A 57,671-nucleotide genomic window follows, 5' to 3' on the forward strand; every position below is an offset into this window, starting at 1 on the left:
CTAAATGAAGGCAAACGGCTTGATACCGTTCATATAATCGTTTATTTTTGGTCTTTCTCATCGCTTCAATTAGAGATTCGATTTCTGATATTCGGATTTTCATTGACCTCACCTCTTTTGGTTTCGGTCTGAATTATTTACCCAAATATTTCTTGTCTGATAATTTAATTCAACTTATATAGTTGGATATCCGCCACTTAAAATAGGTGGAAAATGGTGATTTCATCAATATCGGCCAATTGAAGTGGCGATAATCCAATAAGACGGCTGAAATCCGTAAAACAGGCTGAATTAGTGAGCGAAAATCGAATTAAAATGTTTAGTTCAATCTATATAGACAATAAGTAACCAGTTACCTATAATAATAAGTAACCGATTACCTATTCCACATTTAAGGAAGTGAACCACTTGGAACAAAGTGAACAACAGGCTTACATCCTGGGGGCCATGTTTGTGCTGGCCAACCGCCTGCAGTCGCTTGGCGATAAACTGGATGAGCAGCTCAGCACGAAGCAGTGGCTGGTGATTGCCGCTATCCTGAAGAGCGGGCTGGAAGCTCCCGCATTAACCGAGCTGGCCGGCATGATCGGCACCTCCAGACAGAACCTCAAGAAGCTGCTGCTGATTCTGGAGAAGCGGGGATTCGTCTCCCTGGCGCCGGACGGCAGCGACGCCCGCATTCTGCGGGTAAGATTGACCGGCAAATGCGGGGAGTATTTTGCAGGCAGAAGCAAGCGGGAAGAGCAATTCATGAAGAATTTGTTTCAGTCGTTCGGACCTGAACAAACAGACGGCCTGTATCGGGGATTAGCATTGCTCACCGCGAATATTTCACGCATGGAAAGTCAGTTAACCTATGAGGAAGAGGAGTAATCATACTATGGCATACGTATGGCTCGGCTTGTCCGCAATTGTGCTGACCGTGATCTTGTTCTTCAGGCTCCCGTACTCCGGGACCCAGGCTGAATTCCGGCGCATCACCGCCGCCAGGCTTGCGGATACCCCGCTACCTGTGGATTCATTCAGCGCAGACGACTGGAAGCATCTCCCCCTTCCTGTACGCAAATACTTGGACACCTCCGGTTTTGCCGGAACACCTCGAATGTCCTCAATGAGAGCTACATTCGGCCATGTGAAATTCGTTCTCTCATCGGGAAAACCCGCTGTGTCCATCGGCTACACGCAAGCTAATTTCGTCCAGCCCGTCGCACGGTTTGCTTTCATTGATACATCCTTATACGGCATTCCCTTTCAGGGACTCGATTCCTATGAGGATGGCCGCGGAGGGATGAAGGGCGTGCTGGCCAAAGCCTTTACCCTGTTCAACCAGCGCGGCCCGGAGATGGACCAGGCTTGCCTTGCGACTTATCTGGCGGAGGCGTTGTTGTTGCCAAGTGCGGCCTTACAGGATAATATCGCTTGGACGCCCATTGATGACACGCATGCCCAGGCCATTATTACCGCTTATGGCATTTCGGCCGGAGGGATCTTTACCTTTCGTGATAATGGCGAATGTATTTCATTCACCACGAATGACCGGACGGCCACGGGAATGGACGGTTCCATGCAGCAGGTACGCTGGTCTGCACTCATGGATGATTACCGGTCAGTGAACGGCATCCGCCAGCCTAACCGGCTGCAGGCCGTCTGGCATTATGAAACAGGGGATCTGGTTTATTTCGACAGCAGCCAGATTCAGATTGAATACCGGTGAAGCGTCACTTCAAGTGCTCCTTCACTTGGCATAACCACACCATATGGGGCGAGCCGGGTCCCCAATAATCCTCCACTACCTTATACGGCTGACCGAATTTACGACACCAGCGCTGCTGGGCTGACCTGTACCCGCTATCCAGGCAAAAGCTTGCAATGCCCCGCGCCGCAAGCGCAGACAGCATTGCCTCAATCAAAGCGGAGCCGATTCCCTGTCCTTGAAGTTCCGGCTGTACATACAAACTGCCCAACTCACCGATTCCATCCAGTTCGTGGGCAGTACAAATTCGGATTTCCTCGCCGCAGGGTCCGAAGGACACCGTTCCGGCAGCCCGTCCATGGACGCGGGCGACGAGAAATTCTGTGTCCGAACCGCCCGGCTGCAACGAAGCCGCCGCCAGCTCCTGTTTGTGGCGGACTTCCTGCCTGATCTCCTCATGCAAATGTCCGAGACCCTCCCGGTCAAAGGCACCGGTAATAGCCGTGGCAAAAATCCGGTTCACTTCCGGAATATCGTCTACCGTAAGGCTGCCGATGAATAGTGATTTAGGCCGATTCATGATAAAATACACCTCTTGCAGCAGATTGTTTCCTTGCCCGTGTTAATGATGTCATTACCTTCGTGTTATATTATGAACATACGGACTTGCAACTTCAATCCGAAAGGCGGTTTACCTCTTGAAATTACCTATTGAAGAAGCACGGCCCCTCTATGCAGCGGCTGCGGCATTTAAGAAGCTGGCCTGCTGGGAATGGATGACCAACAGCGACATCTTCGGGGTGCAGAATCCCGACAACGGTGAAATTGGATATTGCTGCATCATGGGAAACGGCGGAGAAATGTATGGTATGGCCGTATATCCCGGTACAAAAGGCCTGGAGGTGCTTCTGCGGATGCTCCAGGGCATTATGCCCTCCGATCCGCTGCGCACACAGCATTGTCTCATGTTATCCTTTGACGACCGCGACGAGCTGTACCCCGAAGAGTATCAGCAGCTCAAAGCGCTGGGGCTGTCCTTCCGGGGCCGCAATGCGTGGCCGACCTTCAGATTGTATGAACCGGGGTATGTCCCTTGGCCCGTACTGGACCACAGACAGCTTGCTTTCTTCACCCTTTGCCTGGAGCAGGCGTCAGAATATGCCCAAGCTGTACGCGGCAACCCGGAGCTATTACTTCTGGCCGACAACGGCCTGTTCCCGGTGAGAGTCCCCGAAAGCGGTCCGGATGGGACAATAAGCTGGAGCAGCAGGCTCCTCGCTCCTGCGCCGGAGGTGCCGCCGGCAGGAGAGCCGCCGGTCGCCGATTTTGATGAGCTGCACGGCGCCCGTGTCCGCAAGCTGCCGGTGCAGGCCGATGCACACTGGGAGATCGGGCAGTTCTTCCTTCCGGCACCTGTGCAGGACGGCGGCCGCCCCTTCTACCCGGAGGTACTGCTGATCGGTGATGAAGCGACAGGGATGATACTGCATTCGGCGGTCAAAGACAAGGCAGCGGCCTTCCGTAAAGACGCCTCTGACTTCCTTGATCTGCTGGAGCAACTCGGCCATAGGCCCCAGGGAATCATCTTCGCCGATGAACCATTGGCCCGTCTATGGCTGCCACTCCTGGAGTCGATCGGCATCGAGGCCTTTATGGCGGAAGGCCTGCCGCTGCTGGAAGATGCGATGTCCGGAATCAGGGACAGCTTCACTTAACCAGCCGGTATCCGGGTCAAGGTGGACATCGGCTGGCCGATATCACTCCATTGAAGAGCGGCGGTCCCCCCGTGAATGGGAGGACCGCCGCTCTGCTATTTTATAAGCAGGATTGTAGTGATCAGGAGCAAATTCGTATAATCTCCACTGCTAATCGGACCGTACAGAAGTTAATTCCGCGAAAAGCCCGGTTTTGCCGGATTAACGGACACTGGGTCCGTTAGCTGACGCATGGCCGTGGCCTATGATCTGGATCTGTATTAACCGACGCATGCCGGGGGTCTATGTGCCGAACTTGTATTAGCTGGCGTATGCCCGTGGCCTATAAGTCGGACTTGTATTTGTGCTTCAAGTCCTGCAGCGGCCCGAGATAGTCTTCGGCGATTTCCCACAGAATCAGCACAGCCCCGGCCACGCAAAAAGCGATTGCGATGTTAGCCGGAATCAAGCCACCGGTCTCCGAAAGGGCTTGCCAGAATCTCCCTTTGTCTCCGTTCCAGCCGTGCACTTCCGGCAGATGTTCCACCGCCTGATTGCGTACACTGACATACAGCACCAGCCCGAACAACAAAAAGGCGATGCCGCCGATCATCTTTTTCATCATATCCCCCTCTCTCCTACTCCTGGAGTCGATAATCATAACACTGTTCTGCAGGATAATATTTAATCAGGCCGATCCGCTCCAAATAGCCGTCAAAAGGCAGCGGCTCCTGATTTAAAATGTGAATAGCCTCATTCAGCCTGTCCGGCTCGAATCCGGTCGTAAGATAACAATCCGGCTTCCAGATTCCCGGTTCAAAGTAATCCCCTTCCATCTCCTGTCCAAATCCGCTCAGTGTCCGTCTGACCGCCATTTGCAGCTCAAGCAGCTCTATGGTAGCTGACACATCGAGAAACAGAACGGGCTGCTTGCCCGGATAGAGTCCGTAATTTTTGAAATGAAGGTTAAGTCTCTGGCACTCCCGGCAAAACTGCTCCAGCTCATACTGCATCCGGTCTGTCTCCAGCTCATTAAACACCGCCAATTTGATATGGGGATTATTGTTCGAGTGCCATATTTAGCTACTGACCTCAGTCTCGGCATACCGCCGCCAAATGCTCCGAATCCTCCGGTCTGACAATGCATCGAAATAGCCTACAACCGCGTATGGCATACCTGTTCCTTCTCCCCCTCAAACGACTGTTTCCAGCAGTCCGCGTAAGGCCTGAATGGATTTCCAGACCAGTTCCTCGTCCTGCACCCCCTCATGCGCCAGCAGCTTCGCCGGGAAGAACAGTCCCTCCATCAGCGACCACTGCATATCCTGCATAAAAAGCTCCCAGCCGTAACTGCTGCCCACCTGGGCGTTCAACAAGCCGTAATACTGCCGCAGTATTTCCAGCGTCCCCGCTCCGCCATGATAGAAATCATGCACGAAGAGCATAACCAGATCCTCCGTGCAAAGTCCAATCCGTACTGCCTCCAGATCAATCAGCACCGGTATAGCGCCGGGAACCGCAGGATACAGCACATTGCAGGCATTCAAGTCGCCGTGAAGGATTGTTGTATGACGGCGGGCGTGGATGCGTTCAATATAACCTCCGGCGTTCTCCTGCAGCCTGCGCAGGCTGTTCTCATACAGCGAATATTCTTCCGCCCCCAGCCGGAACGGATAGTACTGCCGGAAATGGGCATAATCCCGCTCGACATACCCCAGATGCTCCAGGTATTTCTCCAGACTTTCCAAATGCTGCGGCAGCGGCAGACCTCTCTCGCCCCAGCCTTCGGCATGGAACCCCGCAATCAGCTCCAGCAGACGGTGCACCGGCTCGGCCTCCAGCGGCGCGTTCCAGTCAGCGATATTCCCGTGGGTGGGTGTCAGATCCTCCAGCAGCAGAATCCCTTCCTCTGTCAAAGCGTCATACGCATTGTAAAAGACCTTGGGAAGGCTCGCCTTTCTTCCGCCGAACAACCTGTACATCGCGTTCTCAACCGGCTCCGCCTGTGCTGCGGTAACCTTCTCCAGCAGCTGCAGCGAAGCCCCTGTTTCCCCTCCTTCTGCTCCTTCACCGCCTTCTCCGCGTTCTGCCAGCAGGCTTACCGGCCGCAGAACCGCCCGGCCCCGGGTAATCGGCTCGCCGGTGCTAATCTTCCCGGCAAGCCCGTGGTTATTCATAATTGCTGTTAATTGCTGCTCTGTCAGCGGCATATTGTTCTCTCCTTTGTGGTTGGTGCTATTCCAAACCATGATTCTCAGCCCGGCATGGAGCTGAACCGGTACAGACACCTATTCTCCGCTTCTGTCATAAACAGAGTAGTAAAGGGGGAGTCCGGGTGGGCAAGGCAGATAACGGGAACAGGTGGGCGATCTTTCTGGCGGCGGTCTGCGCCCAGACTTATGCCCAATACAGTAATGCGGACGGGGCATTTGTCATTCCGCGCGGCTATACACAGACAGCAACCATCGAAGCCGTATCCATCGCCGGTGTTAAGGAACGCTTCGGGTTCATCCTTGAATCTGAGGAGGCTATCATCGTCGCTTTCCGGGGAACCAGCTCGGCCACCGACTGGTTCTCGGACATGATAGCTTCCCAGAAGCGGTTCAAGTACATCAAGGAAGATGTCCTGACCCACCGCGGATTCACGGACATCTACAGCTCCGCCCGGCCAGGCATATTGTCTGCACTGCGGGAGCTGCCCGCCGGTAAGAGCCTCTACGTCACGGGCCACAGCCTCGGGGCAGCGCTTGCAACGCTGTGTGCCGCAGATGTTGCGGCTAACACCGGCCACCTTCCGCCGCTCCTTTACACGTACGGTTCTCCCCGCGTCGGGGACCCCGACTTCGCAAAAGCCGCTGGGAGCTATGCCGCCGCCATCTTCCGCTATGCGAATCCGTTCGATATTGTCGTACACGCACCGCCCACCGTCTACAAGCTGCCGAAGCGGGAGAAGAAATACTATTACAGCCACGTCCGTCCGCTGTATTCCTTGCCCTTCCAGAACGGTGCCATCGGGCTCAATCATATTATCAGCAGCTATTTCGCCGAGCTGTCCAAATCCGACCCGCAATTTACAAAAGAATTACGCTTAGCCAATCCGGGGTTCTGTCCGGTCCCTGCAGTACGGGTTATGGTCTGATTAACGCACTGCATCCGCGAAGGTAGCCCCCCCATTCTCCAAATATTGTAACTCTCCTTACTGCCGCCAACCTATGAAGGATTGCACTCCGGAATAACAAAAAAAACCGGCCGCCGTCATCCAACGGCGGGCCGGTTCATTCATTTGATGGGCAGTACGGCTGCCGAAGAAGATCCGCACTGGACATCACACCCAAGTTTTTTACCGTTACAGCGATTCTCTGATCACTCTCTTATAATAAACCACAGACAGCAAACCAAAGATTGAATACAGCACCGTGTAGAGCACCATGACAATGACCGTCGGCGTCAGCATTTCCGTGCCGAATAAGAACCAGCCGGATTTGACGGCGAAATAGCTGTGGAATAAGCCGACGATCAGCGGAATGCCGAAATTGAACAGCTGCTTGAACTGGATACCCCGCAGCAGATCGCCCTGAGTAAAGCCCAGCTTCCGGAGGATCGTATAGCCGCCCTTCTCCTCTTCGCCCTCATCCATCTGCTTGAAGTAGAGGATACAGCCGGAGGTAATGAGGAAGGTGAGTCCCAGGAAGCCGACGATGAACATGATCATGCCCATGCTTGTGCGCTGGTTTATTTCAAACTCATACTGTGAGTAGCTCGGGAATTTCCAGGTGTCCTCTTTAACCCGGGCGTTCTCCTGGGCGGTGTAGATTTCGTACGCCTGCTTCATCTGTCCGCGGTCCTTCAGATTCAGGCCATAATACTCCGTTGGAACATTCTTTTGCGATGCCGGATGGCTAACCTTAACCAGCTTCTGATAGTCCGCTTCATCCACTACGAATACGCCGCTTCCGGAACCGAAGCGATAAGGCATCACCGCTTCACTGGTGATTCCGTTCAGTTTCATTGGAACTGTATCTTCCGTAGTATTGAAGCCCAGTTCTCCCGTCTCCTTCATCGGCATGAAGTTCTTCAGGGCGCCGCTAAGTCCCATCAGGCGCGTCTCCCCCGGCTTCACATCTATATTTCCGAGGCTGCTGTCGCTGATAACGGCTGTGAACAATTGTTTGTCTTCATCTTTTTGATACACCGTTTTGCCCATAACCTGCGACGCATCCACGGTCATATAAAAAGTAGGAATGTAAAGTTCCTCGTACTTGATTCCCGCCTGATCGAGGGCAGCAGTGAACTTTTCCTTCAACTCCAGCTTCACAAACCCGAAGTCCTGCGGCGAGCTCTCCCGCGCCTGCGCTTCCGCCGAATAATACGAGATATAGCTCAAGGACAGGAGGCCGATGGCGAGTGCCGATACGGTCGTAATGATCGTCAGCAGCAGCGCATTTGATTTCATCCGGAACATGATGGAAGACAGGGACAGGACCTCGTTAATCGACAGGTAGCCCTTTTTACGTTTGCGGATCAGGTTGAATACGAAGCTGACCGAGCCTTTATAGAACAGATAGGTTCCGACGATAACCAGAGCCAGAATAGCAATCATCGCCGCCATCAGATCCGTCATATCGACGAACTTGCCGCCGAACAGCTGCGTTGAGATGTAATATCCGCCGATGATGAAGGCGATGCCGAGCACACCCATGATAATCTCCCGCACCGGCATCTTCCGCACCCGCTCCTGTGTGGTGGAGTTCACCCGGAACAGCGAGAGAATGCTCTGCCCCTTGATGAACATATAGTTCATCAGCATAATAAGCACATAAATGGCGGCGAACACAAGGACGGTCTGCCGCAGGGCTTCCGTAGAGAAACGCAGCTTCGCCGCCACCTCAATCTCGAGGATTTTGAACAGAATCATCAGAATCAGGCGGGAACCGGCAAAGCCGGCCAAGATCCCCAGCACCATCGATCCGAAATAGAGAATCAGGTTCTCGGCGCTCAGCAGCTTGAAGATCCGTCCTTTGGTCAGACCGATCAGCTGAAACAGACCGATTTCCTTGCTGCGCCGTTTGATGAAGATCGTGTTGGCATAGAGCAGGAAGATCGCAACGATGGCAATCAGCAGCACTGAAGAGGCGCCTATGGCCGCTCCGCCTTTGATCGTGCCCTCCATTACATCCAGGGAAGGATCGTATTTAAGGGTCACGAAGGAGAAGTACAGCGCCACCCCGAACACCAGCGCGAAGACGTAGAGATAGTAGTTCTTGATGTTCTTTTTCAGATTGCGCAGGATGATTACATTCAGGCTCATTGCTGGACACCGCCCAGCACGCCTTGGGTCTTGATGATGTCATTAAAGAAGGACTGCCGGTCCTCCTCGCCCTTGTTCAGCTGGGTGTACACCTGTCCGTCGCGGATGAACACCACCCGGCTGCAATAGCTGGCGGCTGCAGGGTCATGCGTTACCATTACTATCGTCGCCTGATGCTTCTGGTTCATGTCGGCCAGCTTGTTCAGCAGATCCGAGGCGGATTTGGAATCCAGCGCCCCGGTCGGCTCATCGGCAAAAATAATGCCCGGATCATGCACAAACGCCCGCGCCGCACTCGTCCGCTGCTTCTGCCCGCCGGAAATCTCCGCCGGATATTTATCCTTCAGCTCGTAAATGCCCAGCTCGCCGGCCACCTGCTCGAACTTGCGGTGTGCATCCTTCTTCGAGATTCCGGTGATGGACAGCGGCAGCAGCACATTTTCCTTGACTGTCAGCGTGTCCAGCAGATTGTAATCCTGAAAAATAAACCCGAGATGCTGCTTGCGGAATTCAGCCAGCTGCTTCTCCTTCATCGCCGTGAATTCCTTGCCTTCGATTTCAATCGTGCCCCGGGTAACCCGGTCTATGGAGGAGAGCACGTTCAGCAGGGTCGTTTTGCCGGAGCCGGAAGCGCCCATAATGCCGACGAATTCGCCTTTCTCCACCGTCAGGTCGATGCCTTTAAGCACCTCCTGCTTGTTGAATTTGTTGCCGTATGTTTTGTAAATTTTGTTAGCCTGTAGGATTGCCACTTGTTCATCCACTCCTTTTCTATATTTCCATCTTAAGCGGATGGGGCGGATTTATCCTGCGATTCCCCGAACAAAATGAAGGAGCATGTGACATTGTTGTCACATGCCCGTTATGCGCACGAAATCGTTCTCCCGCGGAAAAGTGAGCGTAAGGGTGGTGCCTGCTCCGGCGGCGGACGTGACCCCAATCTCGATCAGAAGCTCCTTCGCCACCTGCTTCGCCAAATACAGCCCCATCCCTGTAGCCGCACCTTCCTGCCGCCCGGCGGAGGAAGTAAAGCCTTTATCGAAGATGCGCGGCAAATCCTTGGCCTCTATGCCCCTGCCTTGGTCCGTTATAGTCAGCACAGCATGCTCATGTTCAAGTCTGCTTTCAACTGTAATGTCTGACGCCTCGCTGTATTTGACGCTGTTTGTCAGCAGCTGGCGCAGGATGAATCCGAGCCATTTGCCGTCAGTCAGCACCTCTTCCGCCTCAAGCGACACATCGAAGCCGATGCCCTTCGGGATGCACCATGACTTCAGCGCCCGGATCTCGGCATGGAGAATCGGCTCCAGCCTGGTCCGTTCAATGAACAGATCGTTGCGCATGAACGGAATCCGCTTCTGGTGCAGCTGCTGGTCAAGCAGGTGATGAATTCGCAGCCACTCATAATTTAGGCGGGTCTGCAGCGGTTCATCCGGAATCCGCTCGATCATCAGCTGCATGGCGGTCAGCGGCGTCTTCACTTCATGAATCCAGGACAACAGCTCATCCTTCTCCTGCTCCAGCAGCTGAATATTCTCTTCAGCTTCCCTCCGGTAACGGGACGTCTGACCTTCCACCGCCTCCTGGACAATTTCCTGGAAGGGGCTGTCAGCCCCCGAGATGGCTCCGAGCTCATACACCTCGTCCCAGGCAGCCATTTTGGCATAAAACCGTGTTTCTCTCGGATACCTGAACAGCATAAATACCGCACAGACCAGCACATTGAGCATCACGATATAAAGAATAGGCAAAAACGGAATCGATGCGTCGATATAGGCTACGAACAACAGGAGCAGTTGCAGGCCTCCCAGCAGGAGCAGCCAGCTCCGTCTTTCTTGTATGTATTTAAGAATCATAAAGCTTCCTCTTCCGTGGCCATATACCCTTGTCCGACCTTCGTCTCAATGTACGCGTCGAGGCCCAGCGGCTCCAGCTTCTTGCGCAGCCGGTTCACATTCACCGTCAACGTATTGTCGCTGACAAAATGCTCATTGTCCCACAGCTCCTTGATCAGGTCTTCGCGGCTGACGATCCTGTTCTTCCGTTCCGCCAGAATCCGCAGAATAAACATCTCATTCTTGGTGAGCAGAACCGAACCCTTGCCGTTGCTCACAGTATTCTTGCCATACTCAATCGTCGCCTCCCGCCAAGTCTTGAGCAAGGTGCCTTCCGTGCTGTAATTGTACACCCGGCGCAGGGTGGCCTGGATTTTGGCGACCAGTACCTCAAAGTGAAACGGCTTCTGCATGAAATCATCCGCTCCGAACTGCATCGCCATCACCATATCGCTGGGATGATCCCGGGAGGAGAGAAAGATGATCGGCACATTGGAATGCGCGCGCAGCATCCGGCACCAATGAAAGCCGTCGAATTGCGGCAGCTGGATATCGATCACCACCAGCTCCGGCTGCACCGCCGTGAACTCCTGCAGCACTTTGCCGAAATCGCCGACGCCGTGCACCTCATAGCCCCACTGGGATAAGCGTTCTTTGATCTCGTTATATAACGTAATGTCATCTTCGATCAGCATGATTTTGAACATGGGACCTCCTGCATTTCAGACGCAACCATAATATGGATTATGCGTATAATTGACAGCCTTCTATACATAACACAGCCTAACATAATCGTCACCCTTGAACAATTGATCATACCGGAGGGATGAGATGAAACAGCATTTCATGGATTCATTGGAGAGCGGGTCACTGCAAGGAGTACAGAGTGTACCCAAAAGCGATTTGCACAACCATGCTGGGCGCGGAGGCAATGTTCGTTACATCGAGGAATGGGCAGGCGTGAAGATTGCGGCGCCTCCGTCTGTGTTCGACTCGCTGGGAGACATGGCGAATTGGTTCAATACCCATGTCAAAACTGTATGTCCCGGCACCCCGGGATATCTGAAGCGGGTAGAGGCTTCATTCGTACAGGCCGGTGAAGACCGGATCTCGCTGCTGGCGCTGAGCTTCGGCTTGGATGAAATCGACACTTTGGGCGGGATGGAGCCCTTCATGAAGACGATGGACGGATTTCGCGAGCGGTATGCTCCGGATACCCGGTTTCTCCCCGAGCTTGCCTTTGACCGGGCCTGCAATGCGGATGAGGCCTTCGAACGGCTGGATGAGATATTGGGGTATGGGTGGTTCCGCTCGGCAGACATTTGCTGTGACGAACTGGCCGCACCGATTGTAAAGTTCAAGCGAATCTACCGGAAAGCCAAATCCGTCGGGCTTGTCCTGAAGGCGCATGTCGGAGAGTTCGGCAGCGCCGATGATGTCATGGAAGCGGTTGAGGAACTCGAGCTGCACGAGGTTCACCACGGCGTAGCAGCGGCTAAGTCTCCGCAGATCATGCGCTGGCTGGCGGATCACCGCATCCGGCTGAACGTATGTCCCACCAGTAATGTGATGCTGGGCGTAGCGGAGAGCTATGCCTCCCATCCCATCCGTAAGCTGTTCGACTATGGGGTGCCGGTTACAGTCAACAGCGATGACCTGCTGATCTTTAATCAGAGCGTGTCACAGGAATATATGAATTTATATCGGTGCGGCCTGATGACGGCCGAGGAGCTTAACCGGGTCCGGGAAACCGGGTTACTGGTTCAGGATTAGCTGACGGAAGCTATTCAAGGGCCGCTGAACTCTCTGGTGTATAGAAGCGGACTAGCTTGAACCTGCGGTTAGCCTCTGGATCAAAGGTACTGGATAACAGAGTATGCATAACATCCTCGAAAGTGAGCTGCGAATCGCGCGCCAGCACAATAACCCCGTTCAGGCGGGACGGATTCCCGAACTGCCCTTCCAGGCTCAACAGATACGGGAAGGGCTCTTTGGTCTGCGGCTCTGTAGAGCTATCAAATAGGTAGTACTGTTCATCCTGGAAGAACACATCCTGGAAGTATGGCCCTTCAAGCACACTCTCCTGGAAATTGGCCAGACGCACAGCGGCATCGCTGCCCTCAGCCGCTTTAACGGCGAACGCATCCCAGGCTTCCCCATTGGCAATTATATCGCCCTCTTCAGCGACGATGTAGCCTGCTGCTTCTGCTTCTTCTCTAGTGTAGTCAGGCATGTCGGCGAAGCCGGTATAGTCCCCCACGTCATCCAATGCCAGGGGCTGAGCGGCCGGTTCTTCATTAGTGGCGCATCCGGTAAGTCCTCCTGCGTAACAGGCCATCGCCAGTAATATCGCAGCTATTTTCTTCATGGGTATAATGCCTCCTGTGGACAAGGATAATTACATGCACACAAACTCGTCAACTAATCGTATTATACTATTTTCTGCCAAATTCAGCGTAAGGCCTGTGGAGGAAATATCCTGTTATCATTAAATTCGATTGAACTCTAATTAGATATATGTATAATTAGTTGTGTAAGATGATATACTGCACACAAGAAAGGAGAATGGGAATGAGCACTAAATTGGACAATTTTCTGGACCCTGAGCGCAAAATCCGCAATTGGCCCGTCAAGCGGAGCAACCAGAAGCTGGTGATCGAATATCTGGGTACAAAGTTCAGCAATGAAGTGGAGTATACCGAGGCGGAAGTCAATGAGATTATCAAGCAGAATCACACGTATAACGATCATTGTTGTCTGAGGCGGGAGCTCGTGGATTATCATGTCCTCGAACGGACCGGCGACGGGCGCGTGTACTGGAAGCCCCGGCAGGAAACGGTGAGCGAGTGAACGTAAGCATTAGAAGCGGCAGGAGAAACGATGGGGTTTCCCCTGCCCTATTTTTTTGAAGCGGAAGTATTCAATCTTGTTTGGCTATAATGGACTGCTCTCACATATCTCCGAACAGCTCATCAAGCTGACTGTGATTGCGGGAGAGCCACAGCATTTCTTCGGCAAATCTGGCCGGTGACGCACTATGCCGGTCCATCTGTTTGTTAATCCACCATTCGCTCTCCATATACCAGAGCATCCGCAATGACTCTGCCAGCCTACCCTTGGCGAAGCTCTGTTCCTTCCGGTAGCCTTCAAGGCAAGCCTTGACCTTGTCAGTCTGGAAGCCGGTTTCCTGAAGCGAGCAGGAAATCACCGCCCGGGCAAGGTCCAGCTCGGGATAATCGTAGCGCAGCCGGTCAAAGTCCAGAATGGCCGAGAGCCCGTCCTCCTCGAACAGTATATTGTCCACCCACAGGTCCCGGTGCGCCAGTCCTTTAGCCACTTTACCAAGTATCGTCAGATCAAATGCCTCTGTAGCCTTAAGCTGCAGCTCCATGATTTCTGCAAGCCAAGCCTTGCCGTCCGCCTCAGCTTCCTTGCAGGCATTCTGCCAATGCAGCATTCTGGCTTCTTTGCCGGGAGGCAAGAATTGCGGCTCCTTGTAAGGCAGCGGAGCGTTATCGTTCAGCAGCCGGTGCATTCTCCCCGTCTGACAGCCTAATGCATACATTTGGCTCTCCTTGGCCGTGCCGGGCCGCACCGTATATCCCGGGCAGTACTCCATTACGACGAAGAGCTGTCCGCTCTCCGTGACTTGCATAATCTCACCGTTATGCGTCAGAAGACGGGGACATGCCACTCCTTCTGCCTGTAATTGCTGGTGGAATTGCAGCGCCCCGCGCAGATCCTCCAGATTGTACTTCTTCAGCCGCCCGGCGTTGTACTGCTTCAGCAAATACACCCCGGAGCTCGTTTCGAGCTTCCATTTCAGATTCAGCCATCCGCGCTTGACCTGCACGGCTTTCTGAACGTCCAGTCCAAAATAATATTTACAGCTGCTTTCGAGTTCCTGGTACACAACATCCGGATCATCTTCCACTATAGGCTTCATCCGACGATTCTCCTCTGCTCCATTTCACCTGCTTGATGTCTTCACTATACTAAGACGATGAGTAAGAACAATCAAGTAACGGGGGACTGTCCCGTAATCCATGAAATGGTTGTCTGGGACAGTTCCTTTATTTAACTATGACCTTGAGCGCGCCAAATTGCAGCTATGGACCATCTAACTTGCCAGTAAGAACAGGTGATGGCAGCGCATAACGTCCTTTGATTTGGCACTCAACATAAAGTATAAACAATCGAAAACAGACTCAACGGATTACACGAATTTCTGACAAGACACTTGTCGTAGGCGCAGACATTTTTAAAGAAACCCACATAGCCCGTGCCGTCGACTTTCGGGGGATTGAACTGGGAAAGGACTGTGTGTTCTCCAATACCCTTACCGGACGGGAGCAACTGGTTCAGTGGATGAAGGGGCTACAGCAGGAGCATGCCAAGAGTGACGTCCTCTTCGGTATCGAGCCTACCGGACACTGCTGATTCACCCTAGCGGAGTATTTGAGAAAACAAGGCATCCCTGTGGTCATTGTCAATCCGCATCATGTACACAAAAGCAAAGAACTGGAAGACAACTAACCAACGAAAAACGACTATAAAAAATGCAAAAGTCATTGCCGATTTAGTGCGTAACGGGAAGTACAAGAGACAGGTATGGATATCCAAAGTGCGATCACAGCAATGAAAACCTGAGAACGAGTGAGCAAACAAGAGGAAATATTAATTTATAGTGGGAGAGTTATAGCGCTTGTATCTTGAATTTTGATTGGTCAAGGTACTAGTACCTTGACCGCATCAAATTGTAGCTAGCATCATCTAACTTGCGAGTAAGGGCTGGAGATGTTTGCCCAAATCGTCCTTAGATTGGACTCGGTCAGTGCACTAGTCTGGTAAAAACCACCGTAAAGGTGAAATTAAGTGGGGATTTCCACTAACCCTGCAATAGAGCTAACACGACAACTTTTAGGTACTGTCCTGCTTTTCGTTAGGTGAGCTTGGTGAGTGGATTGTGGTCGGTTTTCCGCCTACATTTGCCCAGTCTACCTTCACTGAGGCCCATTGTGGTCGGTTTTCCGACTACAATGGGTCTGTTTTACTCCACAGCAAGATATTGTGGTTGATTTTTCGCCTACGTTTGCCCTATTCACCTTCACGGTAGCCTATTGTGGTCGGTTTTTCGCCTACATCTAGAATGATCAGCCGGATTGGGCTGTTTGTCGGCTTGTTCACGTCACGGGAAAGGAACGCAGGTGAATATCCTTAGATTTGGCTTGGTCAAGCTACCAGGATAACGTTATCGCGTAGGTGGACGCACCGCAACGGTCCGTTATTCCAACCGCTGCGGCTTGCCGACACCAGCATCCGGACTTGACGTCATTTGACTGGGATCAATACATTATAATCCTGCCGGCCGCTTCTTCACGGGAATCCAGATTTCACTTCTGTAGTCCGGCAACGAGGTGTCCTTGCTCTCGTTCCACAGAATTTCCGGACCTTCTGCCAGTTCATATCCGGAGGTAGGAAACCACTCGGCATAGATCCGGCCCCACACATTTTGCAGCGTGTCCGGGAACGGCCCCACGGCCTCGAATACTGCCCAGGTAGACGCTTCAACCTCAAGCTGCTCGAACTCCGGCGGACAGTCCCGGGTCGTAGCCACGCCGATATAATGGTCCAGCTCCCCCTTCTCCTCCATCCGTCCTTCCGAGAAATTCACCGAAGCGCTGAGCAGCCCCTGCGGTGCCGTATCGGACAGTTCCTTCAGCGCGGCGATACGCTCCGGATTCAGACTTTGCCACATGACGGCAATTCCGGGATTAACCCCTTCAAAAACAATCGGCACTCTTTTGTACAAGCCGACAATGCGGAATGCTTCCTTCTCTTCCAACCGGTACTTCATTTCTCCGCCTCCTTTGATCGTCAATTGAAAACTCATGCGGGGAAAGGCCTTCAGCGGCTGGCCCGCCGCCCTTGCTTCCGAGGGCGTTACGCCATGGAAGTGTTGAAATGCTTTGGCGAACGCATCCGGCGAGCGGTATCCGTATTTCACAGCGATATCAATAATCCGCAGAGCCGTGCCCTGCAGGTCGAACGCGGCCAGTGTAAGCCGCCGGGCCCGGATATACTCGGAGAGCGGAACACCCGCCAGAAACGAGAACATCCGCTTGAAATGATACTCCGAGCATAAAGCCCTTAGGGCCACCTCCTGATAATCGATCTCCCCGTCCAACTGTTCCTCTACGTAATCCAGAGCATCATTCATACAGGTCAACGGATTCACCGCAGCCACTCCTTTCCTCACATTCAATCTATCAGACTGGGACCCTTCGGGTCCGACATTCAGTGCACGAAATTGACGGATACCGGAATCCGCATACGTTTTGTTATATCTTGAACTTTAACACAAGCTGTATATTTAACCCATTGGGCAACAGTTTCCAAGGAGGTATAGCTTTTGACCCCTTATCAAATGATGCTTATAGCCAACGAATTAATGATAAAAGGCGTACCTGTTTCAGCTAACGAGCAAGCACGCATCGCCGGGACACTCTGGCAAGGCTTAAGCAGTGAGCAAACGGTTAACACCTTCCGGCAATCCCTGAAGACGGCCTTCCATACCGGTTCCGCGAATATAATGATGTCCCCCCGCTATTTCGTCCCACCTGTCCTGAACAAAAAAATGCGAACGTTGACCTGGGTCACGCCGCGGACACACCTCTTCTCTGCAAATGCCTACGAGCTTGAAATTATGCGCCTGCTTGCGTTTATGGATGCTGACAGTGTGCGTCTGCAATCCATGATTAATACAACCGCAGACCGGCTCGATGGCGCATGCTTCGGCCGGTTCTGCGCCGAAGGGGAATGCTATGAGACCTCGCTTGTAGCCCTGCGCTTCACTGCTTCGGTGTTCCCCGACGATCTGCAGCGGATTCAGCCTCTCCTGGATGGAGCAGTCCGTTATCTGGCGGATCATCCAAGGCATTCCGGGACGGTTTTTTATTTCAGGCTGCTCCTATCGGAGCTGCCGCCAGTGACAGCTCTGCCGGTTATTGCCGCCATGAGGGAGCCGCTTCTTCAGCAGCTCTGCAGAAGCTACGTCGCCAACAGCAGCGATGACGTATATGTTAACACCTTGGCCAAATATATCCTGCGTAATTGTCTGGTCCGGCTCCCGGAATATGCATATCTTCAGAACACAGCGCCTTACCTCAGCACCAAAGACGGCCGTATTCATTTCGATATATAAATGCCCGGTGAAATCGTCTATTTACAAAAAATGATGAATGGAGTATTTTAACATTAAGCAATCATTAAACATTGCTTGTTTCAGCTTAATATTCAGTTCGAATTATGATCGGAGGAGCTATGGAAATACCGATTAAAGAAATGCTGTTGAACAATATCTCCTTTGCCTATAACGAGGCTATGGAAATGATCATCGCTATGGGCATGATTGCCTGCGAGGAGCAAATGGAGGCTATAGCCGAGGATTACAAAATTACGCTGGACCCGCAGGCGAGCGCTTATCACGCCCAGGCCAGAGCCAGCCTGTCGCCGCATGCGTACAGGGAATTGCTGTTTTTCTTCGGCTATAACTTTTTGCATAAGGCCATGGACAATGCGTTCTATTACTACATTTGCAAGCACCGAGCTCCGCTGTCCGCCGAAAGCTGGATTGACCTTCTCGCCGAAGAGCCTGCCGAGCGCGCAGTAGCGGAAATGGTCTGCGGCGTGTACTATGACAAATTTGACGAGCTGCTGGACGGCAACGATTGGGAAGCGGTCAAAGGCGACCTGAACAAACTGAGTCAGCTCGTCGCCAAAGTACAGCCGCATACCGAGGTGGCAGGGGCGCAAGCGCCGCTGCTGGAATGTCTCGCTTATCCGGAAGAAACCAAAGGACGGTATCTGCAGCTGCTGCGCGTGTTCTATAAGGATGCCTTTTCACATTGGAAGGAGCCGCTCCGGCAGACATCCGAAGCAGCTGTTAACCATTACCGTAAGCTCTTCCTGGCCAACCCTGAGCGGTTCATCCGCGAAATTAACAAGAATGAGCCGACGCTGTATGAGTTTCCTACTACCTTTCATATCAGCTTTATGGCCCAGGTCAACAATCACTTTCTACAAGCCTATACGGAAGACGGTCCTGTCGGCTGGGTCTTGTTCGGCATTCACAATGAGCGCATCTATGGTCCGGTTGCCGAGCGGGAGAAGACGGAGCTGTTCCTGAAGACCTTCTCGGATAAACGGCGGCTCGATTTCCTATTGCTCCTGCGCAGCCGGCCGCATTACGGACAGGAGATTGCAGCTGCGCTCGGCATTACGCCGGCCGCCGTCAATTATCACGCCAACTTCCTGTTCTTCCTTGATCTTATCGAGCTCAAACGCCAGGATCACCGCCTGTACTATCATCTTCACACCGGGAGACTGCGGGAACTGCTGGCATTGACAGCCAAGGTGATGCTGGAGGAGCAAGAAGAATACCTGTAAAGCACATATTCATTCTATGGGGAGGCCTTTGCTTGAGAAAGTCCTTGCATAACCGTGCTGGCGCCGCAATGAACCACGCTGCCGAACCGCACATCTTCCGCCGCCTGCTAAAGCTGGCTAAGCCTTACTGGGGCTGGTATGTACTGCTGTGCCTCCTTTCACTCGTCAACTCGGTTACCCAAGTCGGGCTGGCGGAGCTGCTGCGGCGTATTATTAATGCTGCCACCAAGCAGGAGATGTCCCTGTTCAGCTCCATTACCGTCCTGGCGTTTGTGATCCTGATCGCGGATGCCACGGCCAGCTTTCTTAGGATGTATATAACGGGAGCTCTCGACGCCAGATCCACCTCCAGACTCCAGGTATCCATGCTCGGGAAGCTGATGAAAGTGAGTTTCAAAGACTTGGACCGCTATCATTCCGCTGACCTGATCAGCCGCATCAACGACTCTGCAGCCGCCGCCCAGCACGGCATCAACCAGAAGACCATCGAAATGTTCGGCTATGTCATGCAGGTTGCCTTATTGATTATGTATCTGCTCTCCCTCCAGCCCGCACTCACCGCCGGCACGCTGGTGATCTGCCTGCTTGTACCGCTGGTTATGCTTCCTTTCAGCTCCCGTATGCGCTCCCTGTATAAGGAGCGCCAGCAGATTGAAGCGGATCAGCAGATGTTCGTTCAGGACACGGTACAAGGAGCTGAGGTTGTGCGCGCGTTCTCTCTCGCCCCCAAACTGCAGCGGCAGTATTCGGAGCGTGTTCAGCAATATCTCCAGGTGCATAAGCGGCTTACCCGACTGGAGGCCATCGGTTATAATTTGCCGTTCACGGTGGTTCTCGGCGGGCTGCTGTTTGTCCTCTCCTACGGCGGATACCTTGTCATCGGGGGGAGGCTTGATGTGGGGGCTGTCGCGGCCTTCCTGATCTGCTTTGAGCAAATTTCCGGCCCCCTCTCGAAGCTGTCCAATCTGTGGACGGAGCTGCAGACCTCGCTCGCCCAGGGCAGCCGGATGTTCGAGCTGCTTGATCTGGAGGAAGAACCTGCGGCCAGCGAAGAGTCAAGAAATGCACGGACCTCCGCCACTCCAAATGAAACTGAGACTGAATACACACGGGGGTATATCCAATTGAAGAGCGTGGGCTTCGGTTATTGCGGGGAGCAAGTGCTGAAGAATATTTCGCTTGCAATCCATCCGGGCAAAGTAACCGCCTTCGCCGGGCCAAGCGGCAGCGGGAAGAGCACGCTGCTGCAGCTTCTGCTCAGGGTCTATCCGCCCGATGAGGGCGTGATCCGCTGCGGCGGGCAGGACTTTGCCGCCATACCGCTGCCGGAATGGCGCCGCCAGCTTGCCTATGTCTCGCAGGAGCCTTATCTGTTCTCCGGCACGCTCTACGATAATATTGCCTGGGGCAATCCCTCCGCCGGCCGGGAGGAAGTCATGGAAGCGGCGCAGAGTGCCGGTATTCATGATTTTATTATGAGCACTACCCGGCAGTATGAGACCGTCATCGGCGAACGGGGGATTACGCTCTCCGGCGGCGAACGGCAGCGGCTGTCGATCGCCAGAGCCTTTGTCCGCCAGCCGAAGCTGCTGCTCCTCGATGAGCCTACAGCGGCACTCGACAGCTATAATGAAGAGATTGTCCAGCAGGCGCTGCGGAAGCTGATGCATGGACGGACCACGGTCGTTATCGCCCATAGATTGTCGACGATTCAGGACGCGGATATGATTTATTATGTCGAGCAGGGCACGATCGCCGAAGCCGGTACCCATCAGGAATTAATTGCCCGCCAAGGCCATTATTATTCAATGGTTGAGAGTATGACTAAGCTGCAGCCTGCAGAGGAACTCCGGGAGGAAGCACTATGAAAGAGACCACGCACTTAAAGCATGGTTTATGGCCCATGTTCCGGCGGCTGCTGCCTTATTCGAAGCCGTATAAGCTCGGACTCGGTGCCGCTGTGCTGACACTGGCCGCCAAGCTGGTGTTCGATGTCGGATTCGCGGCCATTCAGCAGGTCTTTATTGATACGATCAACAGCAGCAGCATGGATTCTCTCACCCGGCTGACCGCTGTCGCTGCGGCTGCATGCGCCATCATTATTGTCTGCCTGATGCTCCAGCACTTCTTCCGGTTTATGACCCAGGGACAAATGTCCTGGGATTTCCGGGCCAGGCTGTTCGCCAGCACGAATAGCCTGCCCTTCCCGCAGCTGCAAGCCATGCACTCCGGGGATTTAACCTCCCGTAACACCAAAGATGCAGGAATGGCTATGGGCCTCTTAAGCGGGGTTATCTATGATCTCGGTTACAATTTGCTGCTCTGCCTCGTCTCCTTCATCTATTTGGCGAGGATGGATGTATGGATTGCTATGCTGGCGCTCGGGTCAGGTCCGGTCGTCTTTCTGTGCGGCCGTTTCTTTGACCGCAGGCTGCGCCGGTTGTCCACGGACATTTACGCCAAGGAAGGAGAACTGCGGGGGATTCTGCAGGAGACGCTGCAGGGCATGAAGGTGGTACGCTCCTTTTCGCTTGAAGAGAAGCTGCTGCAGAAGTATGAGACGGAACGGATGAAGCTGGCCAAGATGCAGCAGCACAGAACGCTGCTGAACGGCCTGCTGTGGCAATCCTCCGCTTTAGTCAACAACCTGGTCATGATTGTCTGCGCCATGCTGATTGCCTGGTCCGCAGTGCACGGCGGCACCTCCGCCGGCGGAGTCCTGGCCTTTATCATACTGATGGGCAGAGTCCAGTGGCCGTTTGTGTTCATGTCGCAGACCTGGGGCGGAATACAGGAAGCGCTGGGCGCCGGGGACCGCGTCTTCGCCGTGATGGATCTGCCGGGCGAAGGGAAGCCGGAGAAGGCTTCATCATCTGAAGCCTCTCTCTCCGCCGGCTCTGCCGCAGCAGTGAACCCGCCGGGGCAGGAATATGCTTTGAGCATTGAGGATCTTTACTTCAGCTATGCTGCCGGCCAGGAAGAGGCGGAACCGCTGTTCTCGGGAATTCAGCTGAGTATCCGCCCTGGCGAGACGGTTGCCGTCGTCGGACCGAGCGGTGCAGGCAAGACGACGCTGGTCCGGCTGTGCTGCGGACTATACGCGCCGGCAGCCGGGCAGATCTCGGTATATGGCCATCCGGTTCAGCACGAGCTGGAGAAAGCCCGGTCACTGATTACGTATGTGCCGCAGACGCCTTATTTATTCTCGGGGACGATCCGTGACAATATTGCCTTCGGCGTCGATTCGGCAGACGACGGGCAAATTGACGAGGCGGTCCGTCTGGCCGGAGCCCAGGAGTTCATCCATAAGCTTCCGCAGGGCCTGGATACGGTGATCGGGGAGCATGGCTCCACCTTGTCCGGCGGACAGCGGCAGCGCCTGGCCATCGCCCGCGCGTTCCTGCGGGGCGCCCCTCTGCTGCTGCTCGATGAAGCGACCTCCGCGCTGGACAACGAATCTGAGCGTATAGTTCAGCAATCGCTGGATCTGCTGATGCAGAACCGGACGACGCTGGTCATCGCCCATCGCCTCTCCACGGTGCGCAGTGCCTCCCGGATTGTCGTTATCGACCAGGGACGCATAGTCGAGGAAGGCAGCCATACCGAGCTGCTGGAGCGTGGCGGGTTATATACGAAGCTCTACCAGATCCAGTTCCGCCCAGAGGAGCAAGAAGACCGGGGCTCAGCAGAACTTGCGCCCGCCACGACCCTGCTGTAGAATCCATGGCTGGAGCAGGAGTCCCACAGATTGCATACATTCGAATAGCATACATTCTGCACCGTTACTGCTCCGGCGTTCACCCGGAGCCTGCCGGTCAAGACACTTCAACCTCCATGCTTTCCAATATCTTGATGAATTCCTGCTTCGTCTCGAGCGCCTTATTATGACGGGTAAAATTCAGATTGAAGAGTTTGTTACCTGAAAAATGTACGTCCATCATTCATGCAAAAAAGGGATGCCTGCTCAGGCATCCCTTTACTCAATCTTCCTGTTATTGAACGGCCGTTTCGCCGGTCACTGTACCGTCAAGGGTAGCCGAATCCTGGGCCTCTGCACTGGCAAAGGTCAGATTGCCGTCAATGGTGGCCGTCTTATCCAGCGTAAAGCCATTGGCTTCAACTACTACATCGCCCTTGATGGTACCACCCTGTACCAGCTGATTCTCACTCTGCACGGTGACTTTAGGGGCAGTCAGTGTGTAGGAATCGGTGATATTGTGCTCGGCATCCTGAGCGTAAAGGGCCAGCTTGCGGTAGACCGCATTCTCGGCTGCTCCCTTGTCATGGAATTCGCCGGATATCACGACATCCTGATCTACCGTGACATCACTCGTTATCGCTACAATCCAGGTCCCCTCCGCGCTGACCGCATGAATGAATGCATCCGCCTCGTTGACAATCGAAGCCGACGAGTTGGCATCCGTCTGTTCGGCCGCCGGTGAAGGGCTGGCTGCTTCGTTCGCCCCGTTGTTATTGCCGTTGCCGCACCCTGCCAGTATCGAGGCAGACACGCCCGCAATTGCCATCAGTTTAATCCATTTGTTCATGAATGATTTCTCCTTTTCCATAATTCTCCCATTTTATGAGGTATACCATAATATAACCATCAGTCCAGATGATAAACAGGTGCCCCCAGCGGAGAAGCCCCGGCGCCTCCGTCTACACTAATATCCGCGCCCTGAATATAAGAAGAATCGTCGGAGGCAAGGAACAATGCGGCCCGGGCAACTTCTTCGGCTTCTCCCAGCCGTCCGAGCGGAATCGAGCGGGACATCACTGCAGCGAACCGTTCCCAGGCTTCAGGCGTCTGATTCCAGATCGGGGTGCGTGTGGCCCCCGGAACCACATTGTTGACGCGGATGCCAAGCGGCGACAGCTCGCCCGCCAGCACTTTGGTCATGCTGCTGACCGCCCCTTTGCTTGCGGCATAGGCGGCATTGCCGGGCCGTCCGGCGCTGGCCAGCACCGAGCCGGTCAAGATGATTGACGCTCCGGCCTGCAAATACGGCAATGCGGCCTGCACCGTGAAGAATACGCCGGTCACGTTAATTCGCAGCACCTCCTCAAACGTAGACCACTCGGTATTGCCGAGAGGTGTCGCTGCTGCAATGCCGGCATTGGCATAGACCACATCAAGCCGGCCGAAGCGTTCTACGGCTGCCCTTGCTGCACGCTCCGAGCTTGCGGGATCAGCAGCATCCGCCTGCACGGCCAGTGCGTTCGCTTCGCCCAGTTCCTCCACAGCCGTTTCCAGTGACGTCAATTTTCGTCCGGTAATGACCACCTTCGCTCCCTCCGCCACAAACAAGCGGGCTGCGGCCAGGCCAATCCCGCTATTGCCGCCCGTAATCAGTGCTACTTTGCCTTCCAATTTCCCCATGTTAATGCCCCCTTTTAAATTTGAGTAATTCTTTTGAGACCAGTCATTCTAGAATAATCAAAAAAATAAAACCTTTTGTTCGCTTGTTCTTTATGTTTCTCAGCATAGCATATTGAGAACGATTGGTAAAGTATTATTTGTACCGTTCGTTCCCGTATAAGACATGAAGCGATGGACAGCAAAAGCCCGCAATCCTCTCTTGTGTTCAGAGTGGGCTGCGGGCTTTCACATACTATTCCAACGTTATAAGTGCTTATTGAACGGCAGTTTCGCCGCTTACGGAACCGTCGATGACAGCGCTTGTCTTCACTTCTTCACTGGCAAAATACAGGTTGCCTTCAATCTTGGCCGACTCATGCAGGTTGAAGCCGTTTGCTTCCACGTATACATCGCCTTTGATCGTTCCGCCCTGCACGCGCAGGTTCTCGCTTTGAACGGTCAGTTTAGGAACAGTCAGCGTATAGGAAGCGGTAATGTTGTGGTCTGCATCCTGGGCATACAAAGCAATTTTACGGTAAACATCGTTCTCGGCCAGGCCCTTGTCATGGAACTCGCCAGCTACTGTTACGTCCTGTTCAACCGTTACGTCGTTCAGCGTAGCTACAATCCAGGTACCTTCAGCACTGACTGCTTTCACAAAAGCATCCGCTTCATTGACGATGGAAGCCGCCGAAGTAGCGTCTGTCTGCTCCGTTGCCGGTGCAGGGCTTGCAGCATCATTCGCCGCGTTGTTGTTATTGCCGCAGCCTGCAAGCAGTGCCGCCGAAATTCCTGCCACCATCAATACCTTTACCAGTTTCATCTCGTTACTCCCCCTAAATTTCTTTTTATAAATTTATTTTATAAACTTATAATATATTAAAATTTAGAGATTGTATAGTGAAATTTTTCACACCATTTTTTTCTTGAATTTAACAAAGCCGGTCCGGACGATGTGAATATTTCCCGGACCGGCTTTGGTATGATTTTATGATATTACTGAACAAATTTGAACCAGTTGAGGTTGAACAAATATCCGCTTGCGCCCGTAAATTTCAGATACAGATTATGCGTACCGGTCGCTCCGCTGAGTGTTGCCGTCTTGGTCGTCCAGGTCTGCCAGCCGCCGGTTCCCGTGACGGGAACCGTTCCCACAAGAGTTCCTGACGGACTGTCCAGCCGGATTTCGATGCTGCCTCCGGCGTTGGCGCTGGCCACTCTTGCCTGAAAGCCGCTGGCCCCCGCGCCAAGGTTAACATTATTGAATACCAGATAATCGCCGTTCTCGATATATCCCACATTCTGGCCGCCCTCTGTACTAATCTCATTCTGTACGCCGGACATGCCGGTGTAGCTTTCCGCCTCCGTTGTTCCGAAAGCGTCGTAAACCTGTGTGCGAAGCCAATCGGCGGCGCTGAGGGTGATTTTGGCAGCCCCGGCATTCTGGTTCACCACGGATACAACGCTGGACAGCGGAAATGTTGTATAGGCATAGGGCAGCCGTTCATTGGTTCCGTAAGTGAAGGTGAACGGGGTTGACGGCGGACTGGACTTGCTCATATTCTCTACTCCGACAATCGCTGAGGACCAGGCCCATTGACCGATGCTGGCTTTGTTATCCCATTTCACGCCTGACGTAAATAAATTAACACCGTTATTATCCCAGCTGCTGCCGGTATAGGAGGTGCCACTGCTGTTCGTTACCGTGGAATTCACAATCAGACTGTGATTCACCGCATCCTTGAACAGCACGTCAAAAGGGGCGTTCATGTTGCCCGTGTCGTCTCCCTGGCGCTCGGCTCCAAGCTGCGGCTCATTGATCTTATTATAGACATTGGTATCCGCCGCGATGGAGGCGCCGTTACGTGCATTCATACCCCGTGCCAGCTTGTCACCGCCATATTTAGAGATCGCAGCCACCGTATCCGTTGCACTCTGATGTGTGGAGTTATCAAAATAGTTGTTGAACAAATGTCCGACACCCTGGCGGATCATCGGCAGGCGTGAGCCGACGTTGGTGTAACGGTTATAGGCCATCGTCAAACGAAGCCTCTGGTTGCCGTCTTTGACCTCAACCCCGTTTGAGCCGACATAGTTGGTAAAATCTTTATCCCCTGAACCAACCAGATGCCCTTTGGAGTGATAAGCCGCATAAGCCATAATCTGATTTTTGCTGGCGCCTTCCTTTCGCATTTTGTAATAAAGACTCGTAGAAGTGTTAAGGGTGCCGGCTGCATATTTCGATTCCATATATTCAATAGACTGATAGATGGAGCTGCTGGAGGAAGGATTCTGGGCAGCCGCAAGCCCGAACTCATTCCAGGAATAGGTCACGTTGCTCGAACCATTCTCCATGTCGATAAGCCCGTCCGCCGCTATGGAGAACTTGCAATGGTCAATCCATACATTGTTGGCCCCGTTCACTTTAATGAAGGACCAGCCCACCTCCTTATGCTCACCGGAATCATCCCATTGCCACATCTCATCAAAATTCAAATTCCGGATAACCATATCATTCACCGAAGCCTGCAGCTTCAGTTCGGCATGCTTGACGGTCTTCCCCGAAGTGGAGAAGATGGTCAGTCCGTCAACATTGCTGATATTCAGCTTCGATACGCCGGAAGTGCTGAGCAGCGGGTTGGTGAACCCGTTGGCAGGGTCCGGATACTTGCTGATAAAGCTGTATTTCGTTTTTTCCGCCGAGGTTAATGCCAGTTCCGTCCAGCCCAGATTCAGCGTATCTGTAACTTCGATCACCTTAACTGCGCCGCTGCCCGCATCCAGAATGGCCTGCAGGAACTCCCTGCCGTTCGCAACCTTTCGGTGATAAGAAGTACCTGCATACGAGCTGCGGTCCTTTACCCCTAACGAAGCATACCCTGGGACTGACAGAAAGCTGTTGTTATAGCTCTTTTCGGTCTTGCTGGCGTTCGGTATAGCGTTAATGACGGCTGCCTGCGCAACGCCGCTTGTTCCGGTGAGCAACGCTGCCGCTACCAGGCAGGCGATGGTCAGAGCAGAGCAATTCTTTTTAACCATGTTCATATCCTCCTTTAATATAGCTACAGATGTTCCCTACTCCACTCTAGTATTCTATTATTTGGTATTTATGGCTTGAATTTTAGCATAACTCATGGTATGAAATTAGACAGAACGCATCGAATAGTAGCCAAAATTTGCACGGGAGGCCGGAAAACCATGCCGCCGTTTTATGAATTTCGGTCCAGCGAGATGAGCGTGATCCGCAACGGTAAACCATTAAGCTTCCCCGCCCATCTGCATAGTTCCATTGAGATCCTTTATGTCTTCTCCGGAGCACAAGCTCTTGAGATCGATGGAATCGCTTACAACATAAATGCCGGCGAAGCTGCAATAATCTTTCCCGATATGATCCACAGCTATCACCGAACCGGGTCCGCGAATACCGAGGCGCTGATCCTAATATTTCACCCAAGGCTTCTGGGAGCCTTGTTTCCCGGCTTGGGCAATGTGCGTCCCCTAGCCCCGCGTCTCCCTCAAGCCTCCATTCATCCGGATGCCCTTTATGCGTTTGAGCATATCCGCAGAGAGGATGACATTACGCTTAAGCTTGGCTGGCTGCACGTGATTATGTCCCATTTGCTGCGACAAATGGAGCTTCAGCCAAGGCAACAGCCTCCGGTTCAGGAGCTGCCGCGCAAGATCATAGAGTTTGTGGCAGAACATTTCACCGAGCCCCTAACACTTGAAGCGCTGGCCGCTGAATTTTGCGTCAGTAAATATTACATCTCACGTATCTTCTCTAATCATATCAAAATGAATTTCCGAAATTATCTCGCCTTGCTTCGCGCAGAATATGCTTCCAAGCTGATCCTCACCACCAATGCTTCCTTGACGAGTATTTGCGGCAATGCGGGCTTTGACAGTCAGCGCACCTTCAACCGCGCATTCCTGGCCATTTACGGGATGCCTCCAGGCAAGTTCCGGGCACAGTGGATAAAGCACCGCCATTGAACGCTGTTATCACTATAAAATAAACCCGGCACCATCCTGAAGACGGTCCGGGTTTGGGACATGTATTCCGTTCATGATATGATACGTGTACATCTCAGGATGACACGGAGGTTACAATGTTATGAATCTGGATCAACTTGCACAAGACCTTGCACCGCTGAACCTTCGCAGCGCTCTGATCAGCCATGCCGGCTTGCTGGTATTCGAGCATTACCGGGACCAGAGCGCGGCGACAGAGCTTTACAGGATCAACTCCTGCACCAAAAGCATTCTCTCGGCGCTAATCTGCATCGCCATGGACCAGGGACTGCTCCCGCCGCTGACGGTCAAGGCCGCCGATTATTTCCCGCAGCTTCGGCAGGACGCCGACAGCCGCAAGCAGGATATCACACTGGAGCATCTGCTCACGATGTCCGCAGGCTTCAACTGGAGCGAGTTCGGCGGAATTAATTCTTTTCCGAAGATGACCCGGACCGGGAACTGGATCGATTATGTATTGCAGCAGCGTCTCCGTGAAGCACCAGGAACCAGAATGGAATACAATTCCGGGGTGTCCCAGCTGTTGGCGTCAATCCTCGTTCAGGTCTCGGGCGTAAGCGCTGCCCGGTTCGCCGAGCTCCATCTGTTCGGTCCGCTCGGGATACAGGAATACCTGTGGCAGACCGACCCGCAGGGCATTCATACCGGCGGCTTCGGGCTGTCCCTGCGGCCTGCCGACCTCTTGGCCTTCGGCGGGCTGTATTTGCGGAAGGGGCTTGCACAGGATGGCAGACGGCTGATCTCAGCGGAGCTGGCCGCACGTTCAACGGCTGCCGCTATCGGAACCGAGCCGCCCCGGCGCGGCCGTTACGGCTGGCATTGGTGGAGCGACAGCTACACAGCGGATCAGGCTACGGCAGGTGCAGCCTCACTGGAGTACTACTACGCACGCGGATACGGAGGGCAATTCGTCTATATTGTGCCTCAGCACGAGACTGTAGTTGTTCTGACCTCGGATCAGCGTATGCCAAGAAAGCAGGCGCCGCCGGATGTATTCCGCAGCTGCATCGCTCCGCGATTGCTCTCCTGCCCGTAATAACGCTTTCAATCTTTGATCAGAAAAATATACTCTACAAACAGCATAAAGCATGCGGTGAACACACCCAGCGAGTTAATCGCCGTCAAAGCGGCAGGGTAGCTCTCCCGCTGGAGCATCGAGAATAAAGAAACCGTCCAGAGCACCAGGAAGAACAGCGGGATCATGCCGTCCACCGCTCCTCCCGCTGTCCGTCTGCCGCGATAGATGAACATAAAGATTTCCGCTGCAGTGTACACAATGAATAATGCAAGCTCCATTTCTGTAACCGAAGCGGGAATATCCAGGGAAAACAGATGCATCAGCACATACTGGACAGCCAGCAATCCAAACAACCAGGCATTGAACGGAACTTTTCGCAGGAACAACACGGAATCGTCTCCTTCTGAACTAAAGTGTAACCGGCAACCGCCCTACACCCTCTTGCTGTGGCAGTCAGCCGATTCGCGTATGATACCGCTTTCAGTTTAGTGGAAAACAAATTCCATTTCTATGAGGTACATCTCACTTCTCATGTAACATGTCCGGAGAACGCACAAATCCCCGCTTACCTTACTACTTAAGGCAACGGGGATTCATGTGGTACAATAACTATTCAATTCAATCATTTCCTCCAGCAACAATTCCATATCCCTGACATGGTAAATGTTATTCAAATTCAAATTTCAGTCTTTCCCGTGCGCTCCCGTTCGGAGATTGTTACTCCATGTCGTAGCATATGGGGTGAGTTCCCGCGTACACGATCCTCACGAGTCACGTTTTCACTGACGCTCCTCCTGATGTGATTATCGTTTAATTGTACGCTTCGCTAACCTTTTTCATTGGAATCATCCTCTTTCTTCCGCAAGTAGCCTTGCTTAAGTGGGGTGTTTCCTGAATCTTGGTTCGCTTGGATTCCCGCATGCCCACGGTCCGCGAAAAGCCGTTGTCACTTCCGGCCCTTCAAGTTGCTGCAGCCGATTCCAGCATGCTTCGCTAACTCAGTACATCGGGGGCCTCTCCTTTCCTTCATTCATTTCTAAATTTAGGAATGAGCTCATCACCCTGACAACCACGCTTACTTGTTATTTGGTTGTTCCTGTGGTGATGACTAAAGTATAACGCATAATTGTTAAAATTTGAAATTCCGTATCATTGGGTTTATCGCCCATATCCCCGATATTCCGTAAACGCTTCATTTTATCCGGCTGAGACTAAGAATTGCTTCATTTTTTAAGCTTTTTCACGGATTTGGTAAACGCTGTGTAAAGTTTGGGCTGTTAATATCTATCTTTATGTGTCATGGAAGATGACTTTACTCAGCTGCCGCTTTTACGCGGGTCGTTCCTTCAGCTCCGCTGTTTTAGCAGTCCGGCTGATCATTCCTAAATGTAGGCGAAAAACCGACCATAAAGGGCTACCGTGAGGGTAAACGGGCCGATTGTAGACGAAAAATCGACCACAATGTCTTGCCGTGGAGAAAAACAGACCCATTGTAGTCAAAAAACCGACCACAATGGGCTGAAGTGAAGGTAGACAGGGCAAACGTAGACGAAAAATCGACTATAATTCAAAGTCCAGTACGTTGACCAAGCCATATTTAAGGACAGTAACGCTGCCGCGCGCAGCTCTTAATCACAAGTTAGATGGTCTCTAGCTGCAGTTTGATGCGGACAAGGTACGGTACTGGCATTGACGCGGGTTGCGGGTTGAAGCTGCTCACGCACCGGTAAGTGCGGTGACTTGCTTCTGCAGCGCTTTGAGCTGCTTATGCATGCCCTCGGCATCTTTTTGCTGCTTCTGCACCACCGTTGTCAGCACAGCGATGATATCCATCAGCACAACCGATTTCTGGTCAGAGGTGGCGAAGATCTGCGGTACCTCCTCGGCGATGAAGCCGATATTCTGCTGCTTGCCGTTATCCTCCTTGTAGCTGAACGTTACCGGCTTCAGCTTGCCCAGCAGCTCGACCGCTTTCTTGACCGGCAGAGCCGTAATGTTGTCTTTGAAGGTCCGGGAGGAGGTCTGGGCAAAGTTGGTGGCCCGCATATTCCCGTCGACATCCAGCCTGTAGCCATCTGCTGCGGTCTTACCGATTCCCACATTACCTGTGCCATCGATGGTCAAAGCAGAGGACAGCTTCGTCAGCTCCGCATGGGTATGGTCGCTGTAGGCCAGCGGCTTCAGGCTGCCGGCAACGCCGGCCTGCCAGGCATCGAGGCCCTCATCCCACAGCAGCTGCGCCTTGGGATCACTGCCTCTGCTGACCGTGAGGCCCTGGCTGACCTCCAGATTTCCGCTCACGGCAACGTCCTTGGCGGTCAGCTTGGCGGTCACCGCCGCATTGGGCGCTGTTAAGGTGCCGCTCACGGAGCCATCCTTCACCGTTAACGTGCCGGTCACTGTAGCGTCCTTGGCGGATAATGCGCCTGTGAATGCTGCGTCTTTGCCGGATAGGAGGCTGCTAATCGCAGCTTCTGCAGCGGTCAATTTGCCGCTGACGGCAACGCTGCCGCCGACGTCCAGCTTGGCGGACGGGCTGGCCGTTCCAATCCCGACGTTGCCGGACACGATCCTCAGCGCCCCGCTTAATTCGGTGAGTTCCTGGTGCGTATGTCCGCTGTACGATAGAGACTTCATGCTGCCGGCAACGCCAAGCTGCCATTCATCAGCCGCTTCATCCCACAGAATCTGCGCCTTCGAATCCGTGCCGCGCTCCACGCTGATGCCCTGGGCCACTGCCAGACTGCCGCTGATTACTGCGTCTTTGGCCGTAAGCTTGCCGGTCACCTGCGCATCCTTCGCACTGAGCGCCGCGCTGATTGAAGCGTTGGCCGCCGTAACGGTTCCGCCCGCGCTGATATCCTTCGCGGTCAGGCTGCCCGTAACCGCAGCTTCGGCAGCGCTGACCTTCCCGCTGACAGCCGCATTGCCGCTGACGTCGAGCTTGACGGCCGGATTTGCCGTACCGATGCCGACATTGCCGGAGACTACCTTCAGCGCGCCGCTTAGTACAGTCAGTTCTTGATGGGTATGCCCGTTATAGGACAGCTGCTTCATATTCCCGGCGACACCAAGCTGCCATTCATCAGCTGCCTCATCCCACAGAATCTGCGCCTTGGGATCCGTGCCGCGCTCCACGCTGAGCCCCTGTCCCACAGCCAGGCTGCCGCTGATCACCGCATCCTTCGCCGTCAGCTTGCCGGTGACGGCGCTGTCCTTGGCGCTCAGCGTTCCGGTGACGGAAGCATCCTTGGATGTCAGCGTTCCGGAAGCAGCGATATCCTTGCCGGATAAGGTGCCCGTGAAGGCAGCGTCTTTGCCGCTCAGAAGGCTGCTGACCGCCGCTTCCGTTACCGTCAGCTTGCCGCTGATACGCGCGGTTCCGCCTACATCCAGCGTGGCTGCCGGAGCTGCTGTCCCGATGCCGACCTTGCCGGCGTCAATGGTGAACACTTCGCTTAAGCCGGCGATTTCCGGATGGGTATGGCCCTTGTATTCAAGGGCCTTCAGCGCATCGGATGCCCCCGCCAGCCACTGGTCCGCACTCTCGTCCCAGATTAGCTGGGCCGCAGGGGCTGTGCCGCCGCGGAATACCTCCAACCCGCCGTTCGTGACAGCCGGTGTCGCCTGTGGAGTGTACTTGTTAACCCGGATAATGCTATCCTCAACCTCCAGCGTTGCCGCGTTGACTGTTACCACATCGCCGTTGACGGTCAGATTGCCATTGACGGTCAAGTCCTTGGATACTACAGCGCTGGCAGCATTTAAAGTACCGGTAACCGCCGCATCGCCTTGTACGCTCAGGTTGGTAACCGCCGCATCGCCCTGTACACTCAGCTTGGTAACCGCCGCTTCACCCCGTACGTCCAGCTTGGCAGCAGGCGAGGCCGTGCCAACCCCTACATTGCCGGCCTTTGTAACCGAGAAAGCCGTGGTATCCGCTGCAACTCTGACATCCAGCGCCGCCAGCGGACTGTTGGTGCCTATGCCGACCTTGCCCTCCTTGTCGGCATACACTGCAACTCCCTTACCGACCGCATCATACAGCGTATTCTGGCTGTCTCTGCCCGCCCCGAACTCCGCCAATGTAACGCCGTTTCCATAGAACCAGGCCTGCTTCTCATTGTCCCAATAGATGGACGCATTCTTCAGCGGGTTACCGTCAGAGCCCACTCCCCGCGTGGCTTCCAGTCTGCTAGCAAGCACCTTGCCGGTAACCTCCAGATTGCCGTTAACCGCCAGATCGGCTGCCTTCACCGGCTTGGTGAAGGATACCTGCTCCTCAAAAGCCGCTTCCTTATGCGCCGTCAGCTTGCCGGAGAAGGAAGCGGCTCCCGCGAATTCCGTCTCGGTACGGAAGACGGCCTTGCCGGCCACATCCAGCGCCTCGGTCGGATTGTCGGTGCCGATGCCCATCCTGCCGCTGCGCGTCAGGCTCAGTACCGTCTTGTTGACTGTGCCCAGCTTCCAGCGGTCCTTGACCCATTTGATCTGGGCATCCGATTCCGTGCCCTGCGGCACTTCCAGCCCCTCGCCGACAATCAGATTGCCGGTGAGAGAGGCACTGGCCGCACTGACAGTACCTGTGAAGATACCGCCTGCTGCCTGCAAATTGCCGGAAGCGCTGATATTGCCTGCTGTATCCACGGTCAGCCCGGCGGCGGCTCCGGCAAGGCCAAGCTTCCATTGATCCTTGTCCTCCTGCCAGGCGATCTGGGCCGCTGCGCCGGCGGTGCCGCGGTAGACTTCAACTGCTCCGCCGGTTGCCGAAGCGGCAGCGGCACCGTCCTTGTTCAGTGTAATCACTGAACTGGCGGCCGTCAGCTTGTCGGACTGAAGATTTACTTCTGCCCCCCGGACCTCCAGGCTTCCGGCAATGGTAGCCGCGCCGCCGATGGTCAGGTCATGGTGAACATCGACATCGCCTTCCGCGCTGGCGCTGAGCGCCAGTATATCCGTCTGCGGATTATACAGCTGGCTATGGATATGCAGGGAGTCGGCATTGCCCGCCTGCGTCAGCTTGTCCCAGGCACTTCCGCTTGCGATCGTCTCCAGCGATGTGCCGATGCCAACCTTCCACTTGCGTTCGCTTTCGTTCCAGACCAGCCGGGCACCCGGCTGGGATTCGCCCCGGAAGACTTCAATTCCGCTCTCGTTCACCGGCGGTTCTTCGCCGGTAAATTTGTTGATCTCGATCATGTTGCTCTCCACGACCAGATCCTCCCGGTTAACCGTAGTGGTGGTCCCCCGGACGAGCAGATTGCCATCCACCGTCAGCTGCCCTTCTACGGCCAGGCCTCCGGAAATATCCGCCCCGTTATTTACGATGAGCGTTCCCTCGATCTCTGCGCTGTTTACAATTTCAACATCGCCGCCGTCTGTCGTCTTCAGCGCCGTATTCCCTTCCCCGTCGCTGAGCGAATTATGGCGGTGCAGGCCATCGGCATCCGAAGACACGCCGCCCGTCAGGGCATCCCAGTTGCTGCCGTAGGCGATATTGGATAAATTATCGCCAAGGCCCAGCTTCCAGCGCAGCTCCTCCTCATCCCAGACCAGCTTGGCGCTGGGATTCTGTCTGCCCCTGTACACTTCAATGCTGCTCTGCTTCAGCAGCGAACCGCTGCTGCCTTCGAACTTGTTCAGCTCGATCCGGTTGCTGGTTACGGCCAGTTCACTCTTGTTAATGAAGGTGGTTGAGCCGGTAACGGTCAGATTACCGTCAATGGTAGCCGATCCGCCTACCTTCAGATTGCCCTGCAGCTCGGCGTCCCCCCCGGTCAGCAGCTTCCCGGCAACTTCGGCATCGCCGGAGGCGGTCACCTTGCCCTGATCATTGACGGTCAGCACTGCCCCGCCGGAAGGGGTCCCGAGCACACTGTGCTTATGCGAGGTGTCCGCAACCGTTCCATTCGTGAGCGCATCCCACTTGTTGCCGTAAGGAATGTCGGACATGCTGCCCGTCACACCGATCCGCCATTTCCGTTCATTCTCACTCCACTCCAGCCGGGCTTGCGGCTTACCGTTCCCCCGGTACACCTCAAGGCCGCCCTTGTCGTCCGCCGCTGCCTCATTCTCCGCCTTGTTGACCGTCAGGAAGCTGTCCGCAAGCTCCTGCTCCACCTTGCGGACGACCACCTCTTCTTCCTTGACGACCAGCTTATTCACGGTCAGCGTCTCGCCGACCATCAGCTCATGCGGAATATGGACATTGCCGTCGGCACCGATCTCCAGCGCCAGCAGGCTGCGGTCTTCGTTATGGAATTGACTATGCGTGTGCAGGTCATCCGCATTGTGAGTGCCGCCCGTCAGCTCTTCCCAGCGCTTCCCGTCCGGGATGTCGGTCATTTCGCTTGGCGAAGACCCGATTTGCCAGGTCCCGGTGGCTTCATTCCAGGCAAGCTTGGCATTCGGCTTCGTTTCGCCGCGCTTAATTTCCAGGCCGCTGCCGGAAGCAATCAGTTTCTGGTCCACCGTCAGCTTGTTCTCGATCACAACATTGCTATCGGTATCTGTGCTGAGCGCCGGAGCCCCTTTACTGTCATATAACCCGCTGTGCTTATGCAGCCCATCCGCACTTGCCCCGCCGCGCAGCCGCTCCCAATCTGCACCGTAGGCGATTTTATGCAGACCGCTGCCCGCCTGGTCGGCCTGACTCTCGGTCCCGATCTTCCAGGCGGCTGCATCCTCGTCCCAGACCAGCTGGGCATTCGGCCGGTTCCCGCGGCTGATCTCAATGCCGCTGCTTAAAGGTCCGGCGTCATTCTTATTCAGGGTAACCATATTGCCGGAGATGACTACCTGGGGCACGTCTAATACCGCCTGCCCGCCGGAGACATCCAGACCGCCGCCGGCTTTGAGCGGGCCTGTAACATTGACGGGGCCGGCCAGTTCGATATCGCCTCCCGCGCTAATCTTGAGCGTTTCCCCGCCGCCCGCCGTCACGGCGAAGGAGCCGTCCACCTCAAGCTGGCCGCTTACTTTCAGCGCCGCGGTATGGACGGGCCCGGTAAATTCGCTTTTCTCGGCATGGATATATAACGTGGAAGTATCCTTGCCATCGTCTGTCTCGGAAGAGCTGAAGTAAGGCTGGGACGGGCCCGCCTCCTGGCCGATGATCAGCTTGCCCGCCTGCAGCGTGGCGCCGCCGACGGCTTTTCTGACCAGCGGGGAACCGTCGATGTCTGTGGTATAGGTATCTTCGACGGCTAAGGTGCCATCCTGAAGGTGCTTCAGCACCACGCGGGCGATTAGAATGTCTTTGCTGGGTTCCTCCGGTTTCTTGGAGCTCGTCTTGATCAGTGGATATTCCCATACATGGATGTTATTCGTTCCGCCTTTGTCAGCATCTGTATCCGTTAATAGCTCGCTGTAGCTGACGGTGATATAAATCTGGTCCGAGGTACTGTAGCCGGCCAAATCCAGATGCAGGCTGGGATGATCGGCGCCGACGACAATTTCCTGGCCGATCTCCTCATTATTCTCGGGGTCCAGCACCCGGTTAATGGCAATCCCCGGCGTAATGGTTACCCTGGTCGGGTCTGTCTTCGACGGTTTAACCTCCAGTCCGTTTACGACCCCCCAATCATGAAAGTACCGGTTATGCAGCCGCTGCAGCCGCTGATGATAGCTCTGATCCAGCTTCAGGTCTTCCTCCTTCAGCAGCAGCCCGTTGAAGTAATTCATCCGTTTGATATCGTTTGGCACTAGTCCCACTCCTCCCGGCTTTTCAAATCAGCCCATGAACCCCTAGTTACTGCGGAAGCACGGCTTCCTCAACATCCTCGGCAATCAGTTCCTCAAGCACCTGTACCGCGCCGCTGATGCGCATTAAGGTATAGCTGAGTCCGCTGCGTTTCTCATCAAGCTCCTGCATCATTTGCCGGCCGGATTCAAGCTCCGCTTTCAAATGTCCAATCCGTGCTTCAATTTGTTCTCTCATCGTTAATTCCTCCATATCATGCACCCTGCAGGGCGGCAATTTGTTTTTGCATACGGGTAATCGCTTTTTGCTGGTCTTTCATCACACTGGTCAGCACTGCGATAATATCCATCGCACTGACCGCACGCTGATCCTTGTCGGCCAGAAGGGCAGGCACCTCCTCGGCAATAAAGCCGAGTGTCCGCTCCTTCGATCCGTCCTTGTATTTGAACGATACCGGATTAAGCGCTTCAAGCAGCCCCTTAGCCTCCTTAACGGGAAGGTCGGCGATGTTGTCCTTCAGCTCGCGGGAGGACCACCAATACATGCTGCCGTTGGCGTAGACTCCGCCGCTGGCATGCAGATAGATCCGGTCGCCGGCGTCGTTCGATACGCCGATATCAAGCACGCAGTTCTCGCCGCTTGTCGGATAGAACTTGATCCACGCCGAGTCACCGCTGCCGCCGCCGGGGTCGGAAGGGAAGATAATGCCGTTATTGCCGCTACCCGCGCTCGGAATCAAGGCGCTGCGGACCTCCAGACTGCTGTGCACCGAGGCATAGGACCAGTCGTTGCCGTAATTAAGGACAAGGCTGCTGCCGTTGTCCACCAGCGCTCTGCCCGGCGCTCCCCGGCGGCCGGGATAACCGATCTTGAAATCGGCACAGCGGACAATGGCGTCGAAGTTTTCGGCCACATCAAGCTTTTTAAGCATTCCGTCGAAATTCAGTACCGCTGTCTTAATAACTCCGTTGATTTCAAGATCTCCGGTGATTCTGGCGTTACCGTTCACCTGCAGGTAGGTGTTAACATCGAGCCGGTCCCAGATCGAAACTTTCCGCGCGCCTCCGTTCTTGGAGTTGCCGACAATCATCAGTGACCCGTAGGTTCCATAATCATTGCTGATCTCAGCCTGGTTCCCTCCCGCAAATCCGGACCACGCGGAGGTGAAGCGGATCGGATTCTGGCCTGCGCCGGTCATAATGCGCATACCGCCCGTGACTTCCAGTTTATCCGCAGGGAGCAGCGTGCCGATGCCGACATTGCCCGAGGTATTGAGCGAAATATGGTCCTGCTTGTCGTTCGTCGTTCCGATCTCCAGCGTGCAGTCCTCGCCTTCGCGCGGATAATATTTAATCCAGGCCATATCGCCGGAACCGCCGCCCGGATTGCTCGGGAATACAATGCCGTTGCCTGCCCCGCTGCCCACGCTGGGAATAATCTGTCCGGACGCCTGAAGGCTGCCGTTGACATAGAGCATACCGTTGACATCGAGCCGGTCCCAGATCGCTACCTTTCTGCCTTGACCGGCGGATTGATTGCCCACGATCATCAGCGCTTTATGATTCGTGGTGTCATTGCTGATCTCGGCGGTATTGTTCTTGCCGTCCGGGAAGGCGCTCCAGGCAGAGGTGAAGCGGATCGGATTGCTTCCGCTGAGCATGCGCAGGCTGCCGTCTACATCCAATGAATCCTCCAGGGTCTTCCTCGGACCGATGCCCACATAACCGCTGCTGTTCCACGAGAGTACGGGCTTGTCCGAACGGGTACCATCGGCGGCGACCGCCCTTGTCCCGAGCACCCCGCCCGCTGCACCGAACAGCGCCGGGCCGTCTACCTCCGCCCCTGCGAACAGCTTGCCCTTGCCGAACCAGCCCAGGCCATGCGTGCTGTCGATGGTGTCCTTATCCGTAGCCTTCAGCCACAGCATCTTGTCGTCCTTCAGCCCCAGATCCGCATCGCTGTACAGCTTGCCGGCTGCATTGTAGCCCAGGCTGGCGCCGGTGGCGGAGCTAAGCTTGCCGTGCTTGTGCAGGCTGTCGGCGTAATCGTGGCCGATGAGCCCCTCCCAATCGTTGCCGTAGGCGATTTTCTTGAGATCGCCGCCAAGTCCCGCCTTGAAGCATTGCTCGCTCTCGACCCAGACAATCCGGGCATCCTGCTTCCCGTCGTTGCCCCGGTACACTTCCAGTCCACCGTCGCGGGGACCCGGGAATACATAATTCGGATCGTCAGGATTGGGGCTGTTGACCTCCACGAAGCTGTTCATAATGCGCAGCTCGCTCTGGGACTGATCCTTCCCCTTGAGATAAAGCTCGCCTTGCAGCGTCAGATCGCCCTTAACGTTCAGCGAACCGGTAAAATGGGTCTCGGGCGCATTCACCTCCAGCACATGCCCTTCCTGCAGTGCATACACGGAAGGCATAGTGGCCAGAGACTGTTCATGCTCACTCATATTCCCGTTGTTATCTTCACTTTTAGCCTTGACAATCAGTTGCTCGGTAACCATCTTCCTGCCGGCCGCCCCTGCATAAATTCTGAGCGGCGTTCGGTCGGCGTCAGCGTCGTAGTCGAAGATGCAGGCATTGTCGATCTTCGTTTCGGTGCCTTCCTTGCGGGGAACCACCCGGGCCAGCACGATGTTTCCGGGGCCGTCAGGTTTGACGGTACCACTGCTGATCTTGCCGCGCTCCCAGGTATGAATCGGTTCGCCCTGACCCCGTTCAACATTGCGCTCAGACTTCTCTTCCTGATAGCTGACCCAAATATAAATGCTCTCATTGGCCATATATTCGGACAGATTTACCGGATTATCCGGGTGCCCTTCATAGATCAGGATTTCCTGGCTGACGCTTTCACCGTTCAGGACGGCCTGATTGAGCGCCAAGCCCTCACTCACCTGCACCTGCATATCTGAGTCCGGCAGCGCCTGAACCTTCAGCCCGGTGACAATGCCCCAGGTGTGCAGATAGCGGTTATGCAGGCGCTGCAGACGCAGGTAGAAGTCCTGATCCAGGCTGTAATCGGCGGCGTTCAGAAACAGTCCGTCGAAATAATTCATTCTCTTGAATTCTTTTCCCATGTTCTGCAACCTCCGGATTTGTAATCTCTATTCCTCTCTCATTCCTCCGACCAAGGTCTCCATTCCTACACGGCCGTACACGCCAAGACGCATTCGCGGCACCTCGATATTCAGGCTGTAATTGGTATAGAACGGCTTCTCCCGGCGGAGCACCTCCTGCAGGATGTTCACCTTGTTCTGAAGCAGGCTCCGGCTGTGTGCGGGGAGAATGATATGGACGGTAAAATAACTCGGCTCCGCCGGTCCGGTCATCGTGTTGATGCCGATTCGGCTGCCTTTGCCGCAGCGGACCGGCTCCTCATAGCTCTCGATATGGATGGCAGCCTCCTCTCCGGCAAACACCTGCAAATATTCTGCAAGGCCCTCAGGTGTACCCCGTTTCTTGTACAGCTCCATCATACCGCCGAGCAGCTTACGGTTAACCGTGCTGCGCTCAGCAGTCAGCGGAAGCAGCTGTGCCGGGGTAAGAGTCCGTTCGTAGGTATCCAGGTTACCGTCGTATTCCTCCCCTTCGGTGAGGGTTAGGCCAAGCCAGCCTGCCAGCCAGGGAAGAAAAGACGCCGGGGTCTTGAGCGGATCGAAATAATGATGAAATCCGTCAAGCAGGGCTTCAATTCCCACCGACTCTCCGCTGAGCGCCCCTGTCTTGCCCGAGAGCAGCGCTTCAAAGCCCTTCAGAAACCGTCCCAGAAAAAAGTCAGCCTCAGACTGGTTTGCCTGCTGCTGAAAGATTCGCGGCAGATAACTCACATAACTGTAATCATCCTGAGTGGTCATTCTTGCACCTCCACCTTCAGCTCCTTCAGCCGGAATAATTGGTAGGGCCTAAGCTCCGGTGAATCCAGCGACAAGGCGGCGACGTAATTCACGCCGGGGATGGCTTCAACCAGGTGGTACAGGTCGGAAGAATACAATTTCCGCCCCGGAGGCCAGCCCTCTCCTTCTTCTCCGCCGGATACGGGGTCCAGGAAGCGGCTTACCGCCTCGCTGACCGTAGCGGAAATTCCTTTATTCTTCGCTGAAACCACCATATCTACAGATACATCGCGGTAGTCGGGCTCGACCACATGCACCCGCGTGGTCAGCAGCTTGCGGGCGTCAAGATACGCCTTGACGGCGGCTTTGATCTCTGTGATTTCGCGCAGGAGATCATTCTGCCTGGCGGTTTGCAGCACCAGAATCACGGATACATGGCCAAAGCTCTCTTTGTCCCCGGCCGCAGCCTTCTCCATATCCGTGTTGATCAGGCACAGTGTGCGCAGCGCCAGGTCCGGGTACTTGTCTTGTATGCCCGGAATCCTGGCCAGTCCCTGCCTGGCGAGTAATCGGTAATCATCCGCCGTAACCGCGCGGTAGGTTTCCTTAAACTGCTGTACCCCCCGGCGGATACCGTTCGTCAGCTCCTCGCCGTCCTTCAGCGCTGTACCCAGCAGCTTCAGAAACTCCTGCTTGCTGGCATCCGTCACCTGGTCCAGGCGGTACAGCACCATTTCACTGAACCAGGCGAACAGCTCGACCAGTGTAATGCCCGGGTCAGAGGGATTGTAATTCGTCCATTCCGGAGCATACAGCGGAATCAGCGATTTGGCGTCGGCGACCAGCTGCTCGAAATCCAGATCGTCCAAATTCGGTATCGGAAGCGCCATAGGCCTTCCTCCTTTCTAATGCTTGGCATGAAGACGCGTAGCCTGTGCAGAACAATACGGGCAGCGCTCCACCTCTCCCGGGATGCCGGCGGTTCCGGTAATATACTTCCGGTCCTCCCTGCGGATCTCCTCAAGGGCACATTCCGGCAGCGCAGCGGTCAGATCATGCAGCGTGCCCCGCTGCTTGTCCAGCAGGTATGCGAACACCGGAGCGTCCATCTTGTTGATCAGATGCGTGCCGCCGTATATCAGCTCGTTCTCTTCCAGGAAGATGTTCTCACTGCTGACCTGGCTGAGCTTCAGCGGTGTAGTGTTGATATATTCATCGTTGCGGCTGAGGTACACAATGTCTCCCGGCTCAAAGACGGCGATTTTCAGGGAAAAGGTGTCTGCGCCTGCCGGCAATTCATTCATGATATAAGAGCGCACGACGGCATCTCCGGGCAGGACGTATTCGATATCGCTGCCCTCAGGATAGCTGAGCTTCAGCTCCTCGCCGTCCCAGGTCCGGCATTCCAGAATATCGCCGTCGATGGAGAGGACCCTCAGCTTGACCGGGCTGTAATTGCGGTAGCGCAGCTGAATCTCCGTATTCTCCCTGAAGCCTTTGACCATCAGGGCTTTCACCTTGCTGCCGGCCGCCGCCCCTTCGGCAAGGGCCATCTGAATGCTGCCGTCATTCATCCGCACCGCGCTGTACTTCGGATATTCCACGGCCGGGCGGTAGGGACCGCTCTCCAGCGGCTCGATGCCCAGCGTATAGCACTGCAGAGAAGCCTTGACGGCGATGTCCGAAATGTAGTCCACTCCCGGCGTGTTCTTGAGCAGGGCGTAAACCTCCGATACATACAGGTTATTCCCCAGCGCCCATCCTTCGCCGTACTGCCCTCCATAGAGCGGATGAAAGAACTGCTTCAGTCCGTCAATCATCCGGCCTTCCGCCACTTTACGCTGCTCCACCGAGGTGAACGCCGCATTCGCTTCAATGCCGATACGCACATAGTCGGGGCCGGTTACCGCTATGCGAGGCGCAGCGGAACCAAGGATGGCCGCCGTCCGTGCAAGTAAATAGGCTTCGATCTCACTGAGCAGCTCCTGGCTCGGCACCGGCTTCGGCTCATCCTTCTCCGGCACGACGATCACTGTAGCCATTCCCGGCACAAATTCCAGATCACGGTTCCGGGCACCGAGACACTTCACCTTGGCGATGCGCGGCATGCCCTCCCGGACGAGCCATTCAATATCCTCGGCGGTGACCCCGCGGTCCCAGCTCTTCAGCGAATGCGGACCGCGCACGATGGCCTGCTCCGTCCCTTCCTGGTCAAAGCCGCCGTCCGCCGCCACCGGATTGGTTACGCCGTCCAGCCAGTCGAAGCTGTCCCACATTCTCGTAATCGAGCCGGCGGCAACGTTGCCCGCAGCTCCCCCTCCATGCTGGTAATCGCATTTGAGATTGTCCACACCCATCGGCGGAATCATGCCGTTGCGGCCGTCGCCGAAGCTGATCGTGCCGTTGGTGCGGTCGAGCATGTAATGCCGCCCATCCGCTTCGGACAAGGAGAACGCGTCCACTTCCTCCCACAAGCTCCATTCCGCCTGACCCGAAGCCTCGCGAACCCACAGCCGCTGGCCTGGCAGCACCGGAGTCTTGGATAACTGAAAGCTCTGATTCTCTTCCCCGTTGCTGGAGCCGGGAAGCTCACCGGCAATGGTGCTGACGTTGTGCGCCCACACCACATTGGAATAGACGGCATCTATCTGCGGTGCAATCTCGAAGCTACCTTCCTCCAAACGGGCGCGAATCCAGTAATGCTCGGTCCCCAGCAGCGCACGTCGTCCAATATCCGCAGGCGCAGCGAACTGGAGCATTTCCCTGCGGGTAAAGCCCCTGGTATCATCGCTGACAGGGAGCGTCAGCCATCTGCGGCCGTCCCAGTATTCCCAGGCGATGACCGGACTGACTCCGAGCTGTTCGCCGGTCAGCGGGAAGAACAGCGACACCGGCAGATTGGCCGGATTCTCGTCGAAGGCCATATACAAGGTCGGGGACTGTTCTGTACAAGGATAAAAGGGCTTGAAATAGAGTCCTTCCTCCCTGCATTCCCGTGTTTTCTCCGCGAACGTGAAATTATTCTCTGTCAGCACAACCTCAGGACAATCCTCCAGCGTGTATTGATAAGCAATACTGAGCTTCTGCAGGGAAGGCGGCTTAAAGGTCGCTTCGGTATATTGCAGCTGGGCAATGGTCACCGTGCTGTCTCCAACCTGCACCTCCTCGTCCTTGTAGCCGTATTTCGCTTCCTCTCCGTAATGGCCCCCGGTAATACGCAGCCGGATCCAGTAATTGTCCTCACCGTTCAGCTCCGTTCTGCGGATGCCCGGACAACGGAAGCGCACGATGCCGCTGGCGGTCAGAAGATCGGGGCGCCCCGTCCCTTCCCCTATGCCGGTCTGGGTTTCCGGCTGCAAGTCCGTAATTGCGTCCCATCCCGCGCCGTCCCAATACTCCCAGCTAAGCTGTACGGACTTCGTATCCGGCAGCGGACTGATGGCCGGGTCGGACAACGCAATATGCAGGGCGATCTCGCCGCCTTCCTTGGAGAACGCCTCGCCGCAGGCAATATAGAACGTATCGTTCACCTTCGGCTTCTCGCCGAACGGGTAATAGTCCTTGCCCAAATCAAGCGCCGCTCCGCCTCCGAGTGCGGTGTCCGGCTGCAGCGGCGCGGGACTGGCAATGCTGAGCGCCAGATGAAGCCCTTCAATGTCCGGCATGTCTGCGGCCGAAGACAACTCGGTCCGGAGCTCCGCATACAGCCATTTGCTGTTCCATTCCCGAGTAGCGCCCGCTGCGTCATAGCCGGTGACCGTTTTGGCCTGGACTCCGCTCAGACCGTCGAACTGGTAGGCCGCTCCCCAGATGGAATCGCCCCATTCCCGGCTGACCGCAGGGGTAAGCCGGACGGCGTTCCCGTCCTTATCGAAGCAGAACCAGTCCATCGCCAGCGGCACGGCTCCCTGTCTGCCCGTTCCGCCCTCTGGTCCCCCCATGTCTTCCGGCTTGTTCAGATACACCGTTAACCGGCTTCCGGCTTCCCCGAAGCCCAGCAGCTGCTCATGGCCCAGATACAGCCGGTGAATCACTGCGGCGTCTCCGGTGAACAGCTCCGCTCTGCCGCCTGCAGCTTCATCCGAGAACAAAATATCATGGCTGCTCCACTTGTCCCGCAGCGGATCAAGGCTGGCTGCCCGGACCAGCCGGGGACGGATCACGGTCAGATCCTTGTCAGTCTCGAAGATCAGTTCCCCGCCGCTCGCGGGCTGGGCGGATACCTTGCTGCCCGCCGGGATGGTGCCTGTACCTGCGGCGTCATCCTTCAGCGCAAACAGCAGCGGCGCCTTGGCTGCCCGCGGCGGTGTCGGGCTGATGCCGACCATGTTCAGAAAGGAGATCAAGTGCTTCTCCGGGGCCTTGTTCAGCCGCTCCGTTACCTTACCAAGCATATCCGTAAAGATATGGATCATGGCTTCGGCCTTCTTATCGGCTGCAAGCTCGGTCAGGTCACTCCATTCCTTGGCGCAATACCTGTAAATTAAGCTTCGCAGCTCCGTAACCAGCTGTTCCTGATTGCGGCTATCAATCATTGGCACTGAGTTTGGCATTATTTCCCCACGCTTTCAAGGAAGAATGGATACACCAGATTGTATTTACTGTTGCTGGCCCGGATGGAATATTCAATGGATACGTCGAGCTGTGACTGGTTGGCCAGCGGCGTTACCGTAATATCCTCCACCTCAATCCGCGGCTCCCAGTTCAGCAGCGCTTCTTCGATATAGCTGCGGATCAGTGTGGCCGTGCTCATATTGTTCGGCGCAAAGACCAGCTCGCTGAGCCGGCAGCCGAAATCGGGACGCATGACCCGTTCCCCGCGCGCGGTAGACAGGATCAGGAGGATCGACTCCCTGATGGCGTCTTCACCGGCGGATACACTGGTGCTGCCCCGCTGCACAGCGAACGGAAACCTCCAGCCCCGGCCCAAGAAATCTACTACTTCCATCTTGCTAACCTCCTATAAAAACCGTTCCCGCCGCAATCACCTTGCCTACGGGCAGATCGGCCGGATCATTGCAGGTCTTGGCCGCGTCCCCGCTCCGCGCCGCCAGCTTGCCGTTAATCTTGACGCTGGCGCTTCCGGCGACAATGGTGCCTTTGTTGTGGGGCGGCTTCTGAAACGGGCCGCCTTGGGGAACATGTCCCGGCGTATTCGTAGCCGTGGAATCGACTGTGGCGGCGGGCTGGCCCATAATATTGACGTTGCCGCTGAGTGCGCCGTCGATGATCCCCGTATACGGGTGCGGCAACGGAGTCGGCGCCGGTCCGGGGAGAATGACAATATGCATATCCGTGGCAACAATGCGGTCGCCCTTCTTGGCCGCCGGTTGTCCCATACCTCCAGCTCCCTCGCTAATTGATGTTCAGTTAATTCAGGTTAATCGTCGCTCCTTTGAGCGCCATACTGCCCGCTGCCTTGACATTCATCCCGGCCTTGGCTTCAATCTTGGTGTCAGCGGAGGAGTTAATTTCTACCGTCTGGGCAGTCAGCGTCAGCTTGCCGCTGGGAGCAGAAAGCTCCAGATCCTTGCCGGAAATGATGGAGACCTTGTTGTCCTTCGTCTGGATCATGATTTTGTTCTTGCCTGACTTGTCGATAATCTGGATGCTTTCGCTGCCGCTCTTGTCATCCAGCAGGATTGAGTGGCCTTTAGCCGAGGTCAGCTTGATACGCTCTTCGCCGCTCTTGTCGCTGAACTCAACCAGATGCCCGCTCCGGGTCTTCACAACCCGCAGATTGTTCTTGCCGTCGGCATTCGTCTCGGGCGGTTCATCCTTGCCGTTCCAGAGGGAGCCGATCACATACGGCCGGTTGACATCCCCGTTCTCAAAGGCCACAAGCACCTCATCATCCACCTCCGGCAGAAAAAAAACACCTCTGCCCTTGCCCGTCATCAGAGAAGCGATGCGCGCCCAGTTGGATTCGGCCATGCCCAGCAGCGGAATCTTGACTTTTACCCGCCCGGGACCCGGCTTCTCCTTATCGTTCACCGCATCGTTCTTGATCACAATTCCTGTCAGAACGCCGTAAATCCGCCCGTCATTCAGCAGACTTTCGCTGAAGCTTCCAATTCCCGGTCCTTCGTTCATAGGCCTGTCCTCTTTACTCTAAAAGTCGTTGTGTACCCCTTACTGTCCAGCTTGTGGACGGTGGACACAACGTAATAGATCCCGCTGAAGCGCTCGCCCATGCCGAGCAGCTTCACCGTCTGGCCCGCGCGCAGCTGCGGATTGCCCCAGCACATGCCTTCGCCGGCGATAAAATCGCGCAGCCTGCTGTTGTATGCGGCGCTGGCCAGCGCCTTCGCTTCGCTCATATCGAGCAGATTCTCCGCCATAATGGCAATCGGCGATTCCTCGATCCCCTTGGCGGAGATCGCATACCCGGTCTCCTTGCCGCCCATCTTGGCTGTCTCGTCACCCGCCTTGGCCTCGGCCTCCAGCGCTTTCTTCTCCTTGACATCCCAGCCGCGGACCTTGACCTTGCTGCCGCGGGTCAGCGTCCGCAGCTCCAGGTTCAGCCGTTCAAAATCCTTCTTGAAGCTCAGCTCCGGCAGCGTCGGTGCCTTCTGTGCCCGCGACTTGACGAAATACATCGTCTTGTCGTCGGCATAGAGCTCATAATCGAGCTGCGCGGCCCGTTCCAGCAGAAACTCGTAGTTGCTCTGATTGTTCTGGAACAGGTAGGGATGCACAGTAGCCGTATCGTCAACTACAGGCGACAAGCCGTGCTCCTTGGCAATTTCCGCAGCGATCTCGCTGTCCTTCTTCTTGAGGAACACCTTGCTGCGCGTGCCCATGCGGAGCCGGTGCAGCAGGTCATACCCGCGGATATCCAGTACGGAATGCTCGGAGAAATTCAGATCAAGCGACGTAATCTCCCCGCTGATCAGCGGCACTGCTTTGTCCAGCCCGAGCGAGAGCTTCACCTTGTCGCCGGGCTTCAGCGTCTTCAGATCAATGCCGCGCCACATGCCGCCCGCGGAGTCGACCATATTCAGCCGGATGGAGAACAAAGCCGGCAGATTGATTTCATCCTCCAGCGTCACGGCTTCCACGGCGGCCGTAAGGCCGGCGGAGAGCTTGCTTCCATTCAGTTCAATTTTGTAGTTCGCTACACTGGTGCTCATCTTCAGCCCCCGCCTTAATCCGGAATGACCAGCGTCCTTCCGATATCATTTTTGCCGGGAAAGCCAATCGGATTGACAATCCCGTTCAGTTCGGCAATTCTCCGCCAGGCCAGCGGCTCCTTCAGCGCTTCATTCGCGATGAGATCCAGCCGGTCGCCGCTCTTGACGATCCACAGCTTGCGGCAGGCATTCAAGCCCTGGTTGTCCTCGACCGTCTTATCCGGCTCATCCGTAATGAACGTGACATCCAGCAGCGAGCGTACGGGCGTACCGTTCTCCAGGAACATCGTGAACTTCTGCTCGATCTTGCTCAGCAGCCCGCGGTACGTAAAGCCGCCCCAGACAAACATGCACACCGGCGGCCGCTTCGTGCTCTTTCCGCTGACCTTGGGGTCAAGCAGTGAGGTCAGCTTGCGGGTCAGCTTGCGCACATCGCTGCGCTTCTCGTAGGTATCGTAGAACAAAGAAACCTTGAACTCCGGCGTTTCGCTAATCTGGAACTGCTTGTTGTTCTTCTCGCCCGTATATTTCCCTTCAAAAGAAACGGTGTACTCATTGGGGTTATACATCACCTCAATGGCACCGCCGCCCATATCCAGCGGAATAATCTTCGCTTTCTCCGCCATTATCTAAGCCCCCTCCGGTCATTGCGAATGGCTATTCGTTTCTCCAGCACCTGATATACCCGCTCCGCCAGCTGATTGATCTCTTCCGCACTGACCTTCGGTTGCCGGGCAGCCTCCCTGGCCACCGGCGCAGCCGCAGCCGGGGGATTCCCTTCTGCCTGCGGAGGCTGAATGTGCTCCGCCGCTTGCCCTGCCGGCTTGCCCGCTGCCGCTCCCGCCGCAGCCTTCCACTGCGCTGGGCTGTGATGAAGCAGCTCTGCAACTGTAAGCTCCGCTGTGCCGGACATGGCCCGCCCCGGCGGCTTCACTGCCGGTCTGTTCAGCAGCTCCGGCATCACGGGAAGCACCTGCCCGCTGACGGGATACACCGGCGGGGCAGATCGCCGATACGGTCCGATCACATCAACGGACCGGGTCCGCTGCTGCAGCATCGGGAGTTCCGTCCGGGATTCCTGAGCGGAAGCCGGAAGCGGACTCATTAGTGTATTCCGCTCACCCGCAGCGCGTTGAGTGACTGTTCTAGCAGGAAAGATTGTCCGTCCGCTCTCAGCGGAAGGGCTCCGGTATGCAAGTCCGGCCAGCACTGTGGCTACGCCCTTTCCGGCAGTAAGCTTCAGCAGTTCAGGCAGAGTCCGCTGCGGCTGCGTAACAGCTGCCGCAGGTACGGGGCCATCCGGATCAGCTGATCCGCCGGACCGGGCCGTTCCCGCCTGCATCACCGTTCCGGGTAATGAGGCCGCCGCCTGCCGTCCAGGCCCAAGACTTAACGGAATCATCCGTTGTGACGAAGCTGAATATTGCTGCACTTCCTGCAGATTAGAGGAAGAACGGGCCTCGCTATGATGGAAACGGCTCTGCAGAATCCGCAGCTGCCGTCCGGACTTTACCGATTGCCAGGGGTCATCAGCCGCAATAATACCACTTTTATCCGTTGTTATATGCTGTAATCGTTCTGTTCTTACTCCGCCTGAACTCCGGGTTCCGCCCTCCTCTTCTGAAGAAGCAGACCGGATGACCCCCAGCCCGCGCTCTGCAGGCAGCCGGTAGCCGGGCGCAAGCTGCCGCTCCGGCAGCCTTGCTCTACCTGCCGAAAGCTCCAGCTCTCTTGCCGGCTGCGGAACCGGCCTGGCGTAATGTCCGGCGGCGTTACCGGCTGCTTCCTGCTCCGGATGCTGCAGCAGAGCAGCGGAAGCGGCTACCCTGACGGCAGCTCCGGAACCTCCCGGATTCACCCGCTCCGGGCCGGGAGGATTCACCTGCTGGCGGATGACGATGCTTGAGGTATGCTTCACAAGCAGTGTCCGGATTACCCGTTCCGGCGCAGCCGTGCTTGTCATTGGCTGGTGGACGGATGCCTGCCGGATTTGGATAAGCCGCACAGGATGTATGTTCGTAACAGCGGCTGGAGCAGCATGGGCCTCGGGCCAGCCAGACAGCTGAAAGCTCAGCTTGCGCAGAATCAGGCCGAAAAGCGCCTGGCGATGGCGGATGATTCCGTATTTCCCGCTGATCCTGCCGGCAAAGTCAGGCGCTGCAAGAGTCCCCGGGGCGTTTATCCGCTTTAACAAGATCGGGCTCATCGTTATCTGTACCGGTACAGCCCGTTGTGGGTCAGCACCAGGCTTTCCACCGCAATGCTGCTGCTGCCTGCATTGAACGCCGGGCCTTCCCATTTAATCGGGCAGGCTTCGATGAAATTCCACCAGACCTGCGGATTGCCGGAATGATCCAGCAGGCAGATCGAGCCGCTGCGCCGGCTGATGACCCCATTCATCACTTTTTGATACCAGTTCCATAAATAATTGTCGCCGGTCACTCCATTCTTGAGTGTCAGGTCAGAGTGCTTCGTCCCCGTCAGGAACACAAATTCCTTGTGGTTCTCGCCGCCGAACGTTTTGCGCTCCACCTGGGTTTCAATGCTCAGGCCGGAGACCTCGCTGAAGCCGGCGACCGATATTCCGTCGATCTCCACGATAAAGTTATAGGCTAGATAAGGGTCTTCCCGGTACCCCGGAACCCAGTTCCGTCTGGCACCGATGTTCAGAATATTTGGCCGCATGTTTACCTCCTAAGCCTCAAAGAACTCCTTCTTCTCTTCCCCTCCGCCAAGCTTCCGGTTGATGCTGCTGACCTCCCGGCACCAGCGGTCCCGCTCGGGATGCTCCAGGCCAAGCACGGTCGCATAATCCCAATGCAGATAATAGGTCAGAAAGGCTACCTCCTCATAGAGGCGGTCAAGGGGGTAGCCGACTATTCCCCCGGCGTCTCCAGCTCAACCTCGAACGGCTGCTCGCACTTCGGGCATTTGGTATGCACGGTATTGGCTCCGTTCTGGTTGATCCGGTTGTACATTTCCTGCAGATAGGCAAAATCCGCGGTGTACAGCTCTTCAATGACCCGCGGTGTAATCATGCTGAGGCCGCCAAGACTGACGACCACCCGCGAGAGCAGAATCACGCTTAAATAGGCCGGGTTCTGCTGCACCCGTGAATCGCGCAGCGGCATAATTTCATCGGCTGCGGTTGCGAGCCGCATGGTGCCCTGCTTATGCAGGGTACCCGTGTCATCTACATAGCCCTTGGGAAGAGTGAAGCTGAATTCCGTTTGTAATATGTCCATGCTTTCGTTTATACCTCGCTTCCGCCCGGATGAGTCCGGGGTTGTTAGGAATACTTAAGCCGCTGCGCCATTCCGGAGCCGATCCTTGTTCATACAGGCCTATAATTTGGTAGGTTGAGGCGTATGTTGTCGGCTGCCCGGCGGCGGAGCATCCGGCTTATCTCACCCGGCGTACACCTTCATGCACCAGTTCCAGCGATTCGACCGACACTTCGTTGCCTTTGGCGCTGAGCGCGCTGACATCGTATTTGATCGGCCAGGCTTCGAGAATATCCCATTGCGCCTTGTCATTGCCCTCTTCGTCCACCAGAATGATGGACAAGCTCTTGCGGTTCTTGAGCGCGCCCTTGTCTTCGACCGCTTTGCGCCAGTTGTACAGCTCCAGCGAGTCGGTGAGACCTTTCTTCAGCGTGATGTTGCCGAACTTGGTCAGGCCGGACAGCTTGCGCGAATGCGGCGCATCAATGCCCTCCCGGTAATCGACGGCCTCGGTAGACGTGTCAGGAATGGTCGCATCGGCGAACGCTGCGGTCTGAATGCCGTCAATGACCACCCGGAAGCGGTAATTGCGGTAAGGGTCCAGTCTTTTGCCTGTTGCCATATCGTATTTCTCCTCTCATGCTCTGATATGAATCTGTTATTTGGACAATGTCTTCTGGCTGACCCGGATGACAACGAATTCAGCCGGTTTCACCGGAGCTACGCCGACTTCGATGATCAGCTGGCCTGCATCCCGCACCGCAGGCGGATTGTTCTCCTCGTCCACCTTGACGAAGAACGCTTCTTCCTGCGTGGTGCCATACAGCGCGCCGTCTCTCCAGACACGGGTCAGGTAGGCGGTCAGGTTGCGCTTGACCTTGCCCCACAGGCTCGGATCGTTCGGCTCAAACACCACCCATTGGCTGCCCTCGTCGAGCGATTCCTCAATGTACATCATCAGGCGCCGTACGTTGACATAGCTCCATTCCGAGTCGGAGGACAGTGTCCGTGCACCCCATACGCAGATGCCTTCCGGCAGCGAACGGATGACGTTGATCCCTTCCGGGTTCAGCAGCTCCTGCTCCGCTTTGGTAATGACCTTCTCGATGCCCACGACCGTGTCCAGATAGCCGTCCGCTGTTCCGGCCGGAGCCTTGTGCACGCCGCGCACGGAGTCCACGTAAGCGTAGGTTCCGGCAATGGCGCCGGAAGGCGGCACCAGCTTTTGCTTGCCGGTCAGCGGGTCGTTAATGTATACCCACGGATAATAAAGCGCACCGTAAGAAGTGTTGAAGGAGTTGCCGGAGAAGGCTCCCGCGCCGGCCTTGAAGTCCTTGACCTCAGATGGGGTCAGGCCATGCGGCGGATCGACGATGAAGATGCAATCCTTCCGCTGCTTGCAGTAATTGAGCATGTCGAGAATGGTTCCGCGGCTGTAAGCCATGTCGGCCAGGTCGGGAGCAGCCACGATATTGATGCCGTCGATGGTGTCAAAGGCATGAATGCCGTCGCGTTCCACCGAATCGCCCAGGAAATCAATCGGCGACATCCCGTTTACACCGCCGCTGAGAAGCAAAGCGTTCTCGTTGAAGGCCGGTGTTTTTTCCATATTCTCCAGTACATCCAGATCGATCAGCGGAGTTACCTTCACAAAGGCAGACACCTCGTTGATCTTCTCTTCGAAATTGATCAGCAGCATGTTGTCGAATACTTCGACAATCTTGCCCTCTTCGTCTTCGCCGGTGTATTCGTCGTTGAAGTCGTCGTCCTCGTCATACTGCACAACCACCTTGAAGCCGAACTGCTGCTTGTTGGAGGATTGGCTCACCTTGACCGAAATCCGGTTGCCCCAGACTCCCTCGGAGCGGGCGACGACCTTGAACAAATCACCGTTCTCCTTATCCCGGATGGTCAGCGAGGCCGGCTGGATGTCGGTAGGAGCCGCTCTCACCACATAGCAGGAAGTGCCCCCTTCGGCAAAAAAGTTATACACCGCATAAGCCAGATATCCGTTAGGAATAAACTGGCCGAATTCGCTGACGAATTGGCTCCAGTTCGTGACCAGCACCGCTTTGCCGATCACACCCTTTTCTGCGATTCCGACAAACGCCCCGACCGAGGTGCCCACACCGGCAATCGGCTTGACCCCGCTGGAGACTTCTTCCACATACACACCAGGCGATAAATAGTTGGCCATCTTGTATCCTCCTAAAAGTTTTGTGAGCTGCGCTTCCTTGGTAATGGTTCGTACAAAACTCGCATCGGAAGCATACGCTAAGTTTTGTGAGCTGCGCTCCCTGTTACTACTTCGTACAAAACTCGCTTCGGAAGCATTCGCTAAGTTTTGTGAGCTGCGCTTCCTGTTACTACTTCGTACAAAACTCGCTTCGGAAGCATTCGCTAAGTTTTGTGAGCTGCGCTCCCTTGGTAATGCTTCGTACAAATAAACAAATGATTCTCCGCTCCAGTTATCCTCCATGAATCACTCCTTTCACAGAAGAAGCAGACTAATATGGATGAATGCCGAGTTCGCGGGTCTGAACCCGCGGGATCGTAATCCGCTTGTCGGCAGGCAGCCTCACCGGTGAGACCAGATAAGACAAGCTGACCTTGGCCGGCTTTCCGGGGAAAACCTCCCAGAGCTGCTTGATATCCTGGATGGTCAGATTATTGTAGGAAATCCGGATCTCCTCGTTGCCGCATGCGGCCAGATTTCCGGTCAGATCGGCGCCGCTCAGCACCGGGTGCTCATGAAACAGCTGAAAGATCCGACCCAGAATTAGCTGCTCCGTCTCCCGGTCTTTGGCGTAGGGCGTCAGCAGATAGTAAAGATCCAGGTAGGCCGGGGGGTAATAGAAATCCTCTGTGCCGCCGATCTCTTCCCGTTCGCTGTTGCGCATGCTGGGGCTGTGGCTCAAATAATACAAACACATCGACAGCTTCATCGTAGAGCTGTCAATATCGCTGGGGGAGCCGAAGCTGATGAAGCTGTCATCGTTCAGCTCCGGCACACCCGCTTTCAGCAGCGCCTTCAGGCTCGTGCTGACATCTCTGATCACTGTACCGGTATCCACGGCCATCGTCAGTTCACCTCAATCAGTTGGTGGTATGGAGCATAATCGGACCCTAGAAAGGTTCTGCCAAGCTTCCGGTATTCGCGCTTCGCCGCCAGCATGATCTGCTTCATCCCGATGGGACAGCCCTCATGAGCCGCATAAAAAGCGGCGTTAAGCGCGATATTCTTGATGTTGCCGCCGGCAAGCGCAAATTTGTCCGCGATGAACTTGTAGTCGACCGTATCATCCACCGGGGCACCGGCGGGGAACATCCCCCGCCAGATTTGCTCGCGCTGCTCTTTTTCGGGAAAAGGAAATTCCAGCTTGAAATGCAGTCTGCGCAAAAAGGCATCATCCAGGTTCTGGTTCAGGTTCGTGGCAAGAATGACGATGCCGGAGTATTCCTCCATCTTCTGCAGGAGATAGCTGATCTCCACATTGGCGTAACGGTCATGGGCATCCTTCACTTCGGAGCGTTTGCCGAACAAGGCATCGGCTTCATCGAAGAACAGGATGGCGTTCGAGGTCTCCGCCTCGTCAAAGATCCGCGATAAGTTCTTCTCCGTCTCCCCGATATACTTGCTGACAATCTGCGAGACATCAACCTTGTAAATCTCCAGATTAAGCTCGGTGGCAATGACCTCGGCAGCCATCGTCTTGCCGGCACCGGGCGGGCCGGAGAACAGAATGTTTAGCCCCTTGCCCAGCGATAGCCGCCCGGCAAAGCCCCACTCGCCGTATACCAGCGGACGGTACTTCACCTGGTTGCATATTTCACGCAATTGTCCCATCGCCTCATCCGGCAGGACCAGCATGTCCCAGGTGTATACAGCATCAATCTTGCTCGCCAAGGTACGGATCGTGCGTCCGGATTGCTGGTAGCAGGCCTGGTACAGCTCCTTCACGCCGATCTCTCCGCTGGCTGAGCCGTTCCACACGGCAAGGTCCTCCCCGCCGCGCAGCGCCGCACGGATCTGCCCTCTGGAGAAGCGGAACGCTCCGCTTAAGTCGGCCAGATCGACGGCCCCGGAGAGGGTGTGGCCGGAAGCGTAGCTTTGCCAGGCTTTGCGGCGGGCGGCGGCATCCGGCAGCGGGAAGTCAACCTGCATGTAATGGAGAGGAATCTCCGTCATGTTCTCCCGCCACGGTCCCTCGCCCAGAATGAACGTGAGCGGAGCCCGTTCGCCGAGCGTTTGCAGCAGCAGCCGGATCTGCGGATTGTACCGGTCATCCTCGGCCGTCAGTGCGTCAAAGCCGGTGAATAGCAGCGCCGTATGATGCAGCAGGGCATGCCGGCCGATCAGCCGCAGTAGCTCAGGGTAGCCGTTCTCAAGCAGGAGCTTACCCGCATCGGCAACCAGCAGCGCCGCACCGAGCCGCTTACATACAGTTCCGGCGGCGGCAAGCTTCTCGGCTTCGTCCCCTCCGCTGCAATACAGCAGCGTTCCGGGCCAGCCCTCCGCTCCGGCATGTTGCCGGTTCACGAAGCGCAGCATTTGTCTCACCTGCATTTCACTTTCTTCTGTTGTTACAGGAATAGTGTCTGCCGGATATAGCCTGGCCGCCGGAGCCAGCCTCCCGTCCAGCGTCTCGAAGCCGAGCAGCGCGCTCACGCTCCAGTCCTCCAGCTTCAGCGGCCGGGCAATCAGCGGGACGCGGCTGTCTCCATATTCGCCTGTGCGGTCCAGCAGATCATGCATCAGCGGTGCGGTTCTTTCGAAAGAGAGCCGCGCCGCCAGCTGTTCCTCCCCCGGCGCTGCAAACAACGACAGAATCAGATCTACGGCCGGGCCTCTGGCGGAGAGGTCGTTCTGGAGGCAGGCATAGACGCGCTCATATTTCCGGTCCAGCTCAGGGGCCAGACAAGCAATGAGGCAATTCCGCTCCAGCACCGACAGCTTCAGCTTCGAGGCGATATGGGGCAGCATCAGTTTAACACCTGCTTCCCTGCTTAGGGCCAGCCGCTCGGTGATGTGCCGCTCAAGTCGGGCAATGGAGGACGCAAGCCCCTCTGCAGTGTCCACCTGGGAAGCATCACCGCCCAGCAAAGCGATGATCTCTTCATCGATTAGCGTCTGCTCCCCGATGCCGGCAGATGCGCGGTAATAACGCAGACGTAGGTCTAGCAAGCGGAGCTCGTCTGATAGATATTCGGCATTTGCGGTGTAAGGGTGAACCGGTTTTGCGTCTTCTGTTTGTTTAGGTGCGATAAGCTCTTCTTGCTGGTGCACCTCCGTCGCTACCACTGTTTCTTCCCGCATTTCAGCAGACTCCGGCTGATTCACGGCAAGTGTTGGATGAACTTCAGTACCGGTTACTTTTTCAATTACAGGCTGACCAAACCATTTGGATTGTCGTTTGAGTTTCATGACATGTGATGTCCTCACTCTTTATTTTTCTCGTTCACTAATATGGAAGTTTGGGAGGGGGGAATACAACTGAAAAGAAAATGTTCCAGCTATTTTTCAGCAGGTTATGGGGAGGGAAAGAAGCTTGCGGAAATGGAGAAGAATCAATGGAAAGAGGCGGGATAGAGTTATTACTTCATCGTTAGCAGAAAAAACGGCCTCTTTCCCTTCACCCGACAGACAGCAAGCAGAAATCAGAACCGTTCAAAGCAATCGTAATTGCGCTGGCGGAAAATTAATCCGTCCCTGAACTCAAACACACAGCAAAAATAAGCCTTCAGCTCCTGCCCGGCTCTGAATGTCCCAAGATCCGCACCGACGACCGCCGTCCATATCACCTCAGTAATTACAGCGTTCTCTGTCTCAAATGCGTGCTGAATGTCATAATTCTGCGATAACAGCAGCTTGGCCCCGTTGGGCATCCGTTGGAATAACACCTTCCAATCGCTGACCGTAAGCTTTGCCGTCAGCCAGTTGGGATATTCGGTCTGCTCGATGTCAGGGTGAAAAATGCCGGCATAGCGGGATTCCTCCGTCACAAATTGCTCGGTAAGCGCAAAATACTCTTTCACTACATCAAGGTTCATTCAATCCACACCCTTCCATTTTTTCGGATCGCATCGTACCATACATTTATATTAATCGCTTATGTGATTATCACATCAACCATACCAAAGGAGCTGTAAATGATCATCTCTTTCTACAAACACTCACACTAAAAGCCAGCCTGAGGCTGCATACCAGGCTGGCGATTTAAAGTCTATTAATATCTACTCTGATTCCCGAAGGAGTGCGATGAAATCTTCAAAATTATTCGATACAAAATAGATGCATTCCGGCGATAAGCCGTTATCTTCCTCCAGGTAATCCAAATCACAAAAATAAACCTGACCGGTCTCTTCGCCTTCTATAACCAAACAAATAAG

The 57,671-nt window shown here is 55.3% G+C and carries 49 protein-coding genes and 1 pseudogene (1 of these 50 running past the window's edge); 13 read left to right on the forward strand and 37 right to left on the reverse strand.

Going from position 1 to position 57,671, the window contains the following annotated elements; all coding sequences use genetic code 11:
* The first annotated feature begins 399 nt into the window (after positions 1-399).
* A complete protein-coding gene (locus F1379_RS27495) occupies positions 400-873 on the forward strand; it encodes a helix-turn-helix domain-containing protein (protein WP_239004840.1) in 474 nt (157 codons plus the stop codon).
* A 7-nt stretch (positions 874-880) separates the two neighbouring features.
* Positions 881-1,714 (forward strand): DUF6544 family protein, encoded by an 834-nt coding sequence (locus tag F1379_RS27500; RefSeq protein WP_150275668.1) that lies wholly within the window; start codon positions 881-883, stop codon positions 1,712-1,714.
* Between the two features lie 4 nt (positions 1,715-1,718).
* On the opposite strand, the gene F1379_RS27505 is transcribed toward F1379_RS27500, so the two are convergent.
* Positions 1,719-2,273: a GNAT family N-acetyltransferase gene (locus F1379_RS27505; RefSeq protein WP_150275669.1), complete on the reverse strand. Its 555-nt coding sequence runs from the start codon at positions 2,271-2,273 to the stop codon at positions 1,719-1,721.
* Positions 2,274-2,391: 118 nt separating this feature from the next.
* Here F1379_RS27505 and F1379_RS27510 point away from each other — a divergent pair, with 118 nt between their 5' ends.
* Complete coding sequence (locus F1379_RS27510; protein WP_150275670.1) at positions 2,392-3,408, forward strand: DUF7309 domain-containing protein; 1,017 nt, start codon at positions 2,392-2,394, stop codon at positions 3,406-3,408.
* A 322-nt stretch (positions 3,409-3,730) separates the two neighbouring features.
* Here F1379_RS27510 and F1379_RS27515 read toward each other — a convergent pair whose 3' ends face one another.
* The 3 genes from F1379_RS27515 to F1379_RS27525 all read right to left on the reverse strand — a co-directional run bounded on the left by F1379_RS27515 (position 3,731) and on the right by F1379_RS27525 (position 5,597).
* A complete protein-coding gene (locus tag F1379_RS27515; protein WP_150275671.1) occupies positions 3,731-4,012 on the reverse strand; it encodes a hypothetical protein in 282 nt (93 codons plus the stop codon).
* Between the two features lie 13 nt (positions 4,013-4,025).
* The gene (locus F1379_RS27520) at positions 4,026-4,466 is read right to left on the reverse strand and encodes a 2'-5' RNA ligase family protein (protein WP_150275672.1); all 441 of its coding nucleotides are present in this window, start codon (positions 4,464-4,466) and stop codon (positions 4,026-4,028) included.
* Positions 4,467-4,580: 114 nt separating this feature from the next.
* On the reverse strand, positions 4,581-5,597 hold the full coding sequence (locus tag F1379_RS27525; protein WP_162551301.1) for a phosphotransferase: 1,017 nt from the start codon (positions 5,595-5,597) through the stop codon (positions 4,581-4,583).
* A gap of 125 nt (positions 5,598-5,722) precedes the next feature.
* On the opposite strand from F1379_RS27525, the gene F1379_RS27530 reads away from it, so the two are divergent.
* Positions 5,723-6,526 carry a lipase family protein gene (locus F1379_RS27530; RefSeq protein WP_150275674.1) on the forward strand — a complete coding sequence of 268 codons (804 nt, stop codon included), beginning with the start codon at positions 5,723-5,725 and terminating at the stop codon, positions 6,524-6,526.
* Between the two features lie 207 nt (positions 6,527-6,733).
* Here F1379_RS27530 and F1379_RS27535 read toward each other — a convergent pair whose 3' ends face one another.
* The 4 genes from F1379_RS27535 to F1379_RS27550 form a co-directional block, all read right to left on the reverse strand.
* On the reverse strand, positions 6,734-8,695 hold the full coding sequence (locus F1379_RS27535) for an ABC transporter permease (RefSeq protein ID WP_150275675.1): 1,962 nt from the start codon (positions 8,693-8,695) through the stop codon (positions 6,734-6,736).
* The gene (locus F1379_RS27540) at positions 8,692-9,447 is read right to left on the reverse strand and encodes an ABC transporter ATP-binding protein (protein WP_150275676.1); all 756 of its coding nucleotides are present in this window, start codon (positions 9,445-9,447) and stop codon (positions 8,692-8,694) included. The genes F1379_RS27535 and F1379_RS27540 overlap by 4 nt, the downstream gene beginning before the upstream one ends.
* A 99-nt stretch (positions 9,448-9,546) precedes the next feature.
* A complete protein-coding gene (locus tag F1379_RS27545; RefSeq protein WP_150275677.1) occupies positions 9,547-10,551 on the reverse strand; it encodes a sensor histidine kinase in 1,005 nt (334 codons plus the stop codon).
* Entirely contained in the window at positions 10,548-11,237 is a 690-nt protein-coding gene (locus F1379_RS27550) for a response regulator transcription factor (RefSeq protein ID WP_150275678.1), read from the reverse strand. Before F1379_RS27550 ends, F1379_RS27545 begins: the two co-directional genes overlap by 4 nt.
* Positions 11,238-11,361: 124 nt before the next feature.
* Between F1379_RS27550 and F1379_RS27555 the strand changes: the two genes are divergently transcribed.
* Positions 11,362-12,303, forward strand: a complete 942-nt coding sequence (locus F1379_RS27555; RefSeq protein ID WP_150275679.1) for an amidohydrolase family protein — start codon at positions 11,362-11,364, stop codon at positions 12,301-12,303.
* A gap of 10 nt (positions 12,304-12,313) precedes the next feature.
* Here the strand turns inward: F1379_RS27555 and F1379_RS27560 are convergent, their stop codons facing one another.
* Entirely contained in the window at positions 12,314-12,898 is a 585-nt protein-coding gene (locus F1379_RS27560) for a hypothetical protein (protein WP_150275680.1), read from the reverse strand.
* Between the two features lie 203 nt (positions 12,899-13,101).
* On the opposite strand from F1379_RS27560, the gene F1379_RS27565 reads away from it, so the two are divergent.
* Complete coding sequence (locus F1379_RS27565; protein ID WP_162551302.1) at positions 13,102-13,380, forward strand: DUF2087 domain-containing protein; 279 nt, start codon at positions 13,102-13,104, stop codon at positions 13,378-13,380.
* Positions 13,381-13,480: 100 nt separating this feature from the next.
* Here F1379_RS27565 and F1379_RS27570 read toward each other — a convergent pair whose 3' ends face one another.
* Positions 13,481-14,476 (reverse strand): phosphotransferase enzyme family protein, encoded by a 996-nt coding sequence (locus F1379_RS27570; protein WP_150275682.1) that lies wholly within the window; start codon positions 14,474-14,476, stop codon positions 13,481-13,483.
* Positions 14,477-14,711: 235 nt separating this feature from the next.
* Here F1379_RS27570 and F1379_RS30805 point away from each other — a divergent pair.
* Positions 14,712-15,130, forward strand: a pseudogene (locus tag F1379_RS30805) (IS110 family transposase); the annotation flags it as partial.
* Positions 15,131-15,883: 753 nt separating this feature from the next.
* Here the strand turns inward: F1379_RS30805 and F1379_RS27580 are convergent.
* Positions 15,884-16,768 (reverse strand): AraC family transcriptional regulator, encoded by an 885-nt coding sequence (locus tag F1379_RS27580; protein WP_150275683.1) that lies wholly within the window; start codon positions 16,766-16,768, stop codon positions 15,884-15,886.
* Between the two features lie 174 nt (positions 16,769-16,942).
* Here F1379_RS27580 and F1379_RS27585 point away from each other — a divergent pair, with 174 nt between their 5' ends.
* The 4 genes from F1379_RS27585 to F1379_RS27600 all read left to right on the forward strand — a co-directional run bounded on the left by F1379_RS27585 (position 16,943) and on the right by F1379_RS27600 (position 22,696).
* Positions 16,943-17,734: a hypothetical protein gene (locus F1379_RS27585; RefSeq protein ID WP_150275684.1), complete on the forward strand. Its 792-nt coding sequence runs from the start codon at positions 16,943-16,945 to the stop codon at positions 17,732-17,734.
* Between the two features lie 119 nt (positions 17,735-17,853).
* Positions 17,854-18,978: a helix-turn-helix domain-containing protein gene (locus tag F1379_RS27590; RefSeq protein ID WP_150275685.1), complete on the forward strand. Its 1,125-nt coding sequence runs from the start codon at positions 17,854-17,856 to the stop codon at positions 18,976-18,978.
* A gap of 32 nt (positions 18,979-19,010) precedes the next feature.
* Positions 19,011-20,846 carry an ABC transporter ATP-binding protein gene (locus tag F1379_RS27595; RefSeq protein ID WP_150275686.1) on the forward strand — a complete coding sequence of 612 codons (1,836 nt, stop codon included), beginning with the start codon at positions 19,011-19,013 and terminating at the stop codon, positions 20,844-20,846.
* On the forward strand, positions 20,843-22,696 hold the full coding sequence (locus tag F1379_RS27600; protein WP_150275687.1) for an ABC transporter ATP-binding protein: 1,854 nt from the start codon (positions 20,843-20,845) through the stop codon (positions 22,694-22,696). The genes F1379_RS27595 and F1379_RS27600 overlap by 4 nt, the downstream gene beginning before the upstream one ends.
* Before the next feature lie 274 nt (positions 22,697-22,970).
* On the opposite strand, the gene F1379_RS27605 is transcribed toward F1379_RS27600, so the two are convergent.
* The 4 genes from F1379_RS27605 to F1379_RS27620 form a co-directional block, all read right to left on the reverse strand.
* Positions 22,971-23,525: a polymer-forming cytoskeletal protein gene (locus F1379_RS27605; RefSeq protein WP_150275688.1), complete on the reverse strand. Its 555-nt coding sequence runs from the start codon at positions 23,523-23,525 to the stop codon at positions 22,971-22,973.
* Positions 23,526-23,584: 59 nt separating this feature from the next.
* A complete protein-coding gene (locus F1379_RS27610) occupies positions 23,585-24,358 on the reverse strand; it encodes an SDR family NAD(P)-dependent oxidoreductase (protein ID WP_150275689.1) in 774 nt (257 codons plus the stop codon).
* Between the two features lie 253 nt (positions 24,359-24,611).
* Positions 24,612-25,160 carry a polymer-forming cytoskeletal protein gene (locus F1379_RS27615; RefSeq protein WP_150275690.1) on the reverse strand — a complete coding sequence of 183 codons (549 nt, stop codon included), beginning with the start codon at positions 25,158-25,160 and terminating at the stop codon, positions 24,612-24,614.
* A gap of 173 nt (positions 25,161-25,333) precedes the next feature.
* Positions 25,334-27,376 (reverse strand): carbohydrate-binding protein, encoded by a 2,043-nt coding sequence (locus tag F1379_RS27620; RefSeq protein WP_150275691.1) that lies wholly within the window; start codon positions 27,374-27,376, stop codon positions 25,334-25,336.
* A 159-nt stretch (positions 27,377-27,535) separates the two neighbouring features.
* Here F1379_RS27620 and F1379_RS27625 point away from each other — a divergent pair, with 159 nt between their 5' ends.
* On the forward strand, positions 27,536-28,330 hold the full coding sequence (locus tag F1379_RS27625; RefSeq protein ID WP_150275692.1) for a helix-turn-helix transcriptional regulator: 795 nt from the start codon (positions 27,536-27,538) through the stop codon (positions 28,328-28,330).
* A 121-nt stretch (positions 28,331-28,451) separates the two neighbouring features.
* Entirely contained in the window at positions 28,452-29,405 is a 954-nt protein-coding gene (locus F1379_RS27630) for a serine hydrolase domain-containing protein (RefSeq protein ID WP_150275693.1), read from the forward strand.
* A gap of 8 nt (positions 29,406-29,413) precedes the next feature.
* Here F1379_RS27630 and F1379_RS27635 read toward each other — a convergent pair whose 3' ends face one another.
* From F1379_RS27635 to F1379_RS27735, 22 genes are all read right to left on the reverse strand, one after another.
* On the reverse strand, positions 29,414-29,776 hold the full coding sequence (locus F1379_RS27635) for a hypothetical protein (protein ID WP_150275694.1): 363 nt from the start codon (positions 29,774-29,776) through the stop codon (positions 29,414-29,416).
* Between the two features lie 1,327 nt (positions 29,777-31,103).
* Positions 31,104-37,091, reverse strand: a complete 5,988-nt coding sequence (locus F1379_RS27640; protein WP_150275695.1) for a tail fiber domain-containing protein — start codon at positions 37,089-37,091, stop codon at positions 31,104-31,106.
* 46 nt (positions 37,092-37,137) lie between these two features.
* Positions 37,138-37,326, reverse strand: coding sequence for a hypothetical protein (locus tag F1379_RS27645; RefSeq protein ID WP_150275696.1), 189 nt, complete (start codon positions 37,324-37,326; stop codon positions 37,138-37,140).
* Positions 37,327-37,342: 16 nt separating this feature from the next.
* Positions 37,343-40,168 carry a tail fiber domain-containing protein gene (locus F1379_RS27650; protein WP_150275697.1) on the reverse strand — a complete coding sequence of 942 codons (2,826 nt, stop codon included), beginning with the start codon at positions 40,166-40,168 and terminating at the stop codon, positions 37,343-37,345.
* Between the two features lie 27 nt (positions 40,169-40,195).
* A complete protein-coding gene (locus F1379_RS27655; RefSeq protein ID WP_150275698.1) occupies positions 40,196-40,945 on the reverse strand; it encodes a phage tail protein in 750 nt (249 codons plus the stop codon).
* On the reverse strand, positions 40,942-41,814 hold the full coding sequence (locus tag F1379_RS27660) for a baseplate J/gp47 family protein (protein ID WP_150275699.1): 873 nt from the start codon (positions 41,812-41,814) through the stop codon (positions 40,942-40,944). The genes F1379_RS27655 and F1379_RS27660 overlap by 4 nt, the downstream gene beginning before the upstream one ends.
* Positions 41,815-41,829: 15 nt before the next feature.
* Positions 41,830-45,477 (reverse strand): putative baseplate assembly protein, encoded by a 3,648-nt coding sequence (locus F1379_RS27665; protein WP_150275700.1) that lies wholly within the window; start codon positions 45,475-45,477, stop codon positions 41,830-41,832.
* Positions 45,477-45,872, reverse strand: a complete 396-nt coding sequence (locus F1379_RS27670) for a GPW/gp25 family protein (RefSeq protein WP_150275701.1) — start codon at positions 45,870-45,872, stop codon at positions 45,477-45,479. Before F1379_RS27670 ends, F1379_RS27665 begins: the two co-directional genes overlap by 1 nt.
* 4 nt (positions 45,873-45,876) lie before the next feature.
* Positions 45,877-46,263, reverse strand: a complete 387-nt coding sequence (locus F1379_RS27675; RefSeq protein ID WP_150275702.1) for a PAAR domain-containing protein — start codon at positions 46,261-46,263, stop codon at positions 45,877-45,879.
* Positions 46,264-46,294: 31 nt separating this feature from the next.
* Positions 46,295-47,017, reverse strand: coding sequence for a phage baseplate assembly protein V (locus F1379_RS27680; protein ID WP_150275703.1), 723 nt, complete (start codon positions 47,015-47,017; stop codon positions 46,295-46,297).
* On the reverse strand, positions 47,014-48,057 hold the full coding sequence (locus F1379_RS27685) for a phage late control D family protein (RefSeq protein ID WP_150275704.1): 1,044 nt from the start codon (positions 48,055-48,057) through the stop codon (positions 47,014-47,016). The genes F1379_RS27680 and F1379_RS27685 overlap by 4 nt, the downstream gene beginning before the upstream one ends.
* Before the next feature lie 14 nt (positions 48,058-48,071).
* Complete coding sequence (locus tag F1379_RS27690) at positions 48,072-48,683, reverse strand: CIS tube protein (protein WP_150275705.1); 612 nt, start codon at positions 48,681-48,683, stop codon at positions 48,072-48,074.
* Positions 48,683-50,251, reverse strand: coding sequence for a hypothetical protein (locus tag F1379_RS27695; RefSeq protein WP_150275706.1), 1,569 nt, complete (start codon positions 50,249-50,251; stop codon positions 48,683-48,685). Before F1379_RS27695 ends, F1379_RS27690 begins: the two co-directional genes overlap by 1 nt.
* Before the next feature lie 14 nt (positions 50,252-50,265).
* On the reverse strand, positions 50,266-50,742 hold the full coding sequence (locus F1379_RS27700; RefSeq protein ID WP_150275707.1) for a phage tail protein: 477 nt from the start codon (positions 50,740-50,742) through the stop codon (positions 50,266-50,268).
* A gap of 9 nt (positions 50,743-50,751) precedes the next feature.
* A complete protein-coding gene (locus tag F1379_RS30655; RefSeq protein WP_187355329.1) occupies positions 50,752-50,937 on the reverse strand; it encodes a DUF6760 family protein in 186 nt (61 codons plus the stop codon).
* A complete protein-coding gene (locus tag F1379_RS27705; protein ID WP_150275708.1) occupies positions 50,934-51,302 on the reverse strand; it encodes a hypothetical protein in 369 nt (122 codons plus the stop codon). Before F1379_RS27705 ends, F1379_RS30655 begins: the two co-directional genes overlap by 4 nt.
* 157 nt (positions 51,303-51,459) lie before the next feature.
* Positions 51,460-51,903, reverse strand: a complete 444-nt coding sequence (locus tag F1379_RS27710; protein WP_150275709.1) for a phage tail protein — start codon at positions 51,901-51,903, stop codon at positions 51,460-51,462.
* A 36-nt stretch (positions 51,904-51,939) separates the two neighbouring features.
* Complete coding sequence (locus F1379_RS27715) at positions 51,940-53,478, reverse strand: phage tail sheath family protein (RefSeq protein ID WP_150275710.1); 1,539 nt, start codon at positions 53,476-53,478, stop codon at positions 51,940-51,942.
* 310 nt (positions 53,479-53,788) lie between these two features.
* Positions 53,789-54,361: a Pvc16 family protein gene (locus F1379_RS27720; protein ID WP_150275711.1), complete on the reverse strand. Its 573-nt coding sequence runs from the start codon at positions 54,359-54,361 to the stop codon at positions 53,789-53,791.
* 2 nt (positions 54,362-54,363) lie between these two features.
* A complete protein-coding gene (locus tag F1379_RS27725; protein ID WP_150275712.1) occupies positions 54,364-56,706 on the reverse strand; it encodes an ATP-binding protein in 2,343 nt (780 codons plus the stop codon).
* A 233-nt stretch (positions 56,707-56,939) separates the two neighbouring features.
* On the reverse strand, positions 56,940-57,332 hold the full coding sequence (locus F1379_RS27730) for a nuclear transport factor 2 family protein (protein ID WP_150275713.1): 393 nt from the start codon (positions 57,330-57,332) through the stop codon (positions 56,940-56,942).
* A 183-nt stretch (positions 57,333-57,515) separates the two neighbouring features.
* Positions 57,516-57,671: the final stretch of an SMI1/KNR4 family protein gene (locus F1379_RS27735; protein ID WP_239004843.1), read on the reverse strand. 303 nt of this gene lie beyond the right edge of the window; 156 of the gene's 459 nt are visible here — the last part of the coding sequence; its start codon lies beyond the right edge, outside the window; the stop codon is at positions 57,516-57,518.

The organism is Paenibacillus tepidiphilus, assembly GCF_008635795.1.
Lineage (GTDB): Bacteria > Bacillota > Bacilli > Paenibacillales > Paenibacillaceae > Paenibacillus_AQ > Paenibacillus_AQ tepidiphilus.

Bases quoted from the DNA above. Each gene is read 5' to 3' on its own strand.
- F1379_RS27500 (WP_150275668.1), top strand. From the start codon at position 881: ATGGCATACGTATGGCTCGGCTTGTCCGCAATTGTGCTGACCGTGATC.
- F1379_RS27505 (WP_150275669.1), bottom strand. From the start codon at position 2,273: ATGAATCGGCCTAAATCACTATTCATCGGCAGCCTTACGGTAGACGAT.
- F1379_RS27515 (WP_150275671.1), bottom strand. From the start codon at position 4,012: ATGATGAAAAAGATGATCGGCGGCATCGCCTTTTTGTTGTTCGGGCTG.
- F1379_RS27525 (WP_162551301.1), bottom strand. From the start codon at position 5,597: ATGCCGCTGACAGAGCAGCAATTAACAGCAATTATGAATAACCACGGG.
- F1379_RS27535 (WP_150275675.1), bottom strand. From the start codon at position 8,695: ATGAGCCTGAATGTAATCATCCTGCGCAATCTGAAAAAGAACATCAAG.
- F1379_RS27545 (WP_150275677.1), bottom strand. From the start codon at position 10,551: ATGATTCTTAAATACATACAAGAAAGACGGAGCTGGCTGCTCCTGCTG.
- F1379_RS27550 (WP_150275678.1), bottom strand. From the start codon at position 11,237: ATGTTCAAAATCATGCTGATCGAAGATGACATTACGTTATATAACGAG.
- F1379_RS27555 (WP_150275679.1), top strand. From the start codon at position 11,362: ATGAAACAGCATTTCATGGATTCATTGGAGAGCGGGTCACTGCAAGGA.
- F1379_RS27560 (WP_150275680.1), bottom strand. From the start codon at position 12,898: ATGAAGAAAATAGCTGCGATATTACTGGCGATGGCCTGTTACGCAGGA.
- F1379_RS27565 (WP_162551302.1), top strand. From the start codon at position 13,102: ATGAGCACTAAATTGGACAATTTTCTGGACCCTGAGCGCAAAATCCGC.
- F1379_RS27570 (WP_150275682.1), bottom strand. From the start codon at position 14,476: ATGAAGCCTATAGTGGAAGATGATCCGGATGTTGTGTACCAGGAACTC.
- F1379_RS27590 (WP_150275685.1), top strand. From the start codon at position 17,854: ATGGAAATACCGATTAAAGAAATGCTGTTGAACAATATCTCCTTTGCC.
- F1379_RS27600 (WP_150275687.1), top strand. From the start codon at position 20,843: ATGAAAGAGACCACGCACTTAAAGCATGGTTTATGGCCCATGTTCCGG.
- F1379_RS27605 (WP_150275688.1), bottom strand. From the start codon at position 23,525: ATGAACAAATGGATTAAACTGATGGCAATTGCGGGCGTGTCTGCCTCG.
- F1379_RS27610 (WP_150275689.1), bottom strand. From the start codon at position 24,358: ATGGGGAAATTGGAAGGCAAAGTAGCACTGATTACGGGCGGCAATAGC.
- F1379_RS27615 (WP_150275690.1), bottom strand. From the start codon at position 25,160: ATGAAACTGGTAAAGGTATTGATGGTGGCAGGAATTTCGGCGGCACTG.
- F1379_RS27620 (WP_150275691.1), bottom strand. From the start codon at position 27,376: ATGGTTAAAAAGAATTGCTCTGCTCTGACCATCGCCTGCCTGGTAGCG.
- F1379_RS27625 (WP_150275692.1), top strand. From the start codon at position 27,536: ATGCCGCCGTTTTATGAATTTCGGTCCAGCGAGATGAGCGTGATCCGC.
- F1379_RS27630 (WP_150275693.1), top strand. From the start codon at position 28,452: ATGAATCTGGATCAACTTGCACAAGACCTTGCACCGCTGAACCTTCGC.
- F1379_RS27645 (WP_150275696.1), bottom strand. From the start codon at position 37,326: ATGAGAGAACAAATTGAAGCACGGATTGGACATTTGAAAGCGGAGCTT.
- F1379_RS27650 (WP_150275697.1), bottom strand. From the start codon at position 40,168: ATGGGAAAAGAATTCAAGAGAATGAATTATTTCGACGGACTGTTTCTG.
- F1379_RS27655 (WP_150275698.1), bottom strand. From the start codon at position 40,945: ATGACCACTCAGGATGATTACAGTTATGTGAGTTATCTGCCGCGAATC.
- F1379_RS27660 (WP_150275699.1), bottom strand. From the start codon at position 41,814: ATGGCGCTTCCGATACCGAATTTGGACGATCTGGATTTCGAGCAGCTG.
- F1379_RS27665 (WP_150275700.1), bottom strand. From the start codon at position 45,477: ATGCCAAACTCAGTGCCAATGATTGATAGCCGCAATCAGGAACAGCTG.
- F1379_RS27670 (WP_150275701.1), bottom strand. From the start codon at position 45,872: ATGGAAGTAGTAGATTTCTTGGGCCGGGGCTGGAGGTTTCCGTTCGCT.
- F1379_RS27675 (WP_150275702.1), bottom strand. From the start codon at position 46,263: ATGGGACAACCGGCGGCCAAGAAGGGCGACCGCATTGTTGCCACGGAT.
- F1379_RS27680 (WP_150275703.1), bottom strand. From the start codon at position 47,017: ATGAACGAAGGACCGGGAATTGGAAGCTTCAGCGAAAGTCTGCTGAAT.
- F1379_RS27685 (WP_150275704.1), bottom strand. From the start codon at position 48,057: ATGAGCACCAGTGTAGCGAACTACAAAATTGAACTGAATGGAAGCAAG.
- F1379_RS27690 (WP_150275705.1), bottom strand. From the start codon at position 48,683: ATGGCGGAGAAAGCGAAGATTATTCCGCTGGATATGGGCGGCGGTGCC.
- F1379_RS27700 (WP_150275707.1), bottom strand. From the start codon at position 50,742: ATGCGGCCAAATATTCTGAACATCGGTGCCAGACGGAACTGGGTTCCG.
- F1379_RS27705 (WP_150275708.1), bottom strand. From the start codon at position 51,302: ATGGACATATTACAAACGGAATTCAGCTTCACTCTTCCCAAGGGCTAT.
- F1379_RS27710 (WP_150275709.1), bottom strand. From the start codon at position 51,903: ATGGCAACAGGCAAAAGACTGGACCCTTACCGCAATTACCGCTTCCGG.
- F1379_RS27715 (WP_150275710.1), bottom strand. From the start codon at position 53,478: ATGGCCAACTATTTATCGCCTGGTGTGTATGTGGAAGAAGTCTCCAGC.
- F1379_RS27720 (WP_150275711.1), bottom strand. From the start codon at position 54,361: ATGGCCGTGGATACCGGTACAGTGATCAGAGATGTCAGCACGAGCCTG.
- F1379_RS27725 (WP_150275712.1), bottom strand. From the start codon at position 56,706: ATGAAACTCAAACGACAATCCAAATGGTTTGGTCAGCCTGTAATTGAA.
- F1379_RS27730 (WP_150275713.1), bottom strand. From the start codon at position 57,332: ATGAACCTTGATGTAGTGAAAGAGTATTTTGCGCTTACCGAGCAATTT.